Below are 41,659 nucleotides of genomic sequence, written 5' to 3' on the forward strand. Positions count from 1 at the left end.
CGTCCCCGCCGCACGAACGCCCCGCCGCCCCGCACGATGACGACCTCCAAACCGACCGAAGAGGCGTTCTGGAGCCGCAACTCAAAGCCGACCTCGCAGCGGAAGCTGAAGAAGCTGGCGGCGCTGTACGACGTTGATCTTCGATCGATCACGGCGCTGTTCAGCGCCCACGCGGACTTCGATGAGCGGGAGAACCGGCCGTTTGACGACGGCGCGATCGTCCCGGAGGCGGAGCGGGCCCACCTGATCGAGTCCGGCGTGATCCCGGCGCCGCGCCGCCTCAGTCGGGACGATCTGTTGGCCTGGCTGACCGAGGCGTGGGAGGCCTGCGACCGCACGGCGGTGCGGGACGCGTTCATCATCGGCACGGCGAACGGGCGGTACGACTTCCGCTCCGCATTGGGCACCTACGCCAGCTTTCACTCGCTCAGCGGCCCCGACCGCGACGACGCCGTGCGACGCGGGATCGCGGGATTGCCCGATGAGGGCACGACGGTCGACCAAACGACGGTCGAGTCGGAGTTGATCTATTACGCCTTCAAGCGATTCTGGATGCCGTACATGGTCATGGATCACGCCGACTACGCGGCGTTCGACCTGTCTCAGTTCAATAAACGCCCCGTCCCCGAGCCGACCGACGCCCAGCGGGAGAACTTCACGGCACTGCTCGATGCGATCCGCGCCCTGCCGGCCGACGCCAAGCTGACGGATTTACAGAAGGCCGGCACGGGACTGGTGAAGGGCAATAAATACGACCGCATTCATCTGCTGGAGATCCTCGGTTATTGCGACATCCTCGGTTCGCCCGACCATCCGCCGGTGCGGGAGCGGTTCGTGAATCAAGAAAACCGCCCGCAGCCGGAACACTTTTATTCCCGCGACTGGCATTTCCCGGCGAACCTGTGGGACGGCACGGTCGGCGTCAACGAGGAAGCCGTCGCGTACTGGTTCCCCGGGTATGAGCGGTGAGCGTCAGCGGGGCGTGGAACCTCACGACTTGCGAAATGCGTGGGGCGGGGGATCGACGTTAGGATTTTCATGATGAGTTCCTCTTTGAGTCCCGTCCGCCTGCGTCGCCGTCGGTTTCTGCTGGGGTGCGGCGGCGCTCTGACGCTCGCGACGACGGGGCGGGCGCGGGGGCGGGAGGTCATCGAGACCGGCCGGCGGCAGCCCGATTTGGGTTCGTTCGATGAATTGATGCGTGAGGTCGTGGGAAGCCTGGGCGTCCCCGGGGCCGCATTGGCGGTGACGCGGTTTGGCCGGCTGGTTTACGCCCGGGGCTTCGGACTGGCCGACCGAGAACAGGGCGCGCCGGTCGAACCGACGTCGACGTTTCGCATCGCCAGCCTTTCAAAACCGATCACCGCAGCCGCGGTGATGCAGTTGATCGATCGGGGCGCACTCGACGGCCGCAGCCGCGTGCTGGACGTGCTGAATCTCCCGGAACCGGCGGACGCTCGGTGGAAGCAGATCACGACTAAGCAGCTGCTTTGGCACCGGGGCGGGTGGGATCGGGACGCCGACTTCGACCCGATGTTCCGCTCCGGCGAGATCGCCCGGCAGATGAACGCTCCGCCCCCGACCGGAGCGGACCTCGTGATTCGATATATGCTGGAGCGCCCGCTGGATTTTGAACCGGGGTCGAAATACGCCTACTCCAACTTCGGCTATTGCCTGTTGGGTCGTCTGATTGAGTCGGTCTCGGGCCAAACCTACGAGCAATATGTGCGCGATCAGATTCTCGCGCCGCTGGGCGTCCGGCGGATGCGACTGGGCCGGTCGCTGGCCGCGGACGCTCTGCCGGGCGAGGTTCGCTATTACGATGCGAAGAACCGGACCGTGCCCGCGGTGCCCGGATTGGCCGAAGGCCGCGTTCCTTGGGCGTACGGCGGCTTTTCTCTCGAACCGATGGACGCTCACGGCGGGTGGACGGCGACGGCCCCGGATTTAGTGCGATTCGCGTCCGCGTTCGACGATCCGCGACGCAGCAAAATCTTGTCGGAGGAAGCGATCGCCGACATGTTCGCCCGTCCGACGGGCGTCGATCCGGGAGACGCCTCTTACTACGGCGCCGGCTGGCAGGTGCGGCCGACGGGGCCGGGAAAACAGAATACCTGGCACAACGGGCTCCTCACCGGCAGCACGTCCGCCCTGATGGTTCGACGGCACGACGGATTAAACTGGGCCGTCTTATTAAACACCGGCCGCAACGCGGAGGGACAGGAGTATGCCGGTATCCTCGACCCGCGACTGCACGTCGCCGCAGACGCGGTCCGCCGCTGGCCGTCGTACGATTTATTTGACGACCTGCTATAGACGCAGCGGGGCCGGGGGCGTTGATCGCCTTTACGCGATTCCGAACGCCTCTCGGACCGCCTCGACGGCGCGTTCGCCCTCGTTCGCGGCGACGACGACGCTGACGCGCATCTCGCTGGTGCCGATGAGCTGCACGTTCACCTGAGCCTCGGCCAGGGCGGCGAAGAGTTTGAGGCCCACGCCGGTGTGGCTCCGCAGGCCGACGCCGGAGACGCTTAGTTTGGCGACGTGCGGGTCGGTCTGCACTTCGCCCTCGCCCCAGGTCGCCGCGGGGGCGCCGGCGAGTTGGGCGGCAAGCTCCGCTTCGCTGGCGGGGACGGTGAAGCTGATCGCCGCGTGACCGGCGTGCGAGACGTTCTGGACGATCATATCGACCGTGGCGCCGGTGCTCGGGTCGTCGTCGGGGCCGCCGGCCACGGCCTCGAACAGGTCGGCCAGCACGCCGGGGCGGTCGGGGACGGGGCGAACGCTGAGTCGGGCCTGATCCGTGTCCAGCGAGACGTCGGCGACGACGATGTCTTCCATCCCCTGGAGCCCTTCGACGACCGTCCGCACCCGCTGTTCGGCGGGGGAGAGCGGTTCGTTCCCGTCGCGCCCGGCGCCGGCCGATTCCTCCCGGTCGAGGGCGAATGCGGCATGCACCGCGCGGATCGCTTCGTCGGCGCGGTCGCGGGCGATCAGGCAGGAGACCTTGATCTCGCTGGTGGTGACCAGCACCACGTTGCAGTCGATGCCGGCGAGGGTGCGGAACATCTTCGCCGCCACGCCCGGCCGGTCCGGCATCCCGGCGCCGACGGCGCTGATCTTGGCGAGGTCCGTGCCCACCGTGACCTCGGCGCCGTCCAGTTCATCCACCGCGACCTTCGCCGCCGCGAGGGCGCCGGCGAGGTCTTCCTGCGGCACCGTGAAGGAGACCTCCGCGATGCCCGCGACGGACAGGTCCTGCACGACCATGTCCAGCGGAATCGCCCGGTCGGCCATGCGGCGGAAGATCTCGGCCATCACGCCGGGGCGGTCCGGCAGGCCGGCGAGCGTCACCCGGGCGGCGTCGCGCACCAGCGCCAGGCCGGTGACGGGGCGACTAGGCACGGAACCTGCGCGGGCGATGAGGGTGCCGGGTTCGTCGGTCAGACTGCTGCGGACCACCACCGGCACGCCGTACTTCCCCGCAAACTCAATGCTGCGGCTGTGCATCACCCCGGCGCCGAGGCTGGCCAGCTCCAACATTTCGTCGTAACCGATGCAGTCCAGCTTGCGGGCGGACGGCTCGATGCGGGGGTCGACGGTGAACACGCCGGGGACGTCAGTGTAGATCTCGCAGCGTTCGGCGCCCAGCACCGCGGCGAGGGCGGCGGCGGTCAGGTCGCTGCCGCCGCGGCCCAGCGTGGTGATGTCGCCGCTCTCGGAGACCCCTTGGAAGCCCGCGGCGACGACGATGCGGCCGGCGTCGAGGTGCTCCTTGAGTCGATCCGTTTTGATCGCCCGGATGCGGGCCTTGCCGTAGGTGTCGTCGGTCGAGATCCCAATCTGCCCACCGGTGAGGGAAACCGCTTCGGCGCCGGCCTCGCGGATCGCCATCGCCATCAGCGCGACCGATTCCTGCTCGCCGGTGGCGAGCAGCATGTCGAGTTCGCGAGCGGGCGGGTCGATGTCGAACTCCCCGGCGAGGCGGACCAGTTCGTCCGTCTTCTTCCCGCGGGCGGAGACGACCATCACCACCTGCATGCCGGCTTTCTGGGCCGCGACGGCGCGGGCCGCGGCGCGGCGGATGCGGGAGGTGTCGCCGACGGAGGTTCCGCCGAACTTTTGCACGATGATCCGAGGCATGCTGTCAGGATACCGCTTGAGGCGATCAGGTTCGCGGCTCGCCCGCCGACCGGCGGTGCGTCATTCGTCCGCGACCGGGGGAACGCCTCAACTGTTGAGGACGACAATCAGCCAGACGATCCCCGCGACCAGCGCCGTCGCCGCCGCAAAACCGCCGGCGAACTCCGCTCGCCGCAGGGGCCACTCCGCTCCGCGGCGGCGATGGAGCCAGCGGCCGATCGCCCCGCCGACCCACCCGCAGAAGTAGCCGGGGACGACGGCGAGAAACGCCGTGCAGGTCAGGCCGTACGCCGCGCCGAGCAGCCCGCCCTCCATCACCGCCCGACCGGACAGCGCTTCATTCAGCGACCACCACAGCCCGACGGCGATCGTCGGCAACGCCGTGCCGCACCACCCGCCGAAGCCCGCGGCGTTGGAGGGGCCGTAGCGCCGCGCCAGCCGCGGCGGGGGCGGTTCCGGCGGCGGGGGGGAGATCAGGACGGTTTCGTCTGAGGGAGGGATGCTCAATGGTGCGCAACCTCAACTGTTCAGGGAGACGATCAGCCAGACGATCCCCGCAGCGAACGCGGTCGCGGCCGCGAAGCCGCCGGCGAACTCGGTTCGCCTGGGGGGCCACTCCGCTCCGCGGCGGCGGCGGAGCCAGCGCGCGATCGCCCCGCCGACCCACCCGCAGAAGTAGCCGGGGACGACGGCCATGAACGCCCAGGCCGCGAGGATGAAGCTGTACTTGAGCACCTCGCCGGCGTCGGTCCCGCGGGTGACGGTCCAGTTCGCCCCCCACCACCCGGCGACGGCCAACAACGGCAACGTGACGCCGCACCACCCGCCGAACCCCGCGGCGTTGGAGGGGCCGTAACGCCGCGCTAGCCGCGGCGGGGGCGGTTCCGGCGGCGGGGCAAGGTCGAGATCGGTCACGCGGCGCAGCGTACCGGATGACGGGATCCGAACCTGTTCAGATCAAGGCGTTCGTGACCCCGACGACCGTCACGAAGAGGACCGTCAGCACGCCGGCGACGAAGCCGCCGACGAACTGCGCCCGCCACGGCGGCCACGACGCCCCGCGGCGGCGCTCGACGAACCGCACCAGTCGTCCGCCGACGCCCCCCGCTCCCACCCCCAGCAGCAACGACGCCGAAGCGGCGCAGATCAGCCCGTAGACGGTCGCCGGCGGGAACGCCGGCCGGCCGGCGGCCTGTTCCAAGAAGGCGTAGAACAGGAAGATCGCCCCCATCGGACCGAACACGCCCGCCCATCCGCCCAGCCCCGCGGCGTTCTCCGGCCCGAGGAATCTCGCCCAGAACCCCGGCTTCGCGGGGGCGTCCGATGTGGAAGCCTCGAGCGGCGGCAGGTCGTCGTCCGGCACGGTCGCAGCGTAGCGGCTGCTGAACGTCAGGTTGAGGATTGCGCCCTCTCCTTGGATGCCGGCGTCGCTTGCGGTTTCGCGGGGCCGCAAACACGGATCAACGCTGCGAAACCGCAAGCGACGCCCGACCCCGGAGAGAAAACGACCCGCTCCCTGAGGCTCAACTGGGAAGCGCGACCGGCGCCGCGTTCGGTTGTCGGCGACCCGCGGTCGCGACAGCCTCGGGCGTTCGCCCCCCGCTTCTCCGACCGCTCGCATGACGACGTTTCGCCTCGCTGCGCTGACCATGGCCGCGCTCTGCTCTGCCGCGTTCCTCGCGGGCCCGCTCCGCAGCGCCGACGACCCGGCGCCCGTCCCGGTCGGCGACGGCGTCGCGGACGACACTGTCGCCCTCCAAGCCCTCGTGGACGCCGGCGGCGCCGTGCGACTGCCGGCCGGGACGCATCGCATCACGGCCCCGATCGTGATCAATCTTCAAGCGATCGGCCGGACGTCGATCTCCGGAGACGGCGCCGCCCGGGTGGTGATGGCCGGGCCGGGGCCGGCGTTTCGGTTCGTCGGCACCCACGACGGCACCGCGGCGCCCTCGTCCGTAAAGGATCGCGTGTGGGCGCGGGAGAACGCCCCGATGCTGGACGGCGTCGAGATCGTCGGCGATCACCCGCAGGCCGACGGCGTCGGGGCCGACGGCACGATGCAACTGACCCTCACCCGGCTGGTCGTGCGGAAGGCCCGCCACGCGGTCCGGCTGACCGGCCGCAACCGCAACGTGACGCTCTCGGAGTGCCATCTCTACGAGAACCGTGGCGTCGGCGTGCTGATGGAAGACGTGAACCTGCACCAGATCGACGTCGCCAACTGCCACATCAGCTACAACGCCGGCGGCGGCGTGGTCGCCCGCGGCAGCGAGATCCGCAATCTCCAGATCGGAACCTGCGACCTCGAAGCGAACGTCGGCCCCGCCAACGAATACGGCGCCCCGGCGAACGTCTGGCTCGATTCGACGCACGGCACCGTCGCGGAGGTCGCGATCGTCGGCTGCACCATTCAACACAGTCAGAACGGCGAACGGTCCGCGAATATCCGGGTCACCAGCGGCGGGCCGTTCCCGGGCGAGAACGCCGACGACTTCCGCACCGGGCATCTGCTGATCGCGGACAACGTCCTCTCCGACGTGCAGACGAACATCGAGCTGACCGGCGTCCGCGCCGCGACGGTGACGGGGAACACCCTGTGGCAGGGATTCACCGCGAACCTCGTCGCCGAGGACTGCACCCGGCTGATCCTGGCGAACAACGTGCTGGACCGCGGGCCGCTGTATCACGTCGGCCGCAACGCCTCCGCCAAGCTGGGCGTGCGACTGGAACGCTGCACGGACTGCACGATCACCGGCAACCACAGCGCCGGCGAGGCGTTCGCGGAGGCGGCGGTGATCCTCCGCGACTGCGAGCGGGTGAACCTCACCGGCAACACGATCACCGACTACGGCGCCGCCGGCCTGCTGCTGGACGGCGTCACGACCGGCCTCGTCACCGGCAACCTGATCCGCGACGACCGCCCGGACGAGGCCGGCGTCGCCCTGCTCACGGAGAACCTGCGGGGCGTGACGCTCGCGAACAACCTGCTGGGCGAAGACGCGGAGTGAGGCACGCCCGGCGGTTGACCAATTGTGTTCAATATCAGCCCGACGCGCAAGCGTCGGCTGTGAGTCGAAGCAAGCCTCCCGCGGTCGAGGACTCCCGCCGACTGCGTCGACGGCCGATGCTTGCGCATCGGGCTGGTATCCGGTTCTGCGATCGCTCCTCACCCAATACGTAGCCCGACGGCCCAGAGGGCCGTCAACGGGGCGCTGGTCAGCAGCCAGCCGGTGAACGCCGCGCCGGAGAACGCGGCCCGGAACGGCGTGCGGAAGGGGCCGCTGACGGTCGCCCGTTTGGCGCGCACCTCCGCCGCCCAGAGTCCCGAGCACAGGCCCATCGGGAGCGTGAACCCCCCCCCGACCGCGCCGCAGTACAGCCCGTTCCGCAGCCCCTCCAGCGGCATGTCGGCCGACAGCCCCGCCGCGGTCGCGACCGCCGTGGCCGCGACGAACCCGAACGGCACGCCGACGAGCCAGCCCAGCATCGCCCCGCCGACGGCCGCCCCCTCGGCATGCGGCGGCGGATCGTCTCCGTCGCTCACGCCGGGAAGATCCGCTTGTAAATCTCCGCTAACGGCAGCGTCGCCGCGGGCGCCGCCAGCGAGACGGACGCTTCGAGATCGGTCGTCCGCGTCACGGCCCATGCCGAGGGTTCGTTCGCCCCGTTCCCGCCCGACGCCCGACGATGGTGCAGCACGTTCGGCTCGTCCTGCGCGACGACGAGGTAATCGGTGACGCTGGGAATCGAGAGATAGTCCGCCGGTTTCTCTCGTAGATCGACGGCTTCCGTGCCCTCGGAGAGCACCTCGATACAGACGGACGGATTGAGCAGAACGAGTTCCCGATCCCGCGGATGATCGGCGTAGCGGGCGGGGAGCCGAGTCAGCACGACATCCGGGAAGCGGCGCCGGCCCGTCAGGCAGACCACCTCCAGCGCCTGCGAATCGATTTGCCACACGTCCTGATCGAGGGCCGCGATCAACAGCCCCATCAGGTTGGTGACGATCCGGCTGTGAAGTGCGGTGGCCAAGGCAAAGCCTTTGCGTTCGTTCGAGAGGCCGTCATGTTCCGGGAATCCAAACCGCGGCCAAACTTCCCCCAACGGCTCGCCGTCGCGAGTTTCCTCCGTCATGCCCAGCCACTCGACCCGCGTGCCGGGATCCTCGGCGGCGGCTTCAAACTCCGCGCGGGTCATCAGCAGACGCGGCGGGGTGGCGGGAGATGGCAGCTCGCTCGCCGGGCCGGCGGCCGACGGCGGGGTGAGGGCGGCGGACATCGGGCGGGTTTCCTCCGGGGACGACGGACACAGCGTAGGGCTCGGACCGGGTCAGGTCAGCAGGCCGGAGAGCAGCCCCGCGGCGGCGAATGCCGTGGCCACGAGGTACGACCCGACCGCCGCCGTCCAAGTCGCCGGCCACGTCGCGCCGCGGGCGTCCCGGAATCGAATCGACGCCCACCCCGCGAGCAATCCGAACGGCAACGACGCCCCGATCAACACCGCAACGACGATCGCCCCGCATAGCACGCCGGCGGGGCCGTCCCCCTGCAGCAGGGCGAGCAATGCGAACGGGGCAAACGCGGTCGTGATCCCCAACGGCCACCCGACCAGCACCCCGGCCGCCCAGTCATCGCCGCGAGAGGGAGGATCGGGCATAGAGCTAGTTGAAAGCCGGAGTGGCCGAGGCAGAAGCGAAGCGGATGCCCCCGGGGCGGACGGCGTGCGATCGAGTGGAGAACCGCTTATTCCAGCGTCGTCAAGAATCCCTCGACCCGCGACCGGGCGAACTGCAGTGGGGTTTGCGGGGACGCCGTGGCCTGATTCGCGGCCCATTCGTCATGCACCCACTCGAGGAGCACGATGGGAATGGACGACTCCGATTCGAACTCGTCCAGAAACTCATCGACCGACGCATAGGTCGCCCCCATCGCCTGCAGCTTCGCGAGGACCTTCTGTTCCCGCTTCGAATCCAACTTGCCGACGGCCCGAAGGAGATACAGTTCCGCGGCGGTTTCGGGGGACATGGGGATCTCCTCGGCGTGGAAATGGGAGTGATACGGGACGATCCAGCGCGCACGGAAACCGCCGCCGGCCAACGCCTCCTCTATTCAATCGTCGCCGTGGCGCGAGGTTACATCGACCCTATGCGGTCGGCGGGCCATCCGGCGGTCGGTCGGGCGGCGTCACCAACTCGACGAGGTGGCCGTCGAAGTCTTTCACCACGGCGCGGCGTCCCCATTCTGTAGCTGTCGGCGGAGTGCGGACCTCGGCATCGATGTCTCGAAGCAATTGAACGACGCCGTCCACGTCATCGACGTGGAAACCTAGGCGAACGTGTCTCGTCGTATCGGCGGCGGAGCGTTGCGGGTAGATCTCGAAGACGAACCGGTTGGACTCAGATGCGTAGTGTTTCGGACCGTTCCCGTGAGCGTGGAACTCGAAGGTCATCCCCATCTGTCGATAGAACGTCACCGCACGTTCAATGTCCGGCGAGCGGATCACGAGCAGGTTGGCGATCGGAGCAGACGTTTTCACTTCACCGCCCGCTTTACCGGGTTGCGTTCTCGACGAGTAAAAGCAGGGCGACGCCGGCGGCTGCGACCGCGAAGCCGATCGCTCCACCGGCGTAGCCGGCGGCAAACGCCGTCGCCCGCGGGCGGCGCCCGCCCCGCTCGGGGCGTATCCGCCGCAGGAGCGACTCCCCCGCCAAGCCGAATCCCCAACCGAACAGGAATGCGACCAAGGAAAGCGGGATAAGTGAGTCGACGTTCAATAGGTCGATCTCCCGGTGCATCGGCTGCCGCGTGAGAGCGTGTATGGTCAAAAGCGCCGACGGCAGACTGGCGAATCCCAGTACTCCCCCGGCGATTGACCAGTCCGACGCAACGGCGGGAGGAGGGTCGCCGCTCACCCCAACATCTCCGCCAGCAGTTCCGGCGGGGCGGCGTCGTATTTGAGCAGTTCCATCGAATAGCTCGCCCGGCCTTGGGACAGGCTGCGGACCTGGGTGCTGTAGCCGAACATCTTGGCGAGCGCGACCTCGGCGTCGACGACGGTCAGGTCGCCACGCGGTTCGCTGCCGGTGATCATCGCGCGGCGGCTTTGCAGGTCTGCCTGGATGTTGCCGAGGAACTCGCCGGGGGTCACGACCTCCAGCTTCATCTTCGGCTCCAGCAGCACGCAGTGCTCCTCGCCAAGGCAATCTCGCACCGCGCGGGCGCTGGCGGCGGCGAGCGCCGTCTCGGTGGTCAGGCCTGGGGCCTGCTCGACGGTCGTCAGCGTCAGCTTCACGCCGTTGAGCGGGTAGCCCACCACGCCGCCGCCGCGGGCTTCGTCCAGCGCGGCCTGCTTGACGATCTCCAACGTCGCCTTCGGGAAATCGTGCGGCAGGGCGCTGACGAACGTGATCGGGTCGGCGGTCGGGTCGTCCGGCTCGAACCGCTCCAGCGTGGCCGTGACCACGGCCCGGTCCACGGCGCCTTCGGTCAGCGGGCGCTCGAATTCCCCGCGGCCCTCGATCGCGGCGCCGGCCTTCACCGTCTCGCGATAACTGACGCGCGGTTTATGCACGCGGATCTTGAGATTGAAGTCCCGCTCCATGCGGTTCTTGATGACTTCTAAATGCAACTCGCCCATGCCGGAGACGATCGTCTGGCCGGTCTCGGGATTAATGCGGGCATCGAACGTTGGGTCCTGCCGGGAGAGGCGGACCATCGTGTCTTCGAGCTTCTTGCGGTCGGCGCTGCTCTCCGGCTCGACCGCCATGCTGATGACGGTCTCCGGGAACCGGATCGATTCCAAAACCAGCGGCTGGGCCTGATCGCACAGCGTATCGCCGGTCACGGCTTCCTTCGGGCCGAACAGTCCGACGATGTCGCCGGGGCCGACCTCGTCGACTTTCTCCCGACTATCGGCCTGCATCCGCCAGATCTGATTGACCAACTCCTTCTTGCCGGTGCGAGGATTTAAAAGACGGGAGCCGGTCTTCAACGTCCCGCTATACACCCGCACGAAATAGAGATCGCCGTGCTTATCGGCGACGATCTTGAAGGCCAGCGCGGCGACCGGTTCGTCCGGGTCCGGCTTGCGGATCTGCGGTTCGTCGGCCTTTTTGGGGTTGGGATGCGTGCCGGTGACGGCGCCGCGATCGAGGGGGGAGGGGAGATAATCGACCACCCCGTCCAACAGCGGCTGCACGCCCACGCGGTGCAGGCTCGACCCGCAGAACACCGGTTGCAGCGCCCCCTTCAACGTCGCCGCTCGGAGGCCGGAGCGGAGATCGGCCTCGGGCAGATCGTCCGTTTCGAGGAAGGTCTCTGTGAGCGCGTCGCTAGTGGTGGCGACGGATTCCAGCAGCTTCGCCCGCCACTCCTGGGCGAGGTCGGCGTATTGCTCGGGGATCGGGCCGCGTTTGACCTCCTCGCCGTACTCGCCTTCGAAGGTGATCGCCTCCTGCGTGACGAGGTCGATGATCCCTTCCAACTGTTGCGGCTCGGGCATCATCGGCGCCGTGACGGGCACGGGAACGCCGTGCAAACGGCTCTCGATCTGGCCCAGGACCGCTTCCCAGTCCGCCCCGATGCGGTCCAGTTTGTTGATGAAACAGATGCGGGGCACGTCGTATTGATCGGCCTGCCGCCAAACCGTTTCGCTCTGGGCTTCGACGCCCTCGACGGCGCTGAACACGACCGCGGCGCCGTCGAGCACGCGCAGGGACCGTTGTACCTCGGCGGTGAAATCGACGTGCCCGGGGGTGTCGATGATGTTGACCGTGTGGCCGTTCCAGAAGCAGGTCACCGCGGCGCTATAAATCGTGATACCGCGCTGCGACTCCTCCGGGTCGAAGTCGGTCTCCGTGGTGCCGTCGTCGACCTCGCCCATCTTATGGGTCGACTGGGTGTAGAAGAGCACGCGCTCCGTGGTGGTCGTCTTACCGGCGTCGATATGGGCGACGATCCCGATGTTCCGCAAACGGGAGAGATCGGCTGGGTCGGGATCGGCCATCGGAGGGGGCGCTTCTGAACGCGGAGGCTCCGCGGAGCCTCCGCGTCACGGGGGAGGGAACGAACGCAGCCGCGGCGGGCGAGACCCGACGCGGCTGCAAAGTGTGTCGAGCGGAAGGCTCGGCTCAATAAGCGAAGTGGGCGAACGCTTTGTTGGCGTCGGCCATCTTGTGGATGTTTTCCCGCTTGGTCATGGCGACGCCTTCACGCTTGTAGGCGGCCATGAGCTCGTCGGAGAGGCTCAGGTGCGTCGGGCGGCCCTTCTTGGCGCGGACCGCTTCGAGCAGCCAGCGGATGGCGAGGGTCTGCTGACGCTTGGGGCTGACGGGGGTCGGCACCTGATAGGTGGCGCCGCCGACCCGCTTACTGCGGACCTCGATGGCCGGCTTGATCTGCTCCAACGCCTTGTGGAACACGTCGATCGGGGAGAGATCGGCGCCTTCGGTTTCGCCCTCGGCGGGTTCGGCCTTGGGCATCCGCTCGCCGATGCGGTCGAGGGCGTCGTAGAACACCTGGTAGGCGGTGCTCTTCTTGCCGTCGTACATCAGGCAGTTGACGAACTTCGCCGCCAGCAGCGAGTTGTACCGCGGGTCCGGCTTCAGCTGTTTGCGGGAAGCGGTGTAGGACTTGGACATAGGTGGGGGTTGAGAGTTGAGAGTCCAGAGTTGAGAGAGACGAGGGGGAGACGGCCGGGCGGAGCGTCGCTCTCAACCCTCAACTCTCCCCTCTCAACTACTTGGGGCGTTTGGCGCCGTAGCGGCTGCGGGCCTGCTGGCGACCGGAGACGCCGAGGGTGTCGAGCACGCCGCGGACGATCTTGTAGCGAACGCCGGGGAGGTCGCGGACACGACCGCCGCGAACCAGCACGATGCTGTGTTCCTGCAGGTTGTGACCTTCGCCCGGGATGTAGGCGGTGCACTCTTTGCCGTTGGAGAGCCGCACGCGAGCCACCTTCCGCAACGCGGAGTTCGGCTTCTTCGGCGTGACGGTCTTCACGTTCAGACAGACGCCCCGCTTCATGGGGGAGCCGTCGAGCAGCGGCGTTTTGTTCTTGGCCTTCTGCTGCTTGCGCGGCTTACGGACCAGTTGGTTAATCGTGGGCATCGCGGGTGTTTCGTGCGCCGGTGCGGCGGGCGGTACTTGTCAGAGACAGGCCGTGGACGATCCGCCGGCGGCGGGTCGGGGAGTGTAAGGAGGCGACCTGAACGGTTCAACCGGGAGGGACGCCCATAACGCAGAGGCCTTGCAAGGCCTCTGCGTTACGTCGACCGTCATCAGCCGCCGACGGGCGGGTGCTCGATCACGCCGTCGACTTCCTGCGGGCCGGAGGCGGGCGGCGCCTGCGGGGCCGGAGCCGCCGCCGGAGCGGGGTCGGCGGCGACCTTCTCCAGCAGGTTGACGGCCGGTTCGTCCCGCAGCGGAGCCGGGGCGGCTTCGCCGGCGACCTCGGCGAGCATGTCGCGGCGGGCGGCGAGGATCCGTTCCTTCTCCGCCTGCATCGCCATCAGGGCGCTGTCGTGGATGCGAACTTCCGCATCCTGGTGCTGATGGAACCCGGTCCCGGCGGGGATCAGGTGGCCGAGGATCACGTTCTCCTTCAGACCGACCAGCCCGTCGCTCTTGCCGGCGAGGGCCGCTTCGGTGAGGACCTTGGTGGTCTCCTGGAAGGAGGCGGCGCTGATGAAGCTTTCGCTTTGCACCGACGCCTTGGTGATGCCCAGCAGCTGGGTCGAACCGACCGCCTTGCGGGGTTCGCAGGTCTGGGCGGGGCCGAGGCCTTCGGCTTCGAGCTCGCCGTTCACCTCTTCCAGCGTCTCCTTGGGGACGATGTCGCCCTCGTCGAAGTCGGTGTCGCCGGGGTCGGTGACCTTCAGGCAGGTGTTGAGCTGCTCGTTGGCCTTCACGAACTCCGTCTTGTCGACCAGCACGCCGGGCAGCAGCGGGGTGTCGCCCGGATCTTCGATCTGAAGCTTGCGGAGCATCTGGGAGATGACGATTTCGATGTGCTTGTCGTCGATCTCCACCCGCTGGGCCTGGTAGACGCCCTGAATCTCCCGGCGGAGATAGTTCTGGACCTCGACCGTGCCCGACACCCGCAGGATGTCGTGCGGCTTGAGCGGACCGCTGACGAGCGCGTCGCCGGCCTTCACCTCGTCCCCGGCGTGCACCAGCACGTGCTTGCCGGGGGGGATGATGTGATCGACCTCGGTGCCGTCGGCGGCGATCACCTTCACGACCCGCTTGTTGCGCTTCCGCTCCGGGACGAACTCGATCACGCCGTCGACCTCCGCGATGACCGCGGGGTCCTTCGGGGTCCGGGCTTCGAACAGCTCCGTGACCCGCGGCAGACCGCCGGTGATGTCCTGCGTACCTTCCGAGGCCCGCGGGTTCCGGGCGAGCACGGTCCCGGCCTTCACCTTCGCGCCCTCTTTGGCGTCGATGTTGGCCCGCTCGGGCAGGTAGTAGAAGTCGAGGATCTTGTCGTCATCGTCCACGAGGACGATCTGCGGGTGCAGTTCGCCTTTGTGCTCGATGACGGTGCGGCGGATGTTGCCGGACTTCTCCTTCTCCTTGCGGATGGTGACGCCCTCGACGAGGTCCTCGTAGCGGACCTTACCGTCGACTTCGGCCAGCACCGGGACGCTGTGCGGGTCCCACTCGCAGAGGATCTGGCCTTCCTCGGCCATTTCGCCCTCTTTGATGGTCAGCGTGGCGCCGGTGGGGACCGGGTAGCTTTCCAGCTCGCGGCCCTTCTCGTCGGTGAGGACGATCTCGCCGTTCCGGGTCAGGGAGACTTCCTTGCCGGCGGCGTTGGTCACGCTGCGGAGGTTGGTGTACTTGACCCGACCGCTGCGGCGGGAGCGGATCTCGCTTTCCTCCAGGCTCGTCTGGGCGGCGCCGCCGATGTGGAAGGTCCGCATCGTCAGCTGGGTGCCCGGTTCGCCGATGCTCTGGGCGGCGATGATGCCCGCCGCCAGGCCCTCTTCGACCAGCGAGCCGGTGCTGCGGTCCATGCCGTAGCAGAGCCGGCAGAGGCCGAGCTGGCTCTCGCAGGTCATGGGCGACCGCACCTGGATCTTTTTGAGCTTCATCTCCTCGATGCGATCCGCGATCCCCTCGGTGATGAGCTCGTTCTCCGCGACGACCAGTTCGCCGGTGATGAGGTCGGCGATGTTCGTCCGGCTGACCCGGCCGACGATCGCGTCCCGCAGGGAGACCTCCACCGATTCGCCGCGGTAGAGCACCTCGCGGGTCACGCCCTGCGTGGTGCCGCAGTCGTGCTGGGTGATGACCATGTTCTGGCAGATGTCCGCCAGTTTGCGGGTCAGGTAGCCGCTGTCCGCGGTCTTCAGCGCGGTGTCGGCCAGTCCCTTACGAGCGCCGTGCGTCGACGAGAAATATTCGAGGACGTTCAGGCCTTCTTTAAAGTTGGCCTTAATGGGGGTCTCGATGATCTCGCCGCTCGGCTTGGCCATCAGGCCACGCATGGCGGCGAGCTGCTGCATCTGGCCCTTGCCGCCACGAGCGCCGGAGTCGGCCATCATGAACACCGGGTTCACGTAATGGCCGTCCTCGCGGTAGTCGTGCTGCATGTCGTGGTACATCGCGTCGGTGATGACTTCCCGGCACTTCGTCCAGACGTCGATCACCTTGTTGTACCGCTCCTGCGGACTCAGCACGCCTTCCTCGTAGGCCTTTTGGAAGCGAAGCACCTGGCCTTCGCTGTCCGCGATCGCTTCTTCCTTGCTGTCGGGGGTCCGCAGGTCGCCGGAGCCGAAGGAGACGCCGCTGTTGGTCGCCTCGTTGAACCCGAGGACCTTCATCCGGTCCAGCAGGTTGATCGTGTCGCCGCGACCCCGCTCCAGATAGCAGTCCGAGATGACCCGGCCGAGGTCCTTGGACTTCATCGTGATGTTATAAAAGGACATCCCTTCGGCGACCATGTCGTCGAACAGCACGCGGCCGGCGGTGGTGTCGATCAGGCCGCCGTCCTTGAACTCCTCGGCGCCGTCGCCCTTGACCGTGCGACCCTTGGGCAACCGCAGCTTGATCTTGGTGTGACGGGTCACCTTGCCCTGATCGAGCGCCAAGAAGACCTCTTCCTTATCGGCGAAGACGCTGCCCTCGCCGGGCCGTCCGTCCTTGGCCAGCGTGAGGTAATAACAGCCCATCACGATGTCCTGCGACGCCGAGATAATCGGGTCGCCGTTGGCGGGGCTGAAGATGTTGTTGGTGGACAACATCAACGTGGTCGCTTCGACCTGCGCTTCGATAGAAAGCGGCAGGTGAACGGCCATCTGGTCGCCGTCGAAGTCGGCGTTATAGCCCTTGCAGACGAGGGGATGGACGCGGATCGCGTTCCCTTCCACCAGCGTCGGCTCGAACGCCTGAATGCCCATGCGGTGCAGGGTGGGCGCCCGGTTCAGCAGGACGGGGTGGTTCTTGATCACCTCGTCGAGGATGTCCCAGACCTCCTCCTCCCGCCGTTCCAGCATCCGCTTGGCGGATTTAATCGTATCGGCGTGATCCAGCTCTTTGAGCCGGCGAATAATGAACGGCTGGTACAACTCCAGCGCGATTTTCTTGGGCAAACCGCACTGGTTGAGCTTCAATTCGGGACCGACGACGATCACCGAACGGGCGGAGTAGTCGACGCGTTTGCCCAGCAGGTTCTCGCGGAACCGGCCCTGCTTGCCCTTGATCATGTCCGTGAGGGACTTGAGCGGGCGGTTCGAGGAACCCAGCACCGGCCGCTTGCAGCGGTTGTTGTCGAACAGGGCGTCGACGGACTGCTGCAACATCCGCTTTTCGTTGCGGACGATGACCTCCGGCGCGTTCAGGTCGACAAGCTTCTTCAGCCGGTTGTTCCGGTTGATAATCCGGCGGTACAGGTCGTTCAGGTCGCTGGTGGCGAAGTTGCCGCTGTCCAGCAGAACCAGCGGGCGCAGGTCCGGCGGGATGACCGGGACGACGTCCAACACCATCCACTCGGGGCGGTTGTCGCTGTCGCGGAGGGCCTCGACGATCTTCAAACGCTTGACCAGTTCCTTGGTCTTCGCCTGGCTGCCGGTCGCCTTGAGGTCCTTGCGGATCTGCACGCCTTCGGCGACGAGGTCGACCGTCAGCAGCAGCTTCTTGATCGCCTCGGCGCCCATCGCGCACTCGAAGGAGCCGACGCCGAAGTTCCGTTCCGCCTCGCGGCGTTCGTCCTCGGTCAGCATCTGCCCGCGGGTCAGCGCCGGGGCGCCCTCGGCGGTGACGGCCTCGCCGGGGTCGGTGACGACGTAGTCCTGGAAGTAAATCACCTTTTCCAAGCTGCTGGTCTTCATGCCCAGCAGCGCGCCCAACCGGCTGGGCATGCTCTTGAAGAACCAGATATGCACGACCGGGGCGGCCAGTTCGATATGCCCCATCCGCTTCCGACGAACGCGGCTGTGGGTGACCTTCACCCCGCAGCGGTCGCAGACCATGCCCTTATATTTCATCCCGCGGTACTTGCCGCAGGAGCATTCCCAGTCCTTCTCCGGGCCGAAAATCCGCTCGCAGAACAGGCCGTCCCGCTCCGGGCGATAGGTCCGGTAGTTGATCGTCTCCGGCTTCTTGCATTCGCCGTGCGACCACGACCGAATATCGTGCGGGCTGGCCAGCCCGATTTTGACGGAGGCGTAGTCGTTGACGCGGTCGAAGTTCGGTTCAGCGACGGACATGGTGCGGTGCGGCGGGGAGAGAATGAATGAAACGCTGCGGGGGGCGGGCGGCGGTCCGGGCGACGAGAACCCGGGACGGCGGCCCGATACGTTTGGCCGGTCGGCCTATTGCGGACCGGCGGGGCGCGGTGAGCCTGTTCGGGCAAGCTGAGCGAACATCTCGCGGAGGTTCTGAACGATCTGTACGGTCGCGTCTTCTTGAACGCTGCTGGTGCCCAGCCAGGTTTCGTAACCGCCCAGGACGTGCTGCTCCGGCGTGGGCAGATAGCCGTAGGCGCCGTTGGCCAGTTCGATCGTGAAGGCGTCCTCGAACGGGTCGATCCGGGGGATCTCCCGCTTCAGTTCGAGGCCGGTCTGCGTGAAGGTCTCGAACGGAATGGCGGCGACGGCCACGTCGCCGATGCGATGGGCCTGCAGCAGGATCGCGACGGTGTCCGGCCCCTCGGCGAGGGTGCGACCGCGGCGGGCGTAGTTTTGTTCGTGCCGCTGGTACGGCTTCTCGCCGGCGGCGGCGCGGGCGTCGACCTGCTCGAAGAACGCGAGTTGCTCCGGCGTCGGTTTGCGGACCTTCAACAGGACCTCCCGCTGAGCCGAGGCAAGCGGCACGTCGCTGTGGAAGTCGAGGTCGTCGTAGACGGCGGCGATCTTCTCGGCCAGATCGTCGGCGACGATCTGCATTTGTTCGTAGGGCGCCCGATTCACGCTCGCGGCGGTGAAGTCGACGTTGTTGACGTCCCCGCTGGTGCCGTTGGAGAGCATCCCGACGAACCGCGGCGTGAGCCGTTCCGCGTTCAACCGGGCGGCGATGCGACGGGCGAACACGCCGAAGTAGTCCGCGGAGAGCTCGCCCCCCGGCACGCCGCCGACGTAGTGCAACGAGTAGTTCGCCATCAACGCGATCGGCCGGGGCAGGCCGACGCCGACTCCGCGGGTGCGCACCGACAGAAAGGAGACCTCCGGGTCGACCGGGCCGGCCTGCTTCACCAACGCCCCGCTGCGACGCGGCGGGTTCATGCGGACCTTATCCACGCCGCCGAACGGGTTGCGGGCGAGGTCCGGGTCGCTGACGAACCAACGGCGGTTGAACACGTGCTCCGGCGCCTGCACCGAACCCCACGCCAGCTCCGCGGGTTCGAGCTGATCGACCGCCTGCTCGACGGCGGCGGCGATCCCCTCGGCGAGCATCTGCTGGTAGGCGGTCCCCTTGGGCAACGCCGGTCGATCGCCGTCGAGCGTCGGGCTGCCGCCGACCTCGCCGGCGTTGCTGCGGGCGGAGACCGAGGAGTGCGTGTGGGTCGACGCCGTCAGCACCTGCTCCGGTTTGATCCCGGTTCGGGCTGCGATGCTCTCTTTACCGGCGTCGAACACTTCGCGGGGGATGCCGACGTTATCGCAGAGCACCAACGCCAGCCGGTCGTCTCCGTTCTTCAGCACGAGCGCCCGCACCATGATCGGGTCGTGGACCCGCTCGGCGGGGGGCGAGTTCCAGTTCCCGACGATCGGCAGCCCCAGCGGCGGGGTGACGTCGACCGCGGCGGCGCCGGCGTACAAGCCGTCTTCCCGCTTGGGTTCGTCCGCCGCGTCTGCCCCGGCCGGGAACGCCGTGCACAGCGCCAGACAGACCCACGCCGCGACAGCGGCGGGGGCAAAGCGGGCGGCGGCGAACACGGAACGCGTCATCGACAGGGGGGCGAAACGACGGGGGGCGAAGCGACGGGCGACGGGGAACGAGGGCGGGACGGACTCAGGCGCCGGACTTCTCCAACTGCATGTTGAGGCAGAGGCCGCGGATCTCGTTCAGCAACACGTCGAAGCTGGCGGGGGTGCCGGCTTCCAGCGTGTTCTCGCCCTTGACCATCGACTCGTAGATCTTGGTGCGGCCTTCGACGTCGTCGCTCTTCACGGTGAGGAGCTCCTGAAGGATGTAAGCCGCCCCGTAAGCCTCCAGCGCCCACACTTCCATCTCCCCGAACCGCTGACCGCCGAAGCGGGCCTTACCGCCCAGCGGCTGCTGGGTGATGAGGGAGTAGGGGCCGGTGGCGCGGGCGTGGACCTTGTCGTCGACGAGGTGGTGCAGCTTGAGCATGTAGATCTGACCGACGGTCGTCTTCTGCTCGAACGGCTCGCCGGTGCGGCCGTCGTACAGCTGGGCCTTGCCGTCCTCGGGGAGGCCGGCTTCGATCATGCACTCGCGGATCTGATCGTCGTCGGCGCCGTCGAAGACGGGGCAGATCGCCCGGAAGCCGGTGATGCTCGCGGCCCAGCCGAGGTGGGTCTCGAGGATCTGACCGACGTTCATCCGGCTCGGCACGCCGAGCGGGTTGAGGATGATGTCGACCGGGGTGCCGTCGTCGAGGTACGGCATGTCCTCCTGCGGGAGGATCTTGGAGATCACGCCCTTGTTCCCGTGGCGGCCGGCCATCTTGTCGCCGACGGAGATCTGCCGCTTGCTGGCGACGTAGACCTTGACCATCTGCAACACGCCGTTGCCCAGCTCGTCGCCGAGCTTCTTGCGGTTGATGGCGTGGTCGCGTTCGTCGATCGCGTCCTCGACGGCCGGCCAGCCGGCGTCGTAGACCTTCTTCAGCTCCTGCTTCTTCTGCGGGGAGCGAACGTCGAGGTTCTCCGCGTGTTCCGGGAACTTCCGGGCGTACTCGACGACGAAGGCGTCGTCTTCGATCTTGGAGATCTGACGGCCGTCGTCGTCCTCCAGCGGGCTGCCGAGGGCTTCTTCGTAGTCCTTGACGAAGTCGCGGAAGACGGACGCGGCGGTCTCGTCGCCCTGCTTCTCGGTCTTCTTGAGGTCCTCCTCGTAGGCCTTCTTCTCCACGTCGGAGAGGCTCATCTTGCGGGAGAACTTCTCGGTCTGAATGACGATCCCTTCGACGCCGGACGGCACTTCGAGGGACTCGTTCTTCACGTCTTCGCCGGCCCGGCCGAAGATCGCGTGCAGCAGTTTCTCTTCGGGGGTGAGTTCCGCCTTGGCCTTCGGGGACACCTTGCCGACCAGCACGTCGCCGGGGCTGACCCGGGTGCCGACCTCGACGATGCCCTCGTCGTTGAGATGCCGCAGGGCCTTCTCGCTGACGTTGGGGATGTCGTTGGTGAACTCTTCCTTGCCCAGCTTCGTCTCGCGGATCTCGACGTCGTACTCGTCGATGTGAATCGACGTGTAGACGTCTTCCTTCACGAGCCGTTCGCTCAGGATGATCGCGTCTTCGAAGTTGTAGCCCTGCCAGGACATGAACGCGACGAGCACGTTCCGGCCCAGCGCCAGTTCGCCGTGACGGGTGGCGGCGCTGTCGCAGAGGATCTGGCCCTTCACGACCTTGTCGCCGGGCTTGACGATCGGCTTCTGCGTCATGCAGGTCCGCTCGTTCAGGCCGGTGAACTTCCGCAGCGTCATGCTGACGCCGTCGATCTCGATGTGATCGGCGTCCGCCGCGGTGACGGTGCCGTTCTTCGGCGCCTTGAGGACCATACCGCTGTTCTGGGCGACGTCCTTCTCCAGCCCGGTGCCGACCAGCGGCGGCTCGGCGATCAGCAGCGGCACGGCCTGCCGCTGCATGTTGGAACCCATCAGCGCCCGGTTGGCGTCGTCGTGTTCCAGGAAGGGGATCAGGCCGGCGGAGACGCCGATCATCTGACTGGTCGACACGTCGATGTACTGCACCCGACCGGCGGGGATCCACTCGGTGTCGTTGCTGTACCGGGCCAGCACGCGGCCGCTCTTGATCTCGCCGTTCTCCATCGGCGTATCGGCCGGCGTGATGTGGTAGCGGACTTCCTCGTCCGCCCGCAGCCAGTCGATCTGATCCGTCAGCTTCCCGTCTTCCACCTTGCGATAGGGGGTGATCAGGAAGCCGTAGTCGTCCACCTTGGCGTACATGCCCAGCGACGAGATCAGGCCGATGTTCGTGCCTTCCGGCGTCTCGATCGGGCAGATGCGGCCGTAGTGGCTGAAGTGCACGTCACGCACCTCGAAGCCCGCCCGCTTGCGGTTCAAACCGCCGGGGCCGAGCGCCGAGAGACGCCGTTCGTGCGTCAGCGTGGACAGCGGGTTGGTCTGGTCGACCACCTGCGACAGTTCGCTCCGACCGAAGAAGTAGTCGATCGCCGCGGAGACGCTCTTGGGGTTTACCAGCGTCCGCGGGGTCATCTCCTCCACATCCTTGAGCGACATCCGCTCCTGGACGGTGCGACGCAGCTTGAGGAAGCCCTTACGGATCTCGTCGGCGCCGAGTTCGTCGATCGTGCGGAGACGCCGGTTACCCAGGTTGTCGATGTCGTCGACGCGGGCGTCGTTCACCCCGGCCCGCAGGTCGAGGATGTACTGGATCGCGCTGATCAGGTCTTCGACCCGCAGCGTCATCTCCGTATCCGGGACGTCCTGGTTGAACTTCCGGTTGATACGGAACCGGCCGACCCGGCCGAGCCGGTAGCGGTTCACGTCGTGGAACTTCTCGGCGAACAGATCCTTCGCCTTCTCCAGCGCCGGCGGGTTGCCCGGGCGAAGCCGCTGATAGATGCGGAGCAGCGCTTCCTCGTGGCTGTTGGTCGTGTCGTCCAACAGCGTGGTCATGATGAGCGGGTCCTCCACGCTCTTCGTCAGCAGGACCTTGTCGAGGCCGCTCTCCTGCAACTCCTTGGCGAGCACCTCGGTGACGACATGGCCGCACTCGACCATGATCTCGCCGCTGCGGTCGCTCTCAACCGGGTAGATCAGATCGTCGGCGGCCGTCTTGCCGGTGACGGCCTTCAGGAAGTCCTCGCCGGCGCCGACGGTGACCTCTTCCGTGTCGAAGAACAGCTCGATCAGCGCCTTGGCCGAGCTGTACTTCGCGTCCATCGCCCGCAGCAGCGTCAGGCAGGAGAACTTGCCGCTCTGGTCGATGCGGACCTGCAGCACGCCCTTCTTGGAGATCACCATCTCCACCCAGCTGCCGCGTTCCGGGATAATGCGGCAGGTCACGTCAGTGGCGTCGTCGCCGTCGCCGGTGTTGACGAAGTCCACGCCCGGGCTGCGGTGCAGCTGACTCACGACGCACCGCTCGGCACCGTTCACGATGAACTCGCCGCCCCCGATCATGATCGGCAGGTCGCCCAGGTAGACCTCTTCCTCGACCGGCTGCTCCTTGACCAACCGCATCCAGACCCGCAGCGGGCGACCGTAGGTCAAACGCAGCTGACGGCACTCCGTCTGGTTGTACCGCGGCTTGCCGAGCTCGTACTTGACGTACTCGAGCCGGTAGGTGCCGTCGTAGCTCTCGACCGGGAAGATCTCCCGGAGGACTTCTTCAATCCCGAAGTCCTTGCGATCGCGGGGCGCCTCGTCCTTCTGGAGCAGCCGCGTGTAGCTGTCCGTCTGGATGTTCGTCAGGCCCGAGATCGGGAACGCGGCGTCAATATCGCCGAAGTTCCGAACGGTGTCGAAGTAACGGATACGTTCCGCGGGAATCGGCATCGGGATGTCGAGCTAAGAAGGAGAAGGGCGGGGCCGGCGACGGCAGGTCGTGCAGAACCGGCAAAGGGGGCCGAACGGAGCGAGAACGCCGCCGCACGCCGGAGGGCCGGACGCGGGTGGGGTTCGACCGACGGCCGATTACCGTGAACCGGGGCGGCGGCTGGTCGGAATCCGACCCAACCGTGAGCGGCGACGCCGCAAACGAAGGGACGGTCGACCGGCGAGAGAACCGAGCGTCGCCGCGTTCGACCCCGGCCGGGAGGGGGTCGACGCCTTCGCAAACGCGGGCGCCTTCACAGACGCCGTCGGGGACAAATACGCGGACAAGTCACGCGCAGACGACAAACCGACACGCCCGAAGACGCGTCGGCAGAGAACCCGGCCGCCGCAAGCGGGACCGGGGGCGATGGGAGTACGGTGGTGACGCCGCAAGGGGGGGAGGCCGCCGCTGTCGGGTGCGCTGGTCGGGAAGCCGCGCGCGGGGAGGAACCGCGCGTCGCCGCGGAACCCGTCGCCGGGAGCCCACGAACCCGCCGGAGTTCGAGGCAAGGTCCAGTGTCACGTGTCAAGCCGAACTGTCAACCGGCCGCGGACAATTCTCGTGCCAAACCGTCCGGAGAAACCCTGAGCCGCGCCGCAATCTTTGCCGTTTGTCCTGCTGACGCGTCTGTTCGATCGGTCTGGCGCCTCTCCGTGAGCCCGAAGCGCAAGCGAGGACCGTGACTGGCCAATCTCGCTCACGCTTCGGCCTCACTCGCGAACGCCGCACTGATCCGTTGGACGCTCTATCTGTCCGGGATCGCGTGCTGGGCCTTCGGCCTGTTCCTCTGGGCGATCAGCCTTCCGCCATAACGCCGGGAGTCATGGAAGCAGGGGCCATGCCGGCGTGACCAGCGCACGAAACGACCCGGACGCTGGGCAGCGTCCGGGTCGCGAATCGTCGTCGGTGGGACGAGCGGGGCTCTACTTGAGTTCCGCTTCGCCGCCGGCTTCCTTGACCTCGGCGACCAGCTTCTCGGCATCTTCCTTGGGAATGCCTTCCTTGATCGGCTTCGGGGCGCCTTCGACCAATTCCTTGGCTTCCTTGAGGCCCAGGCCGGTCGCGGCGCGAACGATCTTGATGACCGGGATCTTGTTCCCGCCGAAGCTGGTCAGGATCACGTCGAAGTCGGTCTTTTCTTCGGCCGCTTCGCCGCCAGCGTCGCCGGCCGGGCCGGCCATCATCACGCCGCCGCCGGCGGCGGGCTCGATGCCGTATTCGTCTTTGAGGTAGTCAGAGAATTTCTTCGCCTCGAGAAGCGTCATGTTGACGATCTTCTCGGCGAGTTCCTTCATGTCCGCCGGGATGTCGGCGGTCGCGGTGTCATCGGCCATCGGAATGTCCTCCGGGGGTTGTGCACGGCCGGACGAAAACGACGCCGGCGGGGCTTTCGGTGAGTGGTGAGGGGGGCAACAACAAACGTTGGGCCGCGGGTGTGACGATCCCGCCGCGCACGAGAGGTTCTAAGAAGTCTTGTTCGGGCCGGCTTCGCCGTCGCCGATCTGCTTGACCTGGCTGGCGATCAACTTGCCCGGACCCAGCAGGGCGGCGGAGATGTTGGCGCCCGGGCTGAGGATCTGCGCGACGATCGTCGCCAGCAGTTCTTCGCGACTGGGGCTCTTGGAGAGGGTCTGGACGCCCGCTTCGTCGAGCGTTTGCCCGTCGACGGAGCCGCCCTTGATCTCCAGCTTGCCGATCTCCTTGGCCCACTTGGTGATCTCCTTGGAGAGTTGGACGACGTCCTCCCCTCCGAAGACCAGCGTGCTGGGGCCTTCGAGCACCGGGTCCAGCCCGGTGACGCCCTTCCGCTCCAACGCTCGACGGGCGAGGGAGTTCTTGACGGTCAGCGCCTGGATGTTCTGCTTCGCCAGCGCGATCCGCCATTCGTTGCAGGTGATCGCGTCGACGGTGGAGACGTCCACGACCAGCATGTCCGTGGCGTCGCCGATGCGGTCCGCGACCGCGTCGATCAGCATGCCCTTGACGTATTTGCTCATGAGATTGTTCCTGCGGCCCCCAAGTCGACGGCGAGGCGTCGAACCCGGCGGGAGGGGTTAGAGGGCGATCTGGATGGAGGGCATCATCGTGGCGGAGAGATACACGCTCCGCATGTAGATCCCTTTGCTGGTCGCGGGCTTCATCGACTCGATCCGGCCGATCATCGCCCGAGCGTTCTCGGAGAGGTTCTCCTCGGTGAAACTCATCCGGCCGACGACGACGTGGACGACGCCCTCTTTGTTGACCTTGAAGGGCACCTTACCCGCCTTGTACTCGCGAACGGCGTCCGCGACGTTGGGGGTGACGGTTCCGGCCCGCGGGGAGGGCATCAGGCCGCGGGGACCGAGCACGCGGCCCAGGGGGCCGACGACGCCCATCATGTCCGGGGAGGCGATCGCGACGTCGAAGTCGGTCCAACCTTCTTTGATCTTCTCGGCGAGGTCCGGGCCGCCGGCGTAGTCGGCGCCGGCCGCTTCGGCGGCGGCGAGCGCGTCGCCGCGGGCGAAGACCAGCACCCGCTGCTCCTTGCCGATGCCGTTGGGCAGCACGATCGAGCCACGGATCATCTGATCCGCCTGCTTCGGGTCGACGCCCAGCTTGAAAGCGAGTTCGACCGTCTGGTCGAACTTGACCGCCGGGATGTTTGCCGGCAGTCCGCCCTCGAGGTTCTTCAACCGCTTAACGGCGGCGTCGACGGGCATCGGGGTGTAGCTGCTGGTCTGTTCCAGCAGGTACTTCATCCGTTTCGATTCGGCCATCGGTGCGTCTCTAACGTCTCTAAGAGCGGCGTGCGGGGGGATGCGGGGCGGGTCGCGGGCAAGCAGGTTCCAAGTGCAATCTTGACTGGAACCGAACTAGCCGACGATCGTGATCCCCATGCTGCGGGCGGTGCCGGCGATCGTTTTCTTGGCCTGCTCCAGCGAGCCGGCGTTGAGGTCTTCCAACTTCGTCTTGGCGATCTCCTCGACCTGCGCGTCGGTGACGCTGCCGACCTTGTTCTTCAGCGGGTTGCCGGCGCCCTTGGCGACGCCCGCGGCCTGCTTGAGCAGCACCGGAGCCGGCGGGCTCTTGACGATGAACTCGAAGGAGCGGTCGTTGTAGACCGAGATCACCACCGGCACCGTGGTGCCGGCCATATCGCGGGTCTGCTCGTTGAACTGCTGGACGAACTGTCCAATGTTCACGCCGTGCGGACCCAGGGCGGTACCGACCGGGGGAGCCGGCGTCGCCTGGCCGCCGGTGACCTGGACCTTGATGGTGGTGACGAGTTGCTTTTTGGCCATCGTGCTTTAAATCCTGGAAGGCGAGCGGCCGGACGATGCCCGGAGTTCCCTCGCGAATCGAACTCTCGCCTCTAAACCTTCTCGACCTGCCAGTACTCGAACTCGGTCGGCCGGGGGCTGCCGAAGATCTCGATCAGCACCGTGACCTTGCCGTGCAGCTCGTCGATCGCTTCGACGGTGCCCTCGAAGGTCTCGAAGGGGCCTTCCTTGATCTTGACGGTCTCGCCGATGGGCAGATCGATCTGCACCTTCGCCGGTTCGGCTTCTTCGCCCTCGGCTTCCTCGCCGGTTCCCAGCATCCGGGCGACTTCGTCCGGCCGCATCGCGGCGGGCCGGTCGTCGGCGCTGGTGAACGAACCGCTCGATCCCGTGAAGCCGCCGACGCCGGTGGTGTCTCTCACGAGATACCAGCTGTCGTCGTTCAACTTCATCTGGATCATCATGTAGCCGGGAAAGAGCTTCTGCTCAATCACCCGCTTCTTACCGCCCTTGGGGTCGACGACCTTCTGGGTGGGAATGACGATTTCCCCGAAGTCCTCTTCCAGACCCTCGCGACGAATGCGCTTCTCAAGCGACTTCTTGACGGTCTTCTCGCGGTTCGAGGTGACCTTCAGCACGAACCATTCGTAGCCGTGCTCGTCGACCGTCGACTCTTCCTCCGGGGCGGGGAACTTCCGAGCCGGAGCGGACTCCTCGTCGCTGTCGTCGGAGGCTTCCTCTCGCGGCGCTTCCTCGGAGGTGACTTCGCCATCCCCCGCATCCGCAACGGCCTCGTCGGCGGCGTCCGAATCGGACGCCCCGGCGGCGGGGTCGGCGGACACAACGGGATCGGTCATGGGACCGGGGCGAGGGGAGAGAGGGGCGTCCCGCGAATCGTCGATCCGGAATGAACCGGAGGACGGCGGACGCCGAGAATGCGAACGACCGGCCGCCGAGGCGACCGGTCGGGTCGTGCAGGATGGCCGGGCGGCCACGAAACTTCAAGCCACCGCGAACGGTTTTCGAGCGACCGATCCGAACCGCTCTCCGGCTCGGGATCGGCGGGTCAGTTCGCCGGATCGACGGGGTCGGCGTCCTTGAGGTTCAAGACGCCGAGCGACTCGAAGACCCAGCCCCACAGCATGTCGAACAGGAACAGCACCGTGGCGAGCAGCAGCATGATGGCGATCACCACGAGGCTCGCCCGCAGCACTTCGGGCCAGGTCGGCCAGGAGACCTTCGCCATCTCCGCTTCGACGGAGATCAGGAAGTCGGCGAACTTCGGGTAGTTGACCAGTCGAAACGCGAACCAGCAGCCCGCGGCGAGCAGGGCCGCGGGCACGCCGTAGCGGATGGGGTCGTCGTACTCCGCCAGCCGGCCCTGGGCCAGCACGTAGCAGCCGATGAAGACGACCAATCCGACCGCGGCCCCGGTGGCCTGCCGCACGATGCGGCCTTGGTTGCGCTTGTACAACCCGGCCGCAAGCAGCTCGGACCAGATAGAGCCGGACGCCTGTTGCCGGGACATGCGAAGTCCGTTCGCCGGGCGGGCCCGGTGTTAAAGGAAGCTGTGGCCGAACATCGCGTCGTGCGCGTTCGACGGGGAGTGGGGGGACAATCTAAGCCGGAGGTCGACCTGCGGCCTAGTCAAACACGGGGAGCACGAGCGGAGGGACTCGAACCCCCAACCTGCGGATTTGGAATCCGCTGCTCTACCAATTGAGCTACGCTCGTTCGAGCGAGCCGCCTCCGAGAAAACGAGGGCGACTTGCACGGCGACTTACTTCTTGCGGTCTTCCTTGTGGATCGTGTGCTTGCGCAGCTTCGGGCAGTACTTCAGCAGTTCAAGCCGGTCGGTGCCGCGCATCTCCTTCTCGACGCGGTAATTCCGCTCGCCGGATTCGGTGCACTTCAGCCAGACGTATTCGCGGGCCATCGTCGGGGACGCCGTGTTGTAAGAGGACCGCGGGAAAGACGCGGGGGACGAAACGCAGGTTCGCCCGTCCCGCGAAAAGGTCGCGAAACGGGCGAGGGGCCTGCTGGTGAAAACTACTCGACGATCTTGGTCACGATGCCGGAGCCGACCGTCTTGCCGCCCTCGCGGATGGCGAAGCGGGCGCCGTTGGACAGGGCGACCGGCTTCTCCATCTCGACTTCGAGGTTGACGTTGTCGCCGGGCATGCACATCTCGGCGCCGCCCAGCAGGCTCACGCCGCCGGTCACGTCGGTGGTGCGGAAGTAGAACTGGGGCTTGTAGCCGGTGAAGAACGGGGTCTTCCGGCCGCCTTCGTCCTTGCTGAGGACGTAGACCTCAGCCTCGAACTTGGTGTGCGGGTTGATGGTCTTCGGCGCGGCGAGCACCTGGCCGCGCTGGACGGCGTCCTTGGCGATACCGCGGAGCAGCACGCCGACGTTCTCGCCGGCTTTGCCGTGGTCCATCGTCTTGTTGAAGGCTTCGACGCCGGTGACGGTCGTCGTCTGGGTGTCCTTCAAGCCGACGATCTCAACCTTTTCGCCGACCTTGATGACGCCGGATTCGATCCGGCCGGTCACCACGGTGCCGCGACCTTCGATCGAGAACACGTCCTCGATCGCCATCATGAACGGTTTGTCGGTTTCGCGGGGCGGCTCTTCGATGTAGCTGTCGAGGGCTTCGACCAGCTCGCCGATGCAGGCGTTGGCGCCGGCGTCGTCCGGGGTCTCAAGCGCGGCCTTGGCGTTGCCCTTGACCAGCGGAATGTCGTCGCCGGGGAAGTCGTACTTGTCCAGCAGCTCGCGGACTTCCATTTCGACCAGGTCGAGCAGTTCCTCGTCGTCGACCAGGTCGACTTTGTTGAGGAATACGACGATGGCCGGCACGTTGACCTGCTTGGCGAGCAGGATGTGCTCGCGGGTCTGCGGCATCGGGCCGGCGTCGGCGGCGACGACGAGGATGGCCCCGTCCATCTGGGCCGCCCCGGTGATCATGTTCTTGACGTAGTCCGCGTGGCCCGGGCAGTCGATGTGGGCGTAGTGGCGGGACGGGGATTCGTACTCCACGTGGGAGACGGCGATGGTCACCGTCTTGGAGGAGTCGCGGACGGTGCCGCCCTTGGTGATGTCCGCATACGGAATCGCCTTGGCGAGGCCTTTGGTGGCCTGCACATTGACGATCGCCGCGGTCAGCGTCGACTTACCATGGTCGATGTGACCAATGGTGCCGACGTTAACGTGGGGCTTGGTCCGCTCGAAAGTGGCCTTGGCCATCGGTGTGTTCTTCCTGCCTGTCGCCGGACGCCGGCGGCCGTGCGGCCCGTGTCGCGCCGGGGGTGGGACTGTGGGGGTCGCGGTGGAAAATAATCACCCCGCCGGTGAGGGCCTTCGCCGAGACGGTTCAACGAACCAAATCGGACGGACCCGCTGGCGGGGAGAGCTGCTGATGGGATTTGAACCCATGACCTCGTCCTTACCAAGGACGCGCTCTACCACTGAGCTACAGCAGCCTGACTCTCGGGAGAGTCTGTCCCGGGCGAGCCGGGGGCCGATGTCGAGCCGATTCCCCGTGAGAACGGTGGACCGGATGCGTCATCGGGCGAGCATCATTGCGGGTCTGGCCGATTCGGCAAAGCCCGGCGGGGGGAAAATCCCGGCGAACCCGCGGAATCGTCATCGCTTCCGACGCCGAACCCCTCGCGGTCGCCCCGTGGGGCAGGCGATTCGGGCGCAGCGGGGCGCGGGCCGATCGCTCGTCGTCGGCCCGCCCCGTGATCGGCCGATCTCGCGTCGGCCAGAGCGGGTGAAGGGAATCGAACCCTCATCACAAGCTTGGAAGGCTAGTGCTCTACCATTGAGCTACACCCGCGGCGGGGGAGTTGAGGGCGTTGAGGCGAGTGTCGAGAGCCGGGCCGGCCAGCGCCGGATCTCTCAACCCTGAACTCTCATCGTTCAACTCGAGTGGGAGCGGCAGGATTCGAACCTGCGAAGGCGTAGCCACCAGATTTACAGTCTGGCCCCTTTGACCACTCGGGTACGCTCCCCGTTTTCGATTTGTCAAACCGACGCGGCGGCGAATGCGAATCGCCCCGAGCCGAAAGCTCGCGGCGGGACTCGAACCCGCAACCTTCGGTTTACAAAACCGATGCTCTGCCAGTTGAGCTACACGAGCGCGACCTTCGCCACGCAGCGCCTCGCGCAACGGCCCGTTCGCAACAAGTCGCGAGCGGGCCGAGAGTCTAGCAGCCCGACACGCCGCCGCAAGTCGAGGTTCGGTTCGAACCGATCGCGCCTTCGACGCTGCTACCACGCGATCCTTCCCCCAGTCTCGCGACGTTCGCCATACGTAGACATTGGCATAGATGGCTTCAGAAACGACCTGTCCCACCTGCGGCGCCGCTGTGGCGAAGGACAGCGGCTCCGGCCGGTGGCGGGTCTGTCCGCGCTGCCGGGACATGTTTGACGCAGACACGGCCGATACGAAGGCCGACGAGCGTCCCGCGCCGATCGTCGTGTTCGAAAGCGTCGACCCGGAGACCGCCCTCGAAAGCGACGACTCGGGGATCATCGTCATCAAGTCGTCCGACAAGCCGCGGCGTCGCTCGGGCTCCGCGGAATCGACCGCAGACCCGGCCGGGGAACGCGGAGCCCGGGAGTCGGTGCGGAAACGCACCAAGTCATCGTCTGCCAATAGGTCATCGCCCGCCGACAAGTCGTCGTCCGCCAAACAGCGTCGTCGCCCTCAAGCGAGCCGACCTCCAACGAAACGCAAGTCGTCCGGTCCGAACCCGCGACGGGACAAGCGTCCGCCCGTTGAACCCAGCGATTGGCTGACCGGCGACGGGCTGGACGACATCGATTGGGAGGACGATTCCGCCGCCCCGTTGCCGCCGCCGCGGGCTGTCGTCCGAAAGGAGCGGGAGCGACCGCGACCCAAGCGGCCCAGGCAACGGAAGCGGCCGGCGTCGAACGGGGATCTCTCAGCGAACGTCGGGTTGGGAATCATGGTGATCCTGACGCTGCTCATGGTCGGCCCGCCGTTGTTGACGATTTCCAACCAAGTCGAGGCGGGCCGGGGGCCGACGGTGGTGGAGGTCGTCCGGTGGGTCCTGACCGCCCTATTGCTGATCGGGTTGTGGAGCGGCTCGACCTTCGTCCGGCTCGTTTGGTGCGTCCTGATGTGGTTCGTGGCGCTAATCCTCAGCGGCGTCACTCTGATCGCCTTGGGGGGCGGCGATCCCCGATCGCCCTTGCTGATCATCTCGACCGGCATCTACGTCGCGGCCGTCTTCGTGCTGACGCTGATGGTCTACAACCCCTGTTTCAACGCGTTCATGGAACGCCGACGCGGCGAGCGGTGACGATTGATCGTCACCTCCCGCCGCGTCGCGGACCGTCGAGTGCATCCTCGCCGCATTACCGATCGTGCAGGCCGGGGACTTCCAGGCGGGCGCCCTCGGCGTGCTTCTTGAGCTTCCGCAACGCCCAACCCTTGAGCTGCAAGACCGCACGACCGCCCGCCCCGATTGTCGCCGAACCTTCAAGTCACGCCCCCGCCGGAAGCCCCGGCGACCGGACGTCGCCGATCACGGCACTTCATTGGCGGGGCTTAGAGTCGGCACGCTCGTGCTATGGCTCCTGCTGTACAACCGCTGCACGACCGCATTCTTGGAGCGGCGGCGGGGCGAGCGATAGCGCGAGACAACCCGACACGCCGCCGCAAGTCGAGGTTCGCTCGGCAGAAGTTCCCAGCGTTCCGCCGGGGCGTTACGGTTCCAGAATGAGCGAACCGGAGACTTCGCATTCCGCATCCGAAGCCGCGGATGTTTCCGCGGGGCGGGCGATCTTCTGGGGAGTCGTTGCGGTCACGCTGCTGCTCAGCATGGTCGGCCTCGGCATTCGCCTGCTGCTCGGCAAGCCGCTCATGGGCGTGACGGACGTCATTCGATGGGCGTTGACCGCCGGCCTGCTGTGGGGGCTGTGGAGAGGAAGTCGCACGTCCCGGGCCTTGTTGGCGATCTGCTTCGGCCTCGGCCTCTTCTACACGGTCGGCCCCGCCTTGCGGGGCGATTTGGTCTCCGCCTCTCTCACCGTCGTCCTGGGAGGGCAGGTGATCGCCCTGATGAGTTCGCCGGTCGGGGACTTCTGCGACGAAATGAAGCGACGGCGGGAGGTTTGACCTCCCGCCGTCGCGAACCCTGATCCAGCCGCCTCCCTCATTCGGCGCGCCGCCTGACGGCGACGGCGAAGCGGGGGGCGCTCATCCGGGTTTACCGGTCGTGCAGGCCGGGGACTTCCAGGCGGGCGCCTTCGGCGTGCTTTTTGAGCTTCCGCAACGCCCGGCCTTCGAGCTGGCGGATGCGTTCCTTCGTGACGCCGAAGCGGTTGCCGACCTGCTCCAACGTTTGCGGTTCGCTGCCCTGCTCAAGCCCGTAGCGGTAGCGGAGGATGTCCCGCTCCCGGTCGTCCAGCTCCATCAGGATGTCGCCGATCACCTTCCGCTGGCGGTTGTTGGTCAGCTCGTCCATGTAGGGGTTCGCGCGGTCCTCCTTGGAGAACTGAAAGACCTCCTCCTTGCCGGTGCGGAACCGGTCGAGCTGGCGATGCTCCTGCGGGATACTGCGGGCGAAGTTCTTCATGATCGCCCAGGTGGCGTACGTGCTGAACTTGTTGCCTTTGGTGTAGTCGAACTTTTCGATCGCCCGCATCAGCGAGACGTTGCCGTCGCTGACCAGGCTGAAGAAGTTCGCCCCCGGCTTGATGTGCCGCTTACCGATCGAGACGACCAGCCGCAGGTTGGACTGCGTGAGGAAGTTCTTCACGTCGATCGCTTCCCGCGTCCAGGCTTCCAGGCGGTCGAGCTGCTCCTCCGTCGGGTCGCTCTCGCCGATCTCCTCCCGCAGCGTCGCCGCTTTGAACTTGAGGTAGTTCATCTTGCGGAACCAGTACTGCTCGTCTTCGCGAGTCAGCAGCGGGTAGTTGTAGAGACTGGCCAGATAGGGCGGCAGACCGCTGGGCACGCGGATCCGGCGGTGCGGTTTCTCCTTCACCGGCGGTTCGCAGAGGATGACCTCGTCCGCGTCCGGCGTGTGGAACTCCGGGGAGTCCATGTACGCCGGCGGGTCGCCCATCACCTCTTCCGCACGCAGTTCGTGCAGCGCCCGCTTGATGATCGGCTTGGTGCGGCCGAACGTCTTCGCCAGCCGGGCCAGCGTCACGCCGCGGCGGCGACGGCGGAGAATCTCCTCTTTCTCCGCCCGGGTCAGATCGCCGGGACGCACGCGGAAGACGGGGCGGTCCGGGTTCGCTCGCTCGAACTCGCGGAGGAGGGTGCGAATCGACTCCGGGCTTCGGCCGAACTCTTCGGAGAGCTGCTCCGCGATCTTCGGCGGCGTGAATCCGCTGTTCGCCAGGCTGCGAGCCTTGCGGACGATGCGCCCCCGGTCCGCGTCGGAGAGGGAGACGGACTTCCGGCCCTGCTCGATGACGTCGGCGTGATCACGGACGAACCGATCGACCGTGCTCTGCAGGAAGCCGACCCGGCGGCGGCCGTCGAGCTTGAGCTTGCGACTGACCAGCCCGCGGTCCCGCCAGCGATCGACCGTCTTCCCAGAGACGCCCAGCTTGCGGGCGATTTCGTCGACGGTCAGCACCGGTTCACCCACTTCCTCCGCAGACAGGCCCACGGAGGTGGAGAGGTCTTCGGCGAACAGACGGAGATCGCGGAGGGCGTCCTCGCCGCGGAAGGTCGCTTCGCCGTCCGCTTCCGCGGCGGCGGGCACGTCGCCCCCGGCCCCGTCCAACGATCGTCTCAGATCGGTGGCGGCGTAGGCGGCGTCCGGGTCGAGGCGGCCGGCGAGTCGCTCGGCACGGCGCACCCGGGCGAGTTGCACCTCGCGCGGGGTTCCGTCAATGTCGTCGGCGGTTAGGTTCTTGAGATCGGGAATCGAGTAGCTCATAGCGTCCGTTCGGCGGGAGATAGGAGGAACGCCGACCGGATAAGGTCGGACTGTTCAAAGGCGCTGCCGCTCCGTCACATTGGCGGGCGAGGGGACATTGGTGCACGTTCGGCGCCGATCCCAGCCTCTGGTCAAAACGGCGGCGGGAGGGAGCGAACGAGGGGGGCGAGGAGACTTACGCCGATTTCCGACACAAAGTTTGGCGGAAAGTTCGGGTCCGGCGTCCCGAGAGAAGAACCGCACCTAAACCCGGATCGTCACGCGGTTTCCGTCAAAAAACAGTTTCCCCCCGGATCTCTTCCCCCGCCGGTCGTCGGCGCGGTGTTCGCTGTGAACGCGCCTGATACAGTCCGCGGCGAGATCGTACACCTTGTTTCCCGCCGCCCGCCCCGTACACCGTTCCGATGGCTGCCGATTCTTCCGTCACCAACCCGGCCGCCAACGATCCGGCGCCGTTTTACGCTCTCGGAGCGGGCACCGCTCTGATCGTCGTGGGAGCGGCGGGCTATCTGCTGAGCGAGGAGAGAAGCCCCACCGCATTCATTCCCGCGGGCTTCGGCGTCATCCTGATCGTCTGCGGCCTGATCGCCCGCTCCGGGGAGAAGGCGTTGAAGCACGCGATGCACGGCGCCGCGATGGTCGGGCTGATCGGGTTGATCGCGGGTGTCGTCGTTTTAGTAACGCGGTGGCCCGGCGAGTTCGGTCTGCCACAAGTCTGTCAGGCCGCGATGGCGGTGATCTGCGCGGCGTTCATCGCCCTGTGCATCAAGAGCTTCCGCGACGCCCGCAAGCGCCGCGAAGCGGCTGCCTGACTCGCAGCGATCGTTACGATAGGGCAGTCCTTTCCCCGCCCGGACCGCTCCGATGGCCACGCTGACGATCGATGACGAGACCTACGACAGCCTGTCGCGGCTTGCCGCGAAGCAGGAGATGACGGTGGAGGAGTGGTTGAACAAAACCTACACGGGCCGACCCTCCGACGAGCCGCTGCCGCCGCTTCCGCCGGGCGAATCAGCTTATGATGCGTTTCTCGCGGCCGGCGCGATCGGCTGCGTGAAGGGCGGCCCGTCGGACGTGGCGACGAATCCGAAATACATGGAAGGGTTCGGCAAGTCGTGAGCAAGCCGGTTTTGATCGATACCAGCGTGCTCGTCGCTGCGGTTCGCCAATCGGAAGCGGCGCACCGGGTTTGTTTGCAGGCGTTGTCGGCTGTGCCTGTGCCGCTCCCGACCACATGGCCGGTCTTGGCCGAGACTCTTTACCTGCTGCGACGCGAACGCCTGGCGGTCGCCGGCGTGATCAATCTGGTCCGACGCGGGATCATTCGCATTGAGCCGCTCGAGCCGACCTTTCTCGATTGGTACGAGGGGTTCGCGGCGACCTACAGCGACCGCGAGGTCGATCTGGCCGACGGCTCGCTCGTGCACGTCGCGGAGCGGCTGAAGACGAACGCCATTCTCACGCTCGACCGCCGGGATTTCTCCGTGTATCGCATCCCCGGAGGGGGGGCTTTTCGCATCCTCCCCGAGCCGATGTGAACGCTGTTCGCCCGTTAGAACCCACCGCGGTTTCGGGGGAAAAGGTTGAACCACGCGATGCACGTCGCCGCGATGGGCGGGCTGCCATTGGGGCGGTCGCCTTTCACTGAGAAGCATGGACCGCGTCCACGAAGACCGCCGCGTCCGAGGTCGGACGCGGCGGTCGTGCTTCCCTTCTCGGGAACGTGACGGCTCGGGAGTGTGACGGCGGTCAGCGATCGTCGTCGTTCCCCTCATCGCTCGGTTCGACCAGCGGTCGGTGCAGTTCGGCGAGTTCCTCGGGGGTGATCTTGATGACTTTGCGGTCGTAGGTCATCAGGCCGTTGATCTCGCCCTCGACGTCGGTCGTTTGGGTGTAGACGCCGCCGGCGATGCCGCGGTCCTTCAACTCGACCATCCTCTTGGCGCTGCGGCGGTAGCGGCGGCGGTACTCCTCCTCGTCCTCCGGCAGGTCGCCGTAGGAGAAGATGCGGGCGTTCGGATCCCACTCGTGCCCGCGGACCCGCAGGCCGTGGCCGCCGTACTCGCCGATCACCTTGGCGTAGCCGTCGAATCGGCCGCCGTCCTGGTCGAACCGGAAGGCCGGCTCCGGGTAGCTGTGGTAGTCGACGACGTCGCCGGAGGGCCACCAGTTCCCGCCGCTGGCGACGTTCACGATCCGCGAGGGATCGCGGCGCTTCGTCCAGTCGCCCACCTCGACGGTGCGGTGCTGGCCCCACGCCTCGTTGAACGGCACCCAGCTGACGATGCTGGGGTGGCTCTCAAGGAGCGAGATCATCCCGTCCAGTTCCGCCATGTATTGGGCGTGAGCGACGGCCGGCCACTCCGCATCCTGGGGATTCGGGTCGAGCCGGGTCCAGGGCGGGTTCGGGAAGCCGCTGACCTGATCCTGCCAAACCATGATCCCCAGCCGATCACAGTGGTAGTAGTACCGCCGCGGCTCCACCTTGATGTGCTTGCGGAGCATGTTGAACCCGGCCGCCTTCAACCACTCGATCTCCCAAACCATCGCCTCGTCCGAGGGCGGGGTGAGCAACCCGTCCGGCCACCAGCCCTGATCCAGCGGTCCGAGGTGGAACGTCGGTTCCCCGTTGAGCGTGAACCGCGGGTGCCCGTCCGGACCGGTCGCCATGCCGACATCGCGGATGCCGGCGTAGGAGTGGACAGTATCCCCGCCGAACGATTCATAGACTGACGAGGCTGGGGAAACCAACTCGATCGTTAGGTGGTAAAGGTGCGGCGATGCCGGTGACCAGAGTTTTGCGTCTGAAACTTCGAGGGTGATCCCCTCTAACATTCCGGACTTCTGAGCGACCTTTGTCTCGCCGTCAAGAACTGTCACTCGCATCTCCGGAAACGGGCTACCGTCAACGGGAAACGTGTGAGGAACGAGCGGCACACTTGTCTCCGCCGCGACGGTGATCGTGCCGGCCTCCGCGTCGGTCGAAACCTTGACGTGCTTGATCGACTGCACCGGCACGGTCTCGGTCCAGACGGTGCCCCAGATGCCGGAGACGCGGGTGTAGAAGATGGCGCTAGTCTGCAACGCCTGTTTGCCGCGGAGCTGGTAGTCGCCGGTCGCGTCCTCGACGCGGAGAACCAGTTCGTTTTCGCCCTCTTCGTTCAGGGCGTCGGTCACGTCGAAGGAAAACGGCAGGTTGCCGCCGACGTGCGTGCCGACGGACTGGCCGTTCACCCGTACTTCGCAGCGGTAGTCGACTGCCTCGAAGTGCAGCAGCGTGCGTTCGGTCGCGGACGTCTTCGCCTCAAACGTCCGGCGATACCACAGCGATTCGTCCGGGTTGAGCAGCCGTTGGACGCCGCTGAGCTGCGATTCCAGCGGGTACGGCACGAGGATCTTGCCGTCGTACGCCTCCGGCGGCGTGCCGGCGGCCAGCGGGGCGATCGCGTAGTCCCATTTCCCGTTGAGGTTCGTCCAGTTCTCCCGCCGCATCTGGGGACGGGGGTACTCGGTCCAGGCGTTCTCGGGGGTGACCTCGGCGCCCCACTCGGTGATGAGGTCCGTCTTGAACGGCTCCGTCATCGGGGCGGGTTCCGGCAGCATGGGAACCGCATCCGCGGAGACGAGGTGGACGTCGACGAACTGCCCGCCGTTCGTTTGATGGCAGTGCACTGCGAGGACGTTTTCGCCGACCTTCAAGGCCCCGGCCGCCTGCTGCGACAGCGGGACGGTGAAGTACTCGGTGACGAATCCGTCGAAGTCGGCGACCTTCTCGCCGTTGAGGTAGACCTCCGCGTCCTCGTCATGACTGACGAGCAACGCCGGTTTCGCGGGCAGCGATTCGAGCGTGACCGTCTTCCGCAGCCACACGTCGTCCGTGCCCCAGTTCGTGCCGACGCGGGCGCCGTCGGTGCCGCGGGTCCCGTACCCGCCGCCGCCCTCGTCCCACGCGGAGGCGTCGAAGCCCAGTTTCTCCCAGCCGTCCGCGGGGCGGTCGAAGGTGTAGCGGGCGGAATCGACCAGCGGCGGCGGTTCGGCGGCGGACAACCGGGCGGCGAACGCGGTCGCGGCCAGGGCGACGCTCAAAGCGAACGTGAGGCGATGCATCGTGAGAGGCGGGCGAGGGCTTGGGGACGACCGCGGGACGATCGCCCCGGTCGGTCGTGGAGGAACGACCCTACGATACTGCCTCACCCGATTCGAGCGTCTCCCCCGTCTGGGTCAGCGTTGTTTCGTCGGCTCGGGACGTTCGCTGAGAGCCAGCGTCATGGGGATCTCGCGACCTTCACGGAGAACCGTCAGTTGGACGCGCTCGCCGACCGGGGTCAGGCTGACGAGGTTGATCAGGTGGTCCAGGTCCTGCACCTCGACCGTGCCGAAGTTCAGCACGACGTCGTTCCGCCGCAAGCCGGCGGCGGCGGCGGGGGTGTTCGGCTTCACAACCTGCACGCGGGCGCCGTACAGCCGATCCAGTCCCACGCTCGCCAGCGAGCCGCGGTCGAATCCGTTGTCCAACTGCACGCCGAGATAGGCCCGCCGCACGCGGCCGTGGGTCAGCAGTTCGTCGAACACCCGTCGGGCGAGGTTCGCCGGGATCGAGAACCCGATCCCCTCGCTGCCCCCGCTGCTGGAGGCGATCGCGGTGTTGATGCCCACCAGCCGCCCCCGCAAATCGATCAGCGGGCCGCCGCTGTTGCCGGGGTTGATGGCGGCGTCGGTCTGGATGAAGTCCTGATTGATCAGATCCTTCGTCCCGAGGTCCAGCCGCCGACGGCCCTTTGCGGAGACGATGCCCAGCGTCACGCTGCGATCCAGCCCGAACGGGGAGCCGAGCGCCAGCACGAAGTGGCCGATCTCCAAGGCGTCGCTGTTGCCGAAGTGGATCGCGGGGAGATCGCGATTGTAAATCTCCAGCACGGCGAGGTCCGTCGCCTGATCGGTCCAGACCCGGATCGGACGTACGGTGTGGCCGTCGGCGAGCCGCAGGTCGATGCGGGAGGTGCCGCTTTGCCCCTCCGCGCCGGCGACGACGTGGCGGTTCGTGAGGACGAACAGCCGCCCGTCTTCCTCGGCCCAGCGGGGGTGACGAGTCAGCACGCCGCTGCCGGTTTCCTCCACGGCGCCGCCGTCCTCGTCGCGGTAGACGCATTCGATGTGCACCACGCTGGGCGAGGCGAGCCGGCTGACGCGGGCGATCGCTTCGCCGCCCAGCAGCAGCGGGCGGTCGGGCGTTTCGTCCAGTTCGCTCCGCAGCAGACGGGCCTGCTCCACGCTGAGGGTCTCCGCCAGCGCGACGTTCCCCCCGTCGTGCGGGCCGGCGTAATCAGCGAAGACGACCCCCGCGGCAAACAGTCCGGCGCCGGCGAGCGCCCCGAATGCGCGATCCGCCCAGCGGCGGGGCGGGCGAGTAGGGGACGACGGGGACGGCGGGGGAGCGAACGGCATCGGCGGGCTCCGAGGGGCGGGGACGAACAGCGTTCGTCGGGGACGAACCATTCTTCCCGCGGAAAGGCCGCGTGCAATCGGTTCTTGTGCGAAGGGTCCGGCTGACCGGCCCCCGGACCGCTGCGATCGCCGGGCCAGGGACGATCGCGAACCGCTTCGCGACCGCCGCAGCTTCTCGCAACCGGACGATCGGTAGACCTTGCCGGCTGGCGCCGGCCGTTCGTCGCCCGCGGCCCGGGGATCGTCAACCCGCCGTTGACCGGTTGCCCCCGCGTACACTGGACTGTCAGCCCCCGTTCGTCCCGCCGCCCGGCCCGCCGTGTCCTCGACCTTCGACCGATTTCTGGTTCGCCGGTTCCTGCACACGTTTTCCGTGCTGTTCGTGACGTTCTACGGGCTGTACTGCGTCATCGACGGCTTCACGAACGCGGACGACTTCACCGAAGGCGAACCCGGCGTCTTCGTCGTGCTGTCGCGGATGGCCAGCTACTACAGCTGGCAGAGCGCGTTGGTGTTCGACATGACTGGCCCCGTGCTGCTGGTGCTGACGGTGATGGTCTCGCTAGCGTTGATGGTGAAGGCGGGGGAGCTGGCGCCGATGCTCGCCGCCGGCGTGCCCACCTACCGCCTGGCCTTACCGCTGCTGATCGGCACCGGGGTGGTGACCGCGGTGATCGTGGCGAACCAGGAGCTATTGCTGCCGGCGATCGCGGCGAAGCTGGGGGCGCCGCGGGGCGGCGCCGCCGAGGACGACTTTCCCACCCTGCAGCCGGTCGAGGATTTCTCCACCGGCGTGACGTTCTTCAGCGGCCGCTTGAACCTCGCCCGACGCTGGATCGAGGAAGCGGAGATCATCCTCCCGGTGCCCGGCGTGATCTCGGAACCGCCCGGCGCCCTGACCGTCGGCCGCGCGGAGTTCCACCCCAACGCCCCGGTGATCGGATTCGACGAACCGGTCGCCGGCTGGGTGCTGACGGACGTGAACTACGCCTATGAAGACCTCCCGCTGACCCCCCCGGCGTCGAACCGGGGGCCGGTCGTGTTGCAGGTGAATCGCCGGAACCCCGCGACCGGCGAGGCCGGAGCGACCAACGAACTGTTCATTCGCACCGACATCGACTTCGATCAACTGCACGACGAGGCCCGCGCCGCCCAGATCTGCGGCACGCCGGAGCTGGTTCGTCGCATCCGCAATCCCGCCTACAGCGGGAACGTGCGACACGCCTTCACGGTGAAGCTGCACGAACGGTTCCGTCAGCCGTTGCTGAACTTGCTCGCCACGCTGGTGGCCGTGCCGCTGGTGATTCGCCGCGAGGCCCGCAGTTTGGTCGTCTCGCTGGCGGTCTGCGTCAGCGTGATGGGCGGACTGATGGGCCTGATGCAGGGCGCCCAGTTCGCCGGTTCGTTCGGCCTGATCCCCACGGATCTCGCCGCCTGGCTGCCCGTGATCGTCGCCGGCACCTTCGCGACGGCCTTCGCGGGGAAGGTGCTGACGTAGGCGGCCGTACTGCGTTTTTCCTCCCCTCTCCCTCAGGGAGAGGGGCCGGGGGTGAGGGTGGCGAGACCTCTCACGCAATCGTCGGCGGGGTGAGCGAGATTCGGTCGTAGCGAGAGCGACCGTGCCGTGAACGGCGACCGCACGGTTAGCGCCCCCTCACCCCCGAC

35 protein-coding genes, 5 tRNA genes and 1 pseudogene are annotated in these 41,659 nt (G+C 67.0%); 9 read left to right on the plus strand and 32 right to left on the minus strand.

Annotation, left to right across the window (positions count from 1 at the left end):
• Both LzC2_RS06085 and LzC2_RS06090 read left to right on the plus strand, forming a co-directional pair.
• Positions 1-969 (plus strand): annotated as a pseudogene (locus LzC2_RS06085) (hypothetical protein); the annotation flags it as partial.
• 72 nt (positions 970-1,041) lie between these two features.
• Positions 1,042-2,316, plus strand: coding sequence for a serine hydrolase domain-containing protein (locus LzC2_RS06090; protein WP_171184842.1), 1,275 nt, complete (start codon positions 1,042-1,044; stop codon positions 2,314-2,316).
• A 30-nt stretch (positions 2,317-2,346) separates the two neighbouring features.
• On the opposite strand, the gene LzC2_RS06095 is transcribed toward LzC2_RS06090, so the two are convergent.
• The 4 genes from LzC2_RS06095 to LzC2_RS06110 all read right to left on the minus strand — a co-directional run bounded on the left by LzC2_RS06095 (position 2,347) and on the right by LzC2_RS06110 (position 5,596).
• Positions 2,347-4,143: an aspartate kinase gene (locus LzC2_RS06095; protein ID WP_171184844.1), complete on the minus strand. Its 1,797-nt coding sequence runs from the start codon at positions 4,141-4,143 to the stop codon at positions 2,347-2,349.
• An 87-nt stretch (positions 4,144-4,230) separates the two neighbouring features.
• On the minus strand, positions 4,231-4,650 hold the full coding sequence (locus LzC2_RS06100; protein ID WP_171184846.1) for a hypothetical protein: 420 nt from the start codon (positions 4,648-4,650) through the stop codon (positions 4,231-4,233).
• 12 nt (positions 4,651-4,662) lie between these two features.
• On the minus strand, positions 4,663-5,058 hold the full coding sequence (locus tag LzC2_RS06105) for a hypothetical protein (RefSeq protein WP_171184848.1): 396 nt from the start codon (positions 5,056-5,058) through the stop codon (positions 4,663-4,665).
• A 37-nt stretch (positions 5,059-5,095) separates the two neighbouring features.
• Complete coding sequence (locus LzC2_RS06110; protein WP_171184850.1) at positions 5,096-5,596, minus strand: hypothetical protein; 501 nt, start codon at positions 5,594-5,596, stop codon at positions 5,096-5,098.
• Positions 5,597-5,762: 166 nt separating this feature from the next.
• On the opposite strand from LzC2_RS06110, the gene LzC2_RS06115 reads away from it, so the two are divergent.
• Entirely contained in the window at positions 5,763-7,151 is a 1,389-nt protein-coding gene (locus LzC2_RS06115; RefSeq protein ID WP_171184852.1) for a right-handed parallel beta-helix repeat-containing protein, read from the plus strand.
• A gap of 158 nt (positions 7,152-7,309) precedes the next feature.
• Here the strand turns inward: LzC2_RS06115 and LzC2_RS06120 are convergent, their stop codons facing one another.
• The 25 genes from LzC2_RS06120 to LzC2_RS06240 all read right to left on the minus strand — a co-directional run bounded on the left by LzC2_RS06120 (position 7,310) and on the right by LzC2_RS06240 (position 30,762).
• Positions 7,310-7,687, minus strand: a complete 378-nt coding sequence (locus LzC2_RS06120) for a hypothetical protein (RefSeq protein WP_171184854.1) — start codon at positions 7,685-7,687, stop codon at positions 7,310-7,312.
• Positions 7,684-8,421, minus strand: coding sequence for a Uma2 family endonuclease (locus LzC2_RS06125; protein WP_171184856.1), 738 nt, complete (start codon positions 8,419-8,421; stop codon positions 7,684-7,686). The genes LzC2_RS06120 and LzC2_RS06125 overlap by 4 nt, the downstream gene beginning before the upstream one ends.
• A 51-nt stretch (positions 8,422-8,472) precedes the next feature.
• Positions 8,473-8,799: a hypothetical protein gene (locus LzC2_RS06130; RefSeq protein ID WP_171184858.1), complete on the minus strand. Its 327-nt coding sequence runs from the start codon at positions 8,797-8,799 to the stop codon at positions 8,473-8,475.
• Positions 8,800-8,885: 86 nt separating this feature from the next.
• A complete protein-coding gene (locus LzC2_RS06135; protein ID WP_171184860.1) occupies positions 8,886-9,167 on the minus strand; it encodes a hypothetical protein in 282 nt (93 codons plus the stop codon).
• Positions 9,168-9,285: 118 nt separating this feature from the next.
• Positions 9,286-9,678, minus strand: a complete 393-nt coding sequence (locus LzC2_RS22540) for a VOC family protein (protein WP_206678582.1) — start codon at positions 9,676-9,678, stop codon at positions 9,286-9,288.
• Positions 9,679-9,691: 13 nt separating this feature from the next.
• Positions 9,692-9,967 carry a hypothetical protein gene (locus LzC2_RS06145; RefSeq protein ID WP_171184862.1) on the minus strand — a complete coding sequence of 92 codons (276 nt, stop codon included), beginning with the start codon at positions 9,965-9,967 and terminating at the stop codon, positions 9,692-9,694.
• Positions 9,968-10,050: 83 nt separating this feature from the next.
• Entirely contained in the window at positions 10,051-12,147 is a 2,097-nt protein-coding gene (gene fusA / locus LzC2_RS06150; RefSeq protein ID WP_171184864.1) for an elongation factor G, read from the minus strand.
• A 124-nt stretch (positions 12,148-12,271) separates the two neighbouring features.
• Positions 12,272-12,781: a 30S ribosomal protein S7 gene (gene rpsG / locus LzC2_RS06155; RefSeq protein ID WP_171184866.1), complete on the minus strand. Its 510-nt coding sequence runs from the start codon at positions 12,779-12,781 to the stop codon at positions 12,272-12,274.
• Between the two features lie 97 nt (positions 12,782-12,878).
• Entirely contained in the window at positions 12,879-13,250 is a 372-nt protein-coding gene (rpsL, locus tag LzC2_RS06160; RefSeq protein ID WP_171184868.1) for a 30S ribosomal protein S12, read from the minus strand.
• Positions 13,251-13,420: 170 nt separating this feature from the next.
• On the minus strand, positions 13,421-17,854 hold the full coding sequence (gene rpoC / locus LzC2_RS06165) for a DNA-directed RNA polymerase subunit beta' (RefSeq protein WP_171184870.1): 4,434 nt from the start codon (positions 17,852-17,854) through the stop codon (positions 13,421-13,423).
• A 105-nt stretch (positions 17,855-17,959) separates the two neighbouring features.
• The gene (locus LzC2_RS06170) at positions 17,960-19,522 is read right to left on the minus strand and encodes a hypothetical protein (RefSeq protein WP_206678583.1); all 1,563 of its coding nucleotides are present in this window, start codon (positions 19,520-19,522) and stop codon (positions 17,960-17,962) included.
• Positions 19,523-19,598: 76 nt separating this feature from the next.
• Complete coding sequence (rpoB, locus tag LzC2_RS06175; RefSeq protein WP_171184872.1) at positions 19,599-23,318, minus strand: DNA-directed RNA polymerase subunit beta; 3,720 nt, start codon at positions 23,316-23,318, stop codon at positions 19,599-19,601.
• Positions 23,319-24,281: 963 nt separating this feature from the next.
• A complete protein-coding gene (gene rplL, locus LzC2_RS06180) occupies positions 24,282-24,692 on the minus strand; it encodes a 50S ribosomal protein L7/L12 (protein ID WP_171184874.1) in 411 nt (136 codons plus the stop codon).
• Between the two features lie 129 nt (positions 24,693-24,821).
• Positions 24,822-25,355: a 50S ribosomal protein L10 gene (gene rplJ, locus LzC2_RS06185; protein ID WP_171184877.1), complete on the minus strand. Its 534-nt coding sequence runs from the start codon at positions 25,353-25,355 to the stop codon at positions 24,822-24,824.
• A gap of 57 nt (positions 25,356-25,412) precedes the next feature.
• Positions 25,413-26,114 carry a 50S ribosomal protein L1 gene (rplA, locus tag LzC2_RS06190; protein WP_171184878.1) on the minus strand — a complete coding sequence of 234 codons (702 nt, stop codon included), beginning with the start codon at positions 26,112-26,114 and terminating at the stop codon, positions 25,413-25,415.
• Positions 26,115-26,210: 96 nt separating this feature from the next.
• Complete coding sequence (gene rplK, locus LzC2_RS06195) at positions 26,211-26,639, minus strand: 50S ribosomal protein L11 (protein WP_171184880.1); 429 nt, start codon at positions 26,637-26,639, stop codon at positions 26,211-26,213.
• Positions 26,640-26,710: 71 nt separating this feature from the next.
• A complete protein-coding gene (gene nusG / locus LzC2_RS06200; protein ID WP_315854561.1) occupies positions 26,711-27,460 on the minus strand; it encodes a transcription termination/antitermination protein NusG in 750 nt (249 codons plus the stop codon).
• A 224-nt stretch (positions 27,461-27,684) separates the two neighbouring features.
• Positions 27,685-28,146 (minus strand): preprotein translocase subunit SecE, encoded by a 462-nt coding sequence (secE, locus tag LzC2_RS06205; RefSeq protein WP_171184884.1) that lies wholly within the window; start codon positions 28,144-28,146, stop codon positions 27,685-27,687.
• A gap of 133 nt (positions 28,147-28,279) precedes the next feature.
• A tRNA-Trp gene (locus LzC2_RS06210) sits at positions 28,280-28,352 on the minus strand.
• A gap of 46 nt (positions 28,353-28,398) precedes the next feature.
• Positions 28,399-28,554 (minus strand): 50S ribosomal protein L33, encoded by a 156-nt coding sequence (gene rpmG, locus LzC2_RS06215; RefSeq protein WP_171184886.1) that lies wholly within the window; start codon positions 28,552-28,554, stop codon positions 28,399-28,401.
• Between the two features lie 113 nt (positions 28,555-28,667).
• A complete protein-coding gene (gene tuf, locus LzC2_RS06220; protein ID WP_171184888.1) occupies positions 28,668-29,864 on the minus strand; it encodes an elongation factor Tu in 1,197 nt (398 codons plus the stop codon).
• Positions 29,865-30,028: 164 nt separating this feature from the next.
• A tRNA-Thr gene (locus LzC2_RS06225) sits at positions 30,029-30,100 on the minus strand.
• Positions 30,101-30,388: 288 nt separating this feature from the next.
• Positions 30,389-30,459, minus strand: a tRNA-Gly gene (locus LzC2_RS06230).
• Positions 30,460-30,552: 93 nt separating this feature from the next.
• A tRNA-Tyr gene (locus tag LzC2_RS06235) sits at positions 30,553-30,634 on the minus strand.
• Between the two features lie 55 nt (positions 30,635-30,689).
• Positions 30,690-30,762 (minus strand) — tRNA-Thr (locus LzC2_RS06240).
• 283 nt (positions 30,763-31,045) lie between these two features.
• On the opposite strand from LzC2_RS06240, the gene LzC2_RS06245 reads away from it, so the two are divergent.
• Both LzC2_RS06245 and LzC2_RS06250 read left to right on the plus strand, forming a co-directional pair.
• A complete protein-coding gene (locus LzC2_RS06245; RefSeq protein ID WP_171184890.1) occupies positions 31,046-31,951 on the plus strand; it encodes a putative RNA-binding protein in 906 nt (301 codons plus the stop codon).
• 419 nt (positions 31,952-32,370) lie between these two features.
• A complete protein-coding gene (locus tag LzC2_RS06250; RefSeq protein ID WP_171184892.1) occupies positions 32,371-32,769 on the plus strand; it encodes a hypothetical protein in 399 nt (132 codons plus the stop codon).
• 91 nt (positions 32,770-32,860) lie between these two features.
• Here the strand turns inward: LzC2_RS06250 and LzC2_RS06255 are convergent, their stop codons facing one another.
• Positions 32,861-34,549: a sigma-70 family RNA polymerase sigma factor gene (locus tag LzC2_RS06255; protein ID WP_171184894.1), complete on the minus strand. Its 1,689-nt coding sequence runs from the start codon at positions 34,547-34,549 to the stop codon at positions 32,861-32,863.
• 404 nt (positions 34,550-34,953) lie between these two features.
• Here LzC2_RS06255 and LzC2_RS06260 point away from each other — a divergent pair, with 404 nt between their 5' ends.
• Genes LzC2_RS06260 through LzC2_RS06270 form a run of 3 tightly spaced genes read left to right on the plus strand, consistent with a single transcriptional unit; the run spans position 34,954 to position 36,087 of the window.
• Complete coding sequence (locus tag LzC2_RS06260) at positions 34,954-35,361, plus strand: hypothetical protein (RefSeq protein WP_171184896.1); 408 nt, start codon at positions 34,954-34,956, stop codon at positions 35,359-35,361.
• A 52-nt stretch (positions 35,362-35,413) separates the two neighbouring features.
• Positions 35,414-35,668 (plus strand): hypothetical protein, encoded by a 255-nt coding sequence (locus LzC2_RS06265; protein ID WP_171184899.1) that lies wholly within the window; start codon positions 35,414-35,416, stop codon positions 35,666-35,668.
• Positions 35,665-36,087: a type II toxin-antitoxin system VapC family toxin gene (locus LzC2_RS06270; protein WP_171184900.1), complete on the plus strand. Its 423-nt coding sequence runs from the start codon at positions 35,665-35,667 to the stop codon at positions 36,085-36,087. Before LzC2_RS06265 ends, LzC2_RS06270 begins: the two co-directional genes overlap by 4 nt.
• 211 nt (positions 36,088-36,298) lie before the next feature.
• On the opposite strand, the gene LzC2_RS06275 is transcribed toward LzC2_RS06270, so the two are convergent.
• Complete coding sequence (locus LzC2_RS06275; RefSeq protein WP_171184903.1) at positions 36,299-38,656, minus strand: glycoside hydrolase family 2 protein; 2,358 nt, start codon at positions 38,654-38,656, stop codon at positions 36,299-36,301.
• 114 nt (positions 38,657-38,770) lie between these two features.
• Positions 38,771-39,994 carry a S1C family serine protease gene (locus LzC2_RS06280; protein ID WP_171184906.1) on the minus strand — a complete coding sequence of 408 codons (1,224 nt, stop codon included), beginning with the start codon at positions 39,992-39,994 and terminating at the stop codon, positions 38,771-38,773.
• A 319-nt stretch (positions 39,995-40,313) separates the two neighbouring features.
• On the opposite strand from LzC2_RS06280, the gene LzC2_RS06285 reads away from it, so the two are divergent.
• A complete protein-coding gene (locus LzC2_RS06285; RefSeq protein WP_171184908.1) occupies positions 40,314-41,492 on the plus strand; it encodes an LptF/LptG family permease in 1,179 nt (392 codons plus the stop codon).
• The last annotated feature ends 167 nt before the right edge of the window (positions 41,493-41,659 follow it).

It is taken from the genome of Alienimonas chondri (genome assembly GCF_013036045.1).
GTDB lineage: Bacteria > Planctomycetota > Planctomycetia > Planctomycetales > Planctomycetaceae > Alienimonas > Alienimonas chondri.

What these genes read in the sequence shown, in the direction of transcription:
- LzC2_RS06090 (WP_171184842.1), top strand. Translation starts at nt 1,042, where the DNA reads ATGAGTTCCTCTTTGAGTCCCGTCCGCCTGCGTCGCCGTCGGTTTCTG.
- LzC2_RS06095 (WP_171184844.1), bottom strand. Translation starts at nt 4,143, where the DNA reads ATGCCTCGGATCATCGTGCAAAAGTTCGGCGGAACCTCCGTCGGCGAC.
- LzC2_RS06115 (WP_171184852.1), top strand. Translation starts at nt 5,763, where the DNA reads ATGACGACGTTTCGCCTCGCTGCGCTGACCATGGCCGCGCTCTGCTCT.
- LzC2_RS06125 (WP_171184856.1), bottom strand. Translation starts at nt 8,421, where the DNA reads ATGTCCGCCGCCCTCACCCCGCCGTCGGCCGCCGGCCCGGCGAGCGAG.
- LzC2_RS06130 (WP_171184858.1), bottom strand. Translation starts at nt 8,799, where the DNA reads ATGCCCGATCCTCCCTCTCGCGGCGATGACTGGGCGGCCGGGGTGCTG.
- LzC2_RS06135 (WP_171184860.1), bottom strand. Translation starts at nt 9,167, where the DNA reads ATGTCCCCCGAAACCGCCGCGGAACTGTATCTCCTTCGGGCCGTCGGC.
- fusA (WP_171184864.1), bottom strand. Translation starts at nt 12,147, where the DNA reads ATGGCCGATCCCGACCCAGCCGATCTCTCCCGTTTGCGGAACATCGGG.
- rpsG (WP_171184866.1), bottom strand. Translation starts at nt 12,781, where the DNA reads ATGTCCAAGTCCTACACCGCTTCCCGCAAACAGCTGAAGCCGGACCCG.
- rpsL (WP_171184868.1), bottom strand. Translation starts at nt 13,250, where the DNA reads ATGCCCACGATTAACCAACTGGTCCGTAAGCCGCGCAAGCAGCAGAAG.
- rpoC (WP_171184870.1), bottom strand. Translation starts at nt 17,854, where the DNA reads ATGTCCGTCGCTGAACCGAACTTCGACCGCGTCAACGACTACGCCTCC.
- rpoB (WP_171184872.1), bottom strand. Translation starts at nt 23,318, where the DNA reads ATGCCGATTCCCGCGGAACGTATCCGTTACTTCGACACCGTTCGGAAC.
- rplL (WP_171184874.1), bottom strand. Translation starts at nt 24,692, where the DNA reads ATGGCCGATGACACCGCGACCGCCGACATCCCGGCGGACATGAAGGAA.
- rplJ (WP_171184877.1), bottom strand. Translation starts at nt 25,355, where the DNA reads ATGAGCAAATACGTCAAGGGCATGCTGATCGACGCGGTCGCGGACCGC.
- rplA (WP_171184878.1), bottom strand. Translation starts at nt 26,114, where the DNA reads ATGGCCGAATCGAAACGGATGAAGTACCTGCTGGAACAGACCAGCAGC.
- rplK (WP_171184880.1), bottom strand. Translation starts at nt 26,639, where the DNA reads ATGGCCAAAAAGCAACTCGTCACCACCATCAAGGTCCAGGTCACCGGC.
- secE (WP_171184884.1), bottom strand. Translation starts at nt 28,146, where the DNA reads ATGTCCCGGCAACAGGCGTCCGGCTCTATCTGGTCCGAGCTGCTTGCG.
- rpmG (WP_171184886.1), bottom strand. Translation starts at nt 28,554, where the DNA reads ATGGCCCGCGAATACGTCTGGCTGAAGTGCACCGAATCCGGCGAGCGG.
- tuf (WP_171184888.1), bottom strand. Translation starts at nt 29,864, where the DNA reads ATGGCCAAGGCCACTTTCGAGCGGACCAAGCCCCACGTTAACGTCGGC.
- LzC2_RS06245 (WP_171184890.1), top strand. Translation starts at nt 31,046, where the DNA reads ATGTTTGACGCAGACACGGCCGATACGAAGGCCGACGAGCGTCCCGCG.
- LzC2_RS06250 (WP_171184892.1), top strand. Translation starts at nt 32,371, where the DNA reads ATGAGCGAACCGGAGACTTCGCATTCCGCATCCGAAGCCGCGGATGTT.
- LzC2_RS06255 (WP_171184894.1), bottom strand. Translation starts at nt 34,549, where the DNA reads ATGAGCTACTCGATTCCCGATCTCAAGAACCTAACCGCCGACGACATT.
- LzC2_RS06260 (WP_171184896.1), top strand. Translation starts at nt 34,954, where the DNA reads ATGGCTGCCGATTCTTCCGTCACCAACCCGGCCGCCAACGATCCGGCG.
- LzC2_RS06265 (WP_171184899.1), top strand. Translation starts at nt 35,414, where the DNA reads ATGGCCACGCTGACGATCGATGACGAGACCTACGACAGCCTGTCGCGG.
- LzC2_RS06275 (WP_171184903.1), bottom strand. Translation starts at nt 38,656, where the DNA reads ATGCATCGCCTCACGTTCGCTTTGAGCGTCGCCCTGGCCGCGACCGCG.
- LzC2_RS06280 (WP_171184906.1), bottom strand. Translation starts at nt 39,994, where the DNA reads ATGCCGTTCGCTCCCCCGCCGTCCCCGTCGTCCCCTACTCGCCCGCCC.